This is a genomic window from Methylobacterium sp. WL12 (genome assembly GCF_008039475.1).
Taxonomy (GTDB): domain Bacteria; phylum Pseudomonadota; class Alphaproteobacteria; order Rhizobiales; family Beijerinckiaceae; genus Methylobacterium; species Methylobacterium cerastii.
Map to the genome: position 1 here is coordinate 1 of NZ_VRUW01000011.1, position 56685 is coordinate 56685.

Here is a 56685-nt window from a genome sequence, read left to right on the forward strand (position 1 = left end):
GGAACACCATACCGAGTTGGACACCGCGCTCCTGCACGAGGTGAAGAAGCCGCTCCCAGACGCCGGCACGCGACCAGCGGATGAAGATCTGGGCAGCCCGCCACCAGGGTCCCAATTCCTCGGGAATAGCTCGCCATTTGGCTCCGTTCTGATGCCGCCAAAGGATGGCCGAGAGCGTGCGCTGCAGATCCTGAGGAGGCGTTTTGGCCTTGGGCCGGCAGGCTTCAACCAGAGGCTCCAGATCAGCCCATTGCGCGTCGCTCAGCATCGTCCCTCCTCCATCAGAGAGACGAAAACGCGAGCCCAGCCAATCTGTTCAGGCGACGACAGGCCCTAGTAGTTATCATCGTTGAGATCGTCCATAGGTTGTGTCACCCCAACGGGGCGCTTCACGTCGCCAAGGAGTGGATCAAGTGAGCGGAACTCCCTGGTCAGTCATCTTAGATCCCGATCGCCTGAACGATCTTAGAAGCCTGAATATATTGGATACAACACCGGAGCAGTCGTACGACGACCTTGCTGAACTTGCACGTATCATCTGCGATACTGCAGTTGCGAACATTACCCTCGTGGCGGCTGATCGGCAGTGGTTCAAGTCACGGCTCGGCAGCGAAGTCGATGAGACGCCGGTCGAACTTTCCGTTTGTGCGTATGCGCTCGCGGAACCCGAAGCACTCGTCATCAATGATATGACACGCGATGTTAGGACCCGTGATAACGCATTGGTGACCGGCAATAAATCACTCCGCTTTTATGCCGGAGTACCATTACGTTTGGATGCGAGCTACGGGGTCGGCACCTTATGCGTTCTCGATACGAAGCCGCACGCCAAAGGCCTTACGAAAACTCAAGTCGCAGGCCTGCAAGCTTTAGGGCGACAGGCCACAATACTTTTCAACATCCGTAAATTTATGGCGCGCCAGCATCCTGACGTGCAAGGCGGCGCGAATGAGTATGAAATGCTCTTTGAGGCGGCGCATAACTTGATGTCTGCCCATGAAATAGCAAAGGGCATCCGCGACGAGATCCTCGAAAAGCTGCTTTCCAAGGGCCTGATGCATGTAGGTCGTCGCATAGCAGACGAACAAAAGGGTCAGAGCATCTACCTAAACTAATAGTAGGCGACTATTGCCACATCGCGGTCAATTCTAAGTCTAAAATCGCCGATAGTTCCATAATCGCTAAGACGGAGCGAGAAATATGTACGTGTCTCGAAGCCGATCAGAACATCTACTTCAGCGTATCGCCGAGACGTTTCATACGGATGTGTCAGGCTTGCTCGACAGCACGGATAGAATGCAGAGCCTGAGCCAAGCGGCTGAAATGCTGCACGCCTTTCGAGCTATTATTCTTCCTCAGGATCGACTTGCCTGCATCAAATTCGCGCAATCCTTCTCCTCTACCAAGCTATCGGGCAAGTGAGAAGCCGCTGAAATTCCTAAAAATGGTATCAAGGCCCTTCTTTGCCGAAGGGTCTCTTGGTCTCGATGGATGCGAACTGAGTTCGATACGGTGATGAGTGTTCATCGCCGCCCGCTTCTCACGACCACCGGCCGACGTCCAAAAGCGTAGCATCACACCTGCGAGACCGTCGCAGGTGACCCTGCCATCCTCGCCTTGATCTCATCCAGGGTGACTGGGCGCCAATCCCAGCAATCCACGCCGACGTCAAGGCTGGTCCGGGTAGCCGGCAAGCTGCCGTGGGAATGGCCGTAGACATGAAGGTCGCCGTGCCAGGCATTGGGCCACGTCACATGCTCGCAGTGGCTGGCCCAAAGGGCGACACGCTCGGGCATGCCCGGAACCTGGACGAATATCCTCTGGACGTCGACGACGGGTCCGGCCCATATGAGCCGATCTCCCAGGCCGTGGTCGTGGTTGCCCCGAACGAGGTGGATGCGTCCGTGGAGGCGAACCTGGATAGAGCCGGTGTAGTCCCAATGCGTTCCGGCATCGATTGGCGGCCCGAAGCATGAGCACGAGCCACAGGCAGGTCACCATCATGACGTCTTCGTTCGATAGCCGCGCAGATCACCTTTTTTGAAGTGGTTTGGTCGGGCCCCGTAAGTCCCTTCTACGGCCGGCTTGGGTGGATTTGAGACTGTCTGCTTTTAATTGGAATGGCATCGAAGCGGACGTTCCTGCCTGACTCCGCTGTGTTCCGTATTGATGCGCGGACCTTCGTCCCGCGTTAGCCTATCCGGTTGTTGAATGGCATCCGCGTATTCTTCGATCGGTCGTGGCTTCCCAAACAGGTAGCCCTGCATCTCTCCACAGGCCTCTTCCGCCAGGAACCGCATCTGCATTTGCGTTTCCACGCCTTCTGCAACGATGCCCATGCCAAGACTTCTGCCAAGGCTTAGGACTGCCCGCACGATGACGGCGGCTTGCGGCCCCGTCCCGAGTTGAGAGACGAAAGAGCGGTCGATCTTCAGTTTGTCGAACGGGAAGGCTTGTAGGGTTGCAAGCGATGCGTAGCCGGTTCCAAAATCGTCCAGGCTAATATGGATGCCAAAGCTCTTCAGGCGACGAAGAATACAGACAGCCTGCTCCACATTGTTGATGATAATGCTTTCCGTAACTTCCAGCTCAAGGCGGCTCGGTGACAAGCCGGTCTCGGACAGGATGCCCAAGATTACCTCTGGCAGATCTGCCTTATGGAATTGCCGAGGCGAGAGATTAACGGCGACCTTGAGGGGCTTCGACCAGAGGGCTGCTTCCGTACAAGCCCTCCGTAAGACCCACTCACCGAGCGACACGATGACCCCAGTCTCTTCTGCGAGAGGTATGAAGACACTTGGTGCAATGTTGCCACGGACCGGGTGCGTCCAACGTAAAAGAGCTTCGAAGCCGACGAGTTTTCCTGTAAGACCATCCACTTGCGGCTGATAATGCAGGCTGAGTGTATCGTTGCTCATTGCATCGCGTAGGTCGCGTTCGAGCCCCCGGCGCTCCTCGGCTTCCTCGTCCATCATCGGCGTGAAGATGCGGAATGTCCCTCGACCTTCGGCTTTCGCTCGATACAGAGCGAGATCGGCACGGCGATAAAGGCACTCGGCGTCGATGCTATGCTCCGGCGCGAGTGCGATGCCGACGCTCAGGCCAACTTTGATCCGACTCCCGTGCACCTCGAACGGTGTGTCGAAGGCGGCGATCATCCGCGAGGCCACGGCGCTCGCTTCCGGCCGGCCACCGGTCAGTAGTACCGCGAACTCATCGCCTCCAAGCCGTGCAGCCGACCCGCCGCCAACTGTAGAGGTCAGGAGGTTCGACACCATTCGTAGAAGCTGATCGCCAGCGAGATGCCCGAGCGTATCGTTCACCCCCTTGAAGCCGTCGAGATCGAGATAGAGTACGGCGCAGGAGCCCCCCTGCGTTACCAACTCGTTCAAGTGCTTTTCTAAACGGTCGTGGAAGAGGGCTCGGTTCGGGAGCCCGGTGAGAACGTCATGGTGCGCCAGGCGCGCCACTTCAGCCTCGGTCGCCTTCCGCTTCGTAATGTCCGTAAACGTCCGAACGAACCCTCCATCGAGTAACGGAACGGTGCGGACTTCGAGAATGACGCCGTTCGATCCCCTACATTCTTGAACGTGCGCCTGTTGGGGTCCCTCCGTTTGTACCCATTTCCCGGACCGGTCGGAGCGTCTGCGTTCGCGGTGCCGCAGCTGATAACGCAAGACGGATCGGTAAGTCGGCTGCATCTGCATCATCTCGCGCGGAACATTTAAGAGCGCGAGGGCGCGTTCGTTGCACACACGAACCACACCGCCGGCATCTACCATGATGAGGCCCTGATCCATGTTGTCGAGCGTGGCATCGAGGACTACCGTCTTGTTGCGGAGCGATCCTCCTTGCTGGGTCAGCACAGCGTTCATCGTCCGAAGGTGATCCAACATGAGGGTGAGAACTGCAAATGTCAGGATAACCAACATCATCACTGCGATGCCGGCAGCTAGGACGCCACGTGCGAGACCAAGATCGGGGGTCGACAAAGACGGATCTGGAGTGATGTGAACGGCTGCCATCGCCATGAAATGAAGGGCCGCGATGGCAAACGTTAGGATCGTTGCAGCCTGAATGCGCGAACGAGTCCCCGTACGCTGAGTGTGCAGCGCCAAGCCGGCCGCGGACAGCGCACAGCCCGTCGACATAGCCGCGACGACCAACGTCGGGTCCCACGACAAATGACCGGGCAACATCATCCCCGCAATGCCGAGGAAGTGCATGCCCCCGACCCCAAGACCGAAGAGCAGGCCACCAGCGATGCCCGACCACCACACCCGCGTGGCTCTCGCGATGAGCAGCGCGCAGAGGGAAGCAGCGATCGAAACGATCAGGGACAGGAGCGTCGTGAGCGGTTCATAGCCGATGACGACGCCGGGATCGTAGCCGAGCATGCCGATAAAATGGGTGCTCCAGACGCCAGCACCGATCGAGAAACTAGCGGCCAGGAGCCAAACCAGCGCTCGTCCCTTCGGCTGGGTCTGGACCCGCTGTTCGATCTGTAGGCCTGCGTAGCAGGAAATCCAGCAGACGCAGGCTGCCAGTGGCACGACCCAGGCGGTGTGTTCCTCGGTCAGACAAACGAACGCGCGGAACATCGTAACGCCTCACCATGCAGCAACCGCAGGCAGCATGGTGAAATTAAATGAACCAGTGGTTGCATTTGCGGTCCTCAGTTTAGGGACCGCGATGTTTCCGGGCTGAGGTCACGGGTGCGGCCAGCGCCCCAGATGATAACGGCGGTGATCGCATCGCAGAATATGCGGCCAGAAGGGGTGGATTTGTTTTGGGCCGCTTCCGTGCGGTGGAGACGCCAGCGCGCACTGTAGGAATCCGCCCGTTCGAGCGCCACCTCTGCCATTCGAAGCGCGAATTAAGCGACCGACGTTCTACTCGGTCACACTGATCTGCACCCGGTGCCAGCAGGTGCAGAGGTAGCCTTTGTAGTTCCAGATGTCGTCCGGCAGCGCCGGCTGCGTCTGGCCGGCCACGTCCCAAGCGCGAACGGCGAGTTCATGCTCACCTGGAGGCAGATCGAGTTCCACGCTCCAGAACGTCCAGGCGAACGGCGCATACGGCTCGTGCTGCAGATAAGCTTGCATCCAGCTCCGGCCTCCGTTCCCGGAGACATCGACGCGCACGATGGCCCGGTCGCCGGCCACCGCGTAGCCGCGAATGCTGTTCCGTCCGGCCTTGAGGGTAGCTCCGCGTTCCGGCTCGCAGATCGCTGCGTTAAGCGGCATCGTGTCGATTGTGTGCCCCTGGGCCCTGTCCGCCGTCTCTGCGGTCACGTCGGATGGGTACAGCTTGTAATCGTCCGCCTGGATCGGGTTATCGGACGGGTGGTCCTGCACGACGAGGCGCCGGAGCCATTTCGGGCTGCGCACGCCCGCAAAGCCCGGCACGACGGCGCGGACCGGGAAGCCGTGCTCGGGCAGCAAGGCTTCACCGTTCATGGCGTAGGCCAACAGGGTTTCCGGTGCCATCGCCTTGCCGAGGGGGATCGAGGCTCCGTACGGACGGCCTTCCACCATGTCGTGGCTCTCGAAGGCTACGTGGAGATCCGCGGCATCCGCGACACCCGCCTCACGCAGGATGTCGCCGAGGCGAGCCCCGGTCCAAGCGGCCGTCCCGATGGCACCGGCATCCCACGGATCGCCCGATACCGGGGCAACCGCACGCATGTCGGCGCGACGATTGCCGGCACATTGCATCGTTGCCGTGACCATGGCTTTCGGAAAACGGGTCCGCAGGTCGTGCAGCGAAAGTTCCAGCGTGACTCCGGCCCCGCCATCGACGTTTAGGCGCCAGGTTTCCGGGTCGAGGTCCGGTACATCGCCGTGCGAGCGGACATAGAAGTCTTCCGCTGGTGTCCGGTAGGAGGCGCGCAGCCGGCCCAGAGGCGGTTCGGCATTGTAGGGCTGATCGCCATGAACGATCAGGCAAGCCTTTCGCTCGGATAGGCTCAACATCGGGGCTCCCGTTCGGATGAGGGCACGGGGGTGAACGCGCCGATGGCGCTAAGGCTCAATCGATGCACAGAAGACCGCCGGGGCGAAGCTGCCGAACGGTCGATGAACGGCTGCTTCGGACGCGGCGAAGGTGGTCCATCCGGATGGCATGGGTCGAGAGCAGCATGCCTGCTTACGGACGGTTGTGTATAGAAGCCGACGTCGCCCTCAGCCCTGCGAGTGATCCAGTTCAGACTTGGAGCCAAACCTCGCGCGGGTCGGCGTCGAGTGCGAGGCAAGCGCCATACAGGCGACCCTTTGGTAAGGACGTTGTGGCCGCCGGCCGCGGCGATCTCGAGCGCGCGCTTGGCGCCCTCCTGGCCCTTGATGTCGCGGAGGTCCGGCAGGGGCGGGCCCGGGGCGGCGACCGCGGGGACCGGCCGGGCCATGACCTGCGTGCCCTTGAAGTGGTTGGCGAGCTGGATGAGCGAGCGCGGCGCCAGCACGTCGAGGTCGCCGCCGGCCCAGGCCGCCTCCGGCCCGGTCGCGGCGGGGCAGATCAGCCCGAGGCCGCGTGCACTCGCCGCCATCGCCGCCGGCAGCACGCCGTTGACCGGGGTGATCGTGCCGTCGAGCGCGAGCTCGCCCAGCACGCAGTACCCGGCGAGCGCGTCGGCCGGCAGCGCGCCGATCGCCGCCATGACGCCGAGCGCGATCGGCAGGTCGTAGTGCGAGCCCTCCTTCGGCAGGTCGGCAGGCGCGAGGTTCACGGTGATGCGCTTGGCCGGCATCGCCAGCCCGGAGGCGATCAGCGCACCGCGCACCCGCTCGCGCGACTCGCCCACCGCCTTGTCGGGCAGGCCGACCACATTGAAGTGGACCGCGCCGGGGATGATCTGCACCTGGACGTCGACGGCACGTGCCTCGATGCCCTCGAAGGCGACGGTGGCGACGCGGGTGACCATGCGGGAGGGGGCCTTCGGCTCGACGGAAAGTAAGCCTAGGCGGCCATCCCTAGCCTGACAACCTCAGGAACCGGTTCAGGAACCGGCTCCTTGCGCGGCTGTTCTCTGCCGGTCGACAACCACAAACGGAAACCGCCATGCGCCTGACATCCACCGCCCTCGCCCTCGTCTTCGCCGCCGGCCTGACCGGTGCCGCTCAGGCCGACGAGAAGCTGCCGCCGGACCAGCAGGCCAAGGTCGAGGCCATGCTCCGCCAAGAAGGCTTCACCAAGTGGAAGGAGATCGAGCTCGACGACGGCATGATCGAGGTCGACGACGCCGTCGACGGCTCGGGCAAGCAGTTCGACCTCAAGCTCGATCCGAAGACGATGGCCATCGTCAAGCGCAAGGCCGAGTAGCGCAAGGCCGAGTAACGGGAGGGACGAAGCGGGCGCCGTGCGGCTCTGCCGACCGGCGCCCGATAGGCGGAAATCCGACGCTTGGTACCCATAGCCAAACGTCCGACAACGACCCTCAGCAGCCCTCCAGACCCCTTCGATCGACGACCGCATTCGGCGACACAGCGGTCGTTCGAAGTCCCGATGACGGCAGAGCGCTGGTCGGAGGGGGCTCGACCAGCGCACCAATCCCGGAATGCCGATGGTCGATCAGGCCCGGTCGTCCAACTCCGGCACACCGCTCTGACGGTCGGCATAGGCGGCGAGGAAGGTCGGCCGCTGCTGCCAGCGCTTCCAGAATGCGTCGATGTGCTCGAAGCGCTCGTCCAGCGGCGTGGCGTTCACGGGGAATTTCGAGAAGGCGATCGCGGTCGCCATCGTGATGTCCGAGAAAGTCGGCGCTTCGCCGCCGAGCAGCCATTCGCGCCCGTCCGACAGGTGCTGGTTCACCAAGCTCGCATGGGCCAGCGCTTCCTTGCGGCAATGCTCGCCCCAGGCCGGGTTGCTGGTGAGTTCGAGCTTTGGCCCCAGCCCCTGATGCAGGACGTGGAACGCGGTCACGATCCGGTAGAGGATGTGGACCCAGATGCGGTTGTCCCACATGGTGTCGAGGCCCTGCTCAAGGGGGCTATCACCCATGATCCGCCGACCGGGGAAGGCCTGATCGAGGTACCGGACGATGGCCGCCGTCTCCGAGATGACGCTTCCGTCCTCGAGTTTCAGCGTCGGCGTCTCGCCCCACGGGTTCATCTTCAGATGCCGCCACTGCCGCTGCTCGCCGACCGGCGACATGTCGTAGACGCGCTCGTCGAACCGATCCGCGATGCCCTTCTCGTGCAGGAAGATGCGCAGGCGCTGTGGGTTGGGGAACGCCGAGGGCGAGGTGAAAAGCTGGAGCTTGGAGGCGGTTTGGCTGGTCATCTGACTCTCTCTGTCTGTCAGTAGGCAGACGAATCACTAGGCCTTCCTTTCCGAGCGGTCAACGCCTATCTGCCAACAGGCAGGTGATTTTCTTGCGGAGGATGGGCGCGATGAGTTCGGGGTATAAGGAAGCGATCCTTGCCGCTGCGAAGCGAACCGCCATGGCGCACGGCTACAGCGGATTGAATTTCCGCGACTTGGCAGCCGAGGTCGGGATCAAGGCCGCAAGCGTCTACTATCACTTCCCCGGCAAGGCCGAACTCGGAGCGGCGGTCGCGAAGCGTTATTGGGAAGACATCGCCACCGATCTCGAAGCCATCTCGGACGAAGCGGCCGACCCACTGGACGGACTGCGTCGGTATCCTGAGATTTTCCGGGTGTCTTTGCAGAACGACAACCGCATGTGCTTGTCCAGCTTCATGACGGCGGAATACGATGATCTACCCGATACCGTGAAACACGAGGTGCGCGCATTCGCCGACGTCAACGTCGCGTGGTTGAGCAAGTTGTTGACGGCGGCGAGTGTCGTGAAGGCGGCGGACAGCGAAGGCCGGGCTCGCGCCATCTACGCGGCCGTCGCGGGTGCTCAACTCATGGCGCGGGGCCGCGCCGATCTTCCGCTGTTCGACACCCTGATCGACAACTATCGCGCGGCCGGCCTCTTGCCTGCGTAGTTGTCCATCCATTCTCGAAGAAAGCCCGCTCTGGATCGCGAAATAGGCGTTCAATGCTTAGTCTCTGAGTTACCGCTTTCCACTCAAATCCCGTCGTAAGCCCTCATCCACCAGACGGGCTCGGGGCAGACCTCCCGATCTTCTGCAATGGGCCGAAGACGAACCCGCGGTGTCGCTCCCCCCGTCAGAGTGTGACCTTCACCGAACGGGCGCCGCCCGGCGTTCGGCGAAGGCCTCGGCGACGGCGCGGATCACCTCGGCCGCGCGTTCCGCCCCGGCGCGATCCACGTCGAGGTGGGTGGTGACGCGGATCTGGCTGCCGATGGCGCGGATGCGGACGTCGTGCGCGAGGCAGGCCTCGGCGAAGGCCGGGGCGGTGACGCCGAGGCCGGAGACGCCGAAGCACAGGATGTTCGATTGCCCCGCGCTCGGGTCGAAGCTCAAGCCCGGCGCGTCGGCGATCGCGTCGTGGATCAGCCGGATGTGCGCGTTGTCGGTGCTCAACTGCGCGACGTGGTGGTCGAGGGCGTAGAGGCCGGCGGCGGCGACCACGCCGGATTGGCGCATGGCGCCGCCGAGCCGGTACTTCCAGCGCCAGGCCTCGACGACGAAGTCGCGGGAGCCGCACAGAACCGCGCCGACCGGGCAGCCGAGGCCCTTGCTGAGGTCGAGCCAGACGCTGTCGAACCCTTGCGCGTAGTCCTTCGCCGCGATTCCGGTGGCGGCCACCGCGTTGAGCAGGCGGGCGCCGTCGATATGCGCCTTCAGGCCGTGGGCGCGGGCGATGTCGCGGATCGCCCGCATGTCGGCCAGCGCCCAGACCGAGCCGCCCGAGAAGCTGGTGGTCTGCTCGATGGAAACGAGGGCGGTGCGCGGCGCCGTGCGGGCCGGCGGCCGGATCGCCGCCGCGAACGCCTCGGGCGTGTAGAGTCCCGCCGGCGTCGGCAGCGCCTTCACCGACACGCCGCCGATCGCGGCCGAGCCTGCGGCCTCGGTGTTGTAGATGTGGGACTGGTCGTCGACCACGATCTCGTCGCCGGCCCGGGTCTGAACCAGGATCGAGACGAGGTTGCACATCGTGCCGGACGGCATGAACACCCCGTCCTCCTGGCCGAGCAGGGCGGCGACCCGGTCGCAGAGCGCCCGCGTCGTCGGGTCGGAATCGGACTGCTCGTCGCCGACCACCGCGCGCGCCATCGCCTCGCGCATGCCCGGCGTCGGCCGCGTCTGGGTGTCGCTGTAGAGATCGATCGTCACGGGCAGGCTTGCCTCCGGTCGGCGTTGCGGCGCCATAGTGCATGGTCGCGCGGTCCCGCGAAAGCGCGGCAGGCACGCTTTCCATCAAAATGAATTTTGAATACGTTTAGCGGAGGCGACCGGAATCGGGCGTCGGGAGGGCTGAGCAGGTGGCGGTCGAGACGGCGCCCCAGGGTGCGAGACAGGACGCGCGGCAAGAGACGCGGCAAGGCGAACGGCAAGGCGCACAGCAAGGCGCGCGCGTCGCCGGGCGGAACGGCGCCGGCCTGGCGCGGCGGCTGGCGGAGGCGTTGCAGGGCGAGGCCCGTTTCGACGCCTTTACGCGCGGGCGCTACGCGACGGACGCCTCGATCTACCAGATCATGCCGGCCGGCGTGGTGCTGCCGAAGAGCGCCGCCGACATCGCCGCGACCCTGACGATCGCCGCCGAGCATGGGGTGCCGGTGATCATGCGGGGCGGCGGCACCTCGCAGAACGGGCAGCCGATCGGCTCGGGGCTGGTGGTCGACTGCTCGCGCCACTTTAACGGCATCCGCGCCTACGACGCGCAGGCCGGCACCGTCACCGTCGAGCCGGGCATGGTGCTGGAGCGCCTGAACACCCGCGTGAAGGCCGACGGCTGGTTCTTCCCGGTGGAGCCCTCGACGGCGACCCGCTGCACCATCGGCGGCATGGCCGGCAACAATTCCTGCGGCGCCCGCTCTCTGCGCTTTGGCAAGATGAGCGACAACGTGCTCGGCCTGGAGGCGCTGTTCCACGATGCGGAAGCCTTCGGCTTCGGGCTGACGGGCAACGAATCCGGCGGCGTCACCGGCTCGGCCCACGCCGAAGACCTCGCGCGCCGCATGATGGCGCTCGCCGAGTCGGAGCGCGCGGAAATCCTGGCGAAGTATCCGAAGGTCCAGCGCCGGGTCGGCGGCTACAACCTCGACGCGCTGATCGAGGCGCGGCCGAACCTCGCCCACCTGCTGGTCGGCTCGGAGGGGACGCTGGCGGCGACGACCTCGGTGACGCTGCAGCTGTCCCGGCTGCCGGCGCACCGGGTGATGGGGGTGTGCCACTTCCCGTCGTTCCACTCCGCGATGGAGACCACGCGCCACATCGTCGACCTCGACCCGGTGGCGGTGGAGCTCGTCGACAACAACGTGCTGGTGCTCGGCGCCGACATCCCGCTGTTTCGCGCGACGCTGGCCGACATCACCCGCGGCACGCCGAACTGCCTGCTGCTCGCCGAGTTCGCCGGCGAGGACCTCGCCGCGCTCGAGCGCGACCTCAAGCGCCTCGACGCCTGCATGGCCGACCACGGCTTCCCCGACGCGGTGGTCGAGATCCACGAGCCGTCGCGCCAGAAGTCGGTCTGGGAGGTGCGCGAAGCCTGCCTCAACATCATGATGTCGATGAAGGGGGACGCTAAGCCGGTCTCGTTCATCGAGGATTGCGCGGTGCCCCTCGAGCACCTGGCCGACTACACCGACGCCGTCACCGACGTGTTCACGAAGCACGGCACGCGCGGAACCTGGTACGCCCACGCCTCCGTCGGCTGCCTGCACGTCCGCCCGATCCTCGACATGAAGCTCGGCGGCGACGTCGCCAAGATGCGCGCCATCGCGGAGGAGACCTCCGAGCTGGTGCGCCGGTTCAAGGGCTCGTATTCCGGCGAGCACGGCGACGGCATCTCGCGCTCGGAATACATCGCGCCGCTGTTCGGGCCGCGCCTCGCCCGCGCCTTCGAGACCGTGAAGGACGCGTTCGACCCCGAGAACCGCCTGAACCCGGGCAAGATCGTGCGCCCGCTGTCGATGGACGACCGCGCGCTGATGCGGTTCGGGTCGGACTACCAGGTGGTCGCGCCGCGCGAGACCGCGCTCGACTGGCCCGAGGCCGGCGGCTTCGGCGGCGCCGTGGAGATGTGCAACAACAACGGCACCTGCCGGAAGCTCGCGGGCGGAGCGATGTGCCCGTCCTACCGCGTCACCCGCGAAGAGCAGCACCTGACGCGGGGCCGGGCGAACTCCCTGCGGCTGGCGATCTCGGGCCAGCTCGGCAAGGACGCGTTCACGTCGCCTGAGATGAAGCGCACGATGGACCTGTGCGTCTCGTGCAAGGCGTGCCGCCGCGAATGCCCGACCGGCGTCGACATGGCGCGGATGAAGGTCGAGTTCCTGCATCATTACCACGCCCGCCACGGCCTGCCGCTGAAGGACCGGCTGATCGGCGCGATGCCGCATTACGCCGGCGTCGCTGCGCGGCTGGCGCCGCTGCTGAACCTGCGCGACCGGGTGCCGGCGCTGGCGCGGATGTCCGAGCGCGTCGCGGGCCTCTCGGCGCGGCGCACGCTGCCGCGCTGGCGCCGTCCCTGGACGGAGGCCGGCGAGCCGGCCCACCCGCAGGACGTGGTGGGCGAGCACCGCGACGTGATCCTGTTCGGCGACACCTTCAACCGCGCCTTCGAGCGCGAGAACCTGGAGGCGGCCGAGCGGGTGCTCGCCGCCGCCGGCTACCGGCTGCACCGCGTCTTCCCGACGAAGGGCAAGCGCCCGCTCTGCTGCGGGCGGACGTGGCTCGCCTCGGGCCAGACCGACCGGGCGCGCGCCGAGGCGCGCCGGACCCTCGACGCGCTGCTGCCCTTCGTCCGAGCCGGCGCCCGCGTGGTCGGGCTCGAACCGTCCTGCCTCCTCACCTTCCGCGACGAGTTCGTCGCCCTGCTGCCCGGGACGGACGCGAACCTGCTGGCCAAGCAGAGCCTGCTGATCGAGGAACTGCTCGCCGCCGACCTCAAGGCCGGGCTGATCGCGCCCGACTTCGCCGACCAGGGCGGCCGCGTCGCGCACCTGCACGGCCATTGCCACCAGAAGTCCTTCGGCGCGATGGGCGCGGTGGAGAGCGTGCTGCGCAGCGTGCCGGGGCTCGACGTCCGGCCGATCGAATCGAGCTGTTGCGGCATGGCCGGCGCCTTCGGCTACGGGCCTGAGACGGTCGACACCTCGCTGGCGATGGCCGAGCTGTCGCTGTTTCCGGCGTTGCGCAAGGCCGGCCCCGACGACCTCGTCGTCGCCGACGGCACCAGCTGCCGCCACCAGATCCACGACGGGCTCGGGATGACGGCGGAACATGTGGTCAGGGTCCTCGACCGGGCCCTGGCGCCTCGACACTGATTTGGGAGGCGCCTAAACAGGGTCGGCCTCCTGCTCGGCAGCGATGAGCATCGAACGCATGAAATCGACCGCATGAACAAGATCGATCCCGGGCTCGGCATCAGTCGACGTTATCTTCACGACGAGGTGGCGGACCGGATTCGTGCGCTGATCCAATCCGGCGAGATGGAGCCGAAGGCCCGCGTCAACGAGGGCGAGCTGACCGAACGCTTCGGCATCTCGCGCACACCCCTTCGCGAGGCGATCAAGATCCTCGCCACCGAAGGCCACCTCGAACTGCTGCCGAACCGCGGCGCCCGCGTCGCCAGCCTCTCGCAGGTCGAGATCGAGGAGATGATGGAGGTCATCGCCGGCCTCGAGGCGACGGCCGCCGACCTCGCCTGCCGCACCGTAACGGACGACGAGGTCGCCGCGATCCAAGCCGACCACGACGCGATGGTGGCGATGTGGAAGGCGTCCGACGAGGCCGGGTACTTCCGCCTCAACCGCCAGATCCACGAGGCGATCATGGCGGCGAGCCGCAACGCGACGCTGTCGGGGATCTACCGCAGCCTGTCGGGCCGCATCCAGCGCTCGCGCTACTCCGCCCACCAGACGCCCGAGCAGTGGACCCGGGCGATCGAGGAGCACGAGCGGATGGTGCAGCTCCTGCGCGGCCGCGACGGCCCCGCGCTCTCGCACCTGATGCGCGAGCATATCCGCGGCAAGAAGCCGGTCATCGCCGCCAACTTCGGCGACGCCGCCGCCGACCTGCCGGCGGACGCCGCCGGCTGACGATCAGTCGACGCGCCGCGTCTCGAACCAGAACGAGGCGCCGGGCAGGCCGGTGTCGTTCGGGTAGTGGAACGGGATTTCGAGGCCGCCGTCCGGCGCCGCGAACACGCGCTTCACCCGCGCCGCGAATTCCGGATCCTGGCACAGGTAGGTGACCGGCGCTGTCACCCGGAACGGCGGCCTTCCGCACATCAGCATCGCGGCGAGCAGGTACTGCTCGTTGTAGAGCCGGTGGTTCCAGGCGGTCGGGTAGTCGTCGGGAATGAAGATGTCGTGGATCTGCACGATCACGCCGGGCACCAGGCGCGGAAGGATCTCGAAGAAGAACACCACCACGTCCGAGTTGGCGAAGGCCCGGTGCGACCCGTCGAAGAACAGGACGTCGCCGGCCTGCAGCGTGTCGAACACCGTGAGGTCGCAGTCTTCGAGCGGCTGGCGGATCACCGCGTCGCAGATCCGGTCGATGTGCCGGCGCGGGTTGGGATCGATCGAGGTCATCCGGGTCGGGAGCGACAGCCGCTCCACCGTGCGGCGCGCGAAGCAGGTCGAGGTGCCCGAACCGATCTCGACGTAGCGGGCCGGCCGCTTCCAGGCGAGGAAGGTCATGAGCGCGGCGGCGTCCAGCGCCGTGAACCAGGTGTTGTTCCAGCACGGCGCGGTCGGGTCCGCAGGGTCGGGCGGGTGGGCGACGCCGTGGATCAGCGCAGCGTGATCCTCGAGCGCGGATACGAAGCGCGCGTAGTCCGGCCGCCCCTGGTCGAGCACCGCCCGCAGCCGGCTGTGCGGCGGCGTCTGCGGCTGCCAGCGCGCTTGCGGCATGACCGGATAGTAGTCGTGGACGGTGTGGCTCCACCGGAACGGATCGGTGCTCGCGCGGAAGATGTCGAGGCCGGCCTTCCGACCCGCGCTTTGAACCAACTGTTTGAGCATCGACGCCTCCGACCGGCCCATCCCGACGAGGCGGATCGTAGCAGCAAATACAATCTTGGGTTGAGTTGTTCTGCGTAGCGCTTTGCACCGATTGCAAACGCGGTGAACGGGATTCCCGCCTCAGGCGGCGTCGCCGAGCGAGCGCAGGCCGGCGACGAGGTCCGAGAAGCGGTCGCCCTGCACCACCACGTGCGTGCGCAGGCGTTCGCCCGCCGCCGCGTCGTCGCCGGCGAGGATCGCCGCGACGATGCCGGCATGTTCCGCCAGCGACTGGCCGAGGCGGTGGCGCGTCCGCAGCTGCAGGCGGCGATAGGGGGCCAGCCGCCGGCTCAGCAGGCGGGCCTGCTCGGCGAGGAACGCGTTGCGGCAGGCGCCGTAGACCACGGCGTGAAACACTTGGTTCTCGGCGTAGTAGCCCTCGGTGTCGCCGGCCGCCGCCGACGCCTCGCAGGCCGCGAGCGCCGCCTTCAGCGCCGCCTCGTGGTCGGGGGTCAGGCGCCGCGCGGCGAAGCGCCCGCAGGCCGCCTCCAGTTCCGCCATGGTCTCGAACATCGCCAGCAGGTGCTGCGGCTCCGGCGCGCTGACGATCGTGCCCTTGCGCGGCTTGGTCTCGACGAGCCCGGTGACGGCCAGCTGCAGCAGCGCCTCGCGGATCGGCGTGCGCGACACCCCGAACCGCTCGGCGAGCATCACCTCGTCGAGGCGCGCGCCGACGGCAAGATGGCCAGCAACGATCTCATCCTCGATGGTCTGCCGCAGGCGCTGTGCCTGGCTCATCGCTGGACGCCTCCCGATCGTGACGATTCCCGAGAACTCATTATGCAGGGGCGTTGACAAAATATACAAGAGCTCGTTCAATATATACCAAGCGTTGCATTCACTATATTGTGCAGCGCAAAAACAAGACAGTCGCGATTGTGCGACGCGGGAGAAACAGCATGACGCCGACCCGACGCGCCCTCCTCGCCGGCGGCCTCGCCGCACCCGCCCTCCTGCACTTCGGCCGCGGCGCCGCCCAGGCCGCGACGGTGCTGAAGCTCTCCCACCAGTTCCCCGGCGGCACCATCGACGAAGGCGACTTCCGCGATCGCATGTGCCGCAAGCTCGCCAAGGCGGTCGGCGAGCGCTCGAAGGGCGCGCTCGAGGTGCAGGTCTATCCCGGCTCGTCGCTGATGAAGACCAACGCCCAGTTCGGCGCGATGCGCAAAGGCGCGCTCGACATGTCGCTCTACCCCTCGCCCTACGCCGGCGGCGAGATCCCCGAGTTGAACATCGGCCTGATGCCGGGGCTCGTGACCTCCTACGCGCAGGGCGTCGCCTGGAAGGCGGCTCCGGTCGGCCGCAAGCTCACCGAGATCCTCGACGCCAAGGGCATCGTCCTGGTCTCCTGGGTCTGGCAGGCGGGCGGCGTCGCCAGCCGCGAGCGCCCGCTCTACGCGCCGGCCGACGCCAAGGGCCTCAAGGTCCGCGGCGGCTCGCGCGAGATGGACCTGATGATGAAGCAGGCGGGCGCGGCCACCCTCTCGATCCCGTCGAGCGAATCCTACGCGGCGATGCAGACCGGCGCGTGCGACGCGGTCATCACCTCCTCCACCAGCCTGATCTCGTTCCGCCTGGAGGAGCTGTCGAAGGCGCTGACCTCGGGGCGCGAGCGCTCCTACTGGTTCATGCTCGAGCCGATCATGATGTCGAAAGCGATCTTCAGCGGGCTGCCGAAGGACCAGCAGGACCTGATCATGGCGGTCGGCGCCGAGCTCGAATCCTTCGGACAGGACGGCGCCAAGGCCGACGACACCCATGTCGAGCAGGTCTTCTCGAAGGCCGGCGCCAAGGTGCAGAACCTCGACGAGAAGACCATGGGGCAGTGGCGCGACATCGCCCGCGACACGGCGTGGAAGGACTACGCGGCCAAGAACGCGCAGTGCGCCGAGCTCCTCAAGCTGGCGGAGCAGGTCGCGTGAGCCACGCCTTCGACGCGGCCTCGGCCGCCTCCGAGAAGGCGGTCGCCGAGCCCCGGATCCCCGGCGCGCTCGGCGTCATGGACCGGGCGATGAAGCGCCTGAACGGGGTGATCATGGTGTTCGGCGGGCTCGCGCTCGTCGGCGCCTGCCTCGTGCTGAGCTACAGCGTGGTGATCCGCTACGTCCTGCACGAGCCGACCGACTGGCAGGACGAGATGGCGGTGTTCCTGATCGTCGGCGCGACCTTCTTCTCGGCCGCCGCCGTCCAGGCCAAGCGCGGCCACGTGGCGATCGAGGCGCTGACCGGGTTCCTGTCGCCGAAGGTCAACCGCGCCCGCCTGTTGATGGCGGACATGATCAGCTTCGTCTTCGTGGTGTTCTTCGCCTGGAAGAGCTGGACGCTGTTCCACGAGGCTTACGTCGACGGGCAGGTCTCGCAATCGAGCTGGGGCCCGCCGCTGGCGATCCCCTACGCCCTGATGGCGGTCGGCATGAGCCTGCTCGGCATCCAGTTCGCCGTGCAGATCGTCCAGGCCCTCACCTACGGTCCGAACTCCGCCGGCTGGGTCGCCCCGAAGGTCGGCCTCGGCGCCGACCTGAACAAAGACATGCACGGACGGCCGGACGTGACCCCGCGGGGCACGGACCCGATGGGCGACACCGTCGACACCGCGAGGATCACCCGATGAGCACCGCCGCGATCGGCTTCCTCTATGCCGGGGCGACCCTCTCGGCGATGCTGGCCGGCATCCCCATCGCCTTCGCGCTCGGCTTCGTCGCGCTGGCGTTCATGTTCGTCTTCATGCCGGCGGCCTCGCTCGATACCGTGGCGCAGAACGTCTACGAGGAGATGGCCTCGATCACCCTGCTCTCGATCCCGCTCTTCATCCTGAAGGGCGCGGCGATCGGGCGCTCGAAGGCGGGCCAGGACCTCTACTCGGCCATGCACGCCTGGATGCACCGCATCCCGGGGGGGCTGGGCATCGCCAACGTCTTCGCCTGCGCGCTGTTCGCCGCGATGGCGGGGTCCTCGCCCGCCACCTGCTCGGCCATCGGCTCGGCCGGCATCCCGGAGATGCGCAAGCGCGGCTACTCGCCGGGCTTCGCCGCCGGCATCATCGCGGCCGGCGGGACGCTCGGCATCCTGCTGCCGCCCTCGATCACCATGATCCTCTACGCGGTGGCCGCCGAGCAGTCGCTCGGGCGCCTGTTCCTGGCCGGCATCGGGCCGGGGCTGCTGCTGGTCGGGCTGTTCGCGGCCTGGGCGGTGTTCCGCTTCCGCGCCGAGTACGCCACCGCGAAGGCCGCCTACGAGCGCGGCGGCGTTCAGTCGCCGATCCTGGCGGACGACACCTACAGCATGCGCCAGCGCTTCGAGACGCTGCCGCGGGTGCTGCCCTTCGTGGTGCTGCTCACCGGCGTGATGGTCGCGCTCTACGGCGGCTACGCCACGCCCTCCGAGACGGCCGGCCTCGGCGGCCTGCTGGCACTCGGCCTGATCGCGGTGATCTACGGCGTCTGGCGCCCGAAGGACGTCAGCCCGATCCTCACCGCGACGCTGCGCGAGTCGACCATGCTGATGCTGATCATCGGCATGTCGCTGCTCTACGCCTACGTGATGAGCTACCTGCACATCTCGCAGTCGGCGGCCGCCGCGATCGTGGCGATGCAGCTTTCCCCCTGGGTGCTGCTGGTGACGATCCTCGGGCTGGTGATCGGGCTCGGCTTCTTCCTGCCGCCGGTCTCGATCATCCTGATGACCGCGCCGATCATCCTGCCGCCGCTGAAGGCCGCGGGCTTCGACCTCGTCTGGTTCGGCGTGGTGATGACCATCACCATGGAGATGGGCCTGATCCACCCGCCGGTGGGCTTGAACATCTTCGTCATCAAGAACATCGCCCCCGACATCCCGCTCTCGGACATCATCTGGGGGACGCTCCCCTTCGTGGTGCTGATGGCGGTGGCGATCCTGATCCTGTGCCTCGTGCCGGGCATCGCCCTGTGGCTGCCCGACCTGCTGCTGCCGTCCACGCGGTAGCGCGCCCCTCCTCCCCTCTCCCCGCGGGCGGGGAGAGGCCCGGCTGCACCCCGTCGTGCAACCGGGGGAGCGGAGGCGTAGCCGAAGCGGTGGTGAGGGCGGTCGTGCGAGGTGGAAGGTGTCAGGCGTGGCGCAGGGAAAGGGCGCCCCTTCGCGCCGCTACCGCCCCTGCCAATCCGGCGCGCGCTTGCCCAAGAACGCTTCCATGCCCTCGCGAAAATCGCGGCTCATGTAGCAGCTGAGGATCAGGTCGTCGCCGGGCTGCGGCTCGCCCTCGGGGGCGGTGGCCTCTTCGGCGAGCCGGCGCAGGCCTTCCTTGGTGGCCTGCATCGTCAGGGGCGCGTGGCCGGCGACCAGCGTCGCCAGCTCGGTCGCGCGCGCGGCGAGCGCTGCGGCGTCCGCCACCACCTCGCCGACGAGGCCGATGGTCAGCGCCTCCTCGGCGCCGACGAGGCGGGCGGTGAAGATGATGTCCTTCACCCGCGCCGGGCCGATCAGGTCGGACAGCCGCTTGAGGTTGCCCTGAGACAGGCAGTTTCCGAGCGTGCGGGCGATCGGGAAGCCGAAGCGTGCGTCGCGCGTGGCGACGCGCAGGTCGCAGGCGGCGGCGATCGCCGCCCCTCCCCCCGTGCAGGCGCCCGCGATGGCGGCGATGGTCGGCACCCGCATCCGCTCCAGCGTGCCGAGCACCCGGTCCATGAAGCGCTCGTAGCCCAGCGCATCCTCCGCGGTCTCGAAGCTGCGGAACTGGGCGATGTCGGTGCCGGCGGCGAACGCCTTCTCGCCGGCCCCGGTGATGACCAGCGCCTTGACCGACGCGTCCTCCTGGATCCGCAGGCACTGGGTCACCAGGCCTTCGTACATCGCGAAGGTCAGGGCGTTGCGGGCCTGGGGCCGGTTGAGGACGATGCGGGCGATGGCGCCGTCCTGGGAGACCAGCAGTTCATCGGTCGGGGCGGCGTCGCTCATGCTCGAAGTCCTCATCCAATCGTCACGTCGTCGTCTCGCCCACGACGCCCGCCGTGATCAAGCCGTCGATCGCCGCGTCGTCGTAGCCGGCCCCGCGCAGGATCGCGCGCGAGTGCTCGCCGAACAGCGGCGCCGGGCCGTGGACCTTGCCCGGCGTCGCCGAGAACTTTACCGGCAGGCCGAGCGTCGTCATCGACCCTGCCCGGGGGTGCTCGACCGAGACCACCATCTCGCGGGCCAGCGTATGGGGATCGCGGTGCATCTGGTTCACGTCGAGCACCGGGCCGGCCGGCACGCCGCCGGCCTCCAGCCGCGCGAGCCACGCCTCGGAGGTGTCGCCCCGGAAGTACGGCGCGAGCGCCTCGGCCAGCGCGATGCGGTGCTCCATGCGCCCGGCGTTGAGCGAAAAGCGCGGGTCGGCGGCGAGCGTGTCGGCGCCGAGCACGTCGAGGAGGCGCAGCCAGTTGGTCTGGTTGGCCGCGCCGATGGTGATCCAACCGTCCTGCGTCTCGAAGGCCTCGTAGGGGGCGTTCAGCGGGTGGGCCGAGCCCATCGGCCCCGGCGCCACGCCGGTCGCCATGGCGATCGCCGACTGCCAGTAGGTCAGGGTGATGCCGGCCTCGAACAGGGAGGTGTCGACCACCTGGCCCTGCCCGGTCTTGAGGCGGTGGGTGTAGGCGGCGAGCACCCCCATCGCCGCGAGGATGCCGGCGGTGATGTCGGTGACCGGCGGCCCGCACTTCATCGGCGGCTCGCCGGGCCCGGCGCCGGTGACGCTCATCAACCCGCTCATGCCCTGCGCGACGAGGTCGAACCCGGCCCGCTCCGCGTAGGGGCCGGAGCGGCCGAAGCCCGAGAGCGAGCAGTAGACGAGCGCCGGATGGCGCGCGCGCAGGGCTTCGTAGCCGAGGCCGAGCTTCTCCATCGTGCCGGCGCGGTAGTTCTCGATCAGCACGTCGGCGTCGGCCAGCAGCCGGTGGAGCACCGCCTTGCCGGCCTCGCTCTTGAGGTCGAGGGCCAGCCCGCTCTTGCCGCGGTTCATCATCATGTAGGCGGCGCTCTCGCCTTCGATCGAGGGCGGCACCGAGCGCCGGGTGTCGTCGCCGCCGGGGATCTTCTCGACCTTGATCACCTCGGCACCCATGTCGCCGAGCATCAGGCCGCAGACCGGGCCCGCCATGATGTGGGCGAGCTCGATCACTCTTACGCCCGCAAGCGGGCCTTCGCGTCGTGCGTCCACCATCGCCATTTGCCTCAGCGCACCGGCGCGACCGCGACGGGCGGGATACCGCCGGCCTCGGCCGGCTCCACGAAGGGGCGCTCGGGGTGCATGGTGAAGGCGGTGGCGGCACCCAGCAGGCACAGGCCGATCGAGCCGGCGAACGGCAGCGTCCAATCGCCGGTCATGTCGACGATCAGGCCGAACACGATCGGCGAGACGATGGCGGCGATCGCCGAGCCGGTGTTCATCAGCCCGCTCGCGGTGCCGGCGAACTTCGGCGCGATGTCCATCGGCACCGACCAGATCGGGCCGATGACCAGCTCGGCGAAGAAGAAGCCCGAGGAGAGCAGCAGGGCGACATCGGTGAGGTCGCGGGTGAAGAACACGCCCGTCAGGCTCGCCGCGGCGCCGAGGAAGCCGACGACGATGATCGACAGCCGCGCGAGCTTGAGGTTGCCGGTCTTCTCGAAGATGCGGTCCGAGAGCACGCCGCCGAGCGTATCACCGACGACGCCGGCGAAGAACACGCCCGAGGCGAACAGCGCCGAGTTCTTCAGGTCGAGGCCGTAGCTCTGCTTGAAGAAGCTCGGCAGCCAGCCGAGGAACAGCCACAGGGTCCAGCCGTAGCAGAAGTAGGTGATGGTGACGGGCAGGATGCGCTTGGTCAGCGCGCCCCACGGCACCGACTGCTTCGCGCCGACCTTGCGCGGCGGCGGCAGCTGGTCGAGCTCGGCTTGGGTGATCGCCTTGTGGTCGGACGGGTCATCACGGAAATAGAGGTACCAGATCACGACCCAGACGAAGCTGATCGCGCCGAGGATGACGAAGCTCGAACGCCAGCCGAAATGGTAGATCAGGAAGGCGACGATCGGCGGCGCCACGGCGTTGCCGAGCCGCGCGAAGGCGTGGGTGATGCCCTGCGCGAAGCCGCGACGGCCCGGCGCCGTCCAGTTCTGCATGGCGCGGGTGGCGGTCGGGAAGGTCGCGCCCTCGCCGAATCCGAGGAGCACGCGGGCGAGGAACAGGCTGACGAGGCCGCCGACGAAGCCGGTGAGGATCGTCGCCGTGGCCCAGATCAATCCGCAGACCAAGAGCGTGCGCCGCGCGCCGAACTTGTCGCCGACCGAGCCGCCGATCACCTGGAAGATCGCGTAGGGGTAGGCGAAGGCCGAGAGGATCAGGCCGAACTGCGTGTTCGACATGCCGAGATCCTTGATGATCACGGCGCCCGCGGTGGCGATGTTCACCCGGTCGAGATAGGTGATGAAGTACATCAGGCAGAGCAGGAACAGCACGCTGTTCGTGGCGCTCAGGCGCTTGATCATGGCGTCGATCCTCCGGCACGGCGTTCTTGCGCAGCGTTCTTGGCAGCCGCCTTGTGGCGGTCCGCGCCGTCACCCTGGCCTCGGCGACCGGGTGCGGCGTTTCGCATTACGTATTCAGTACGCTCGGCCTATGCCGGAGTGCAACCACGGGTGTTAGGAATCCGGCGTTTTCCGCCCGCGCGATCCGCCTGCACGGGCGGCGGGTCGGAAGCCGGGCGACGCCGGGCAAGCCTCGTTCGCATCCGGCCCATCAGGTTGCCGGACGAACGAAAACGGGGGCCGAAGCCCCCGTTTTCGTTCGATCATGAGAGGCCGGTCAGGCCGTGACGGGACGCATTCCGCTGGCCTGGGCGGGCGTCGCTGAGGGATCGAGCACCTTGCCGCGCGGGCCGACCCAGGCGCCGACCCACTTGCGCTGCCACAGGAACAGGCAGCCGAGCACCACGGCGGCGAAGACCGCGTAGACGACGAAGCCGGTGGCGAAGGCGCCGGTGTACTGCTTCGAGAAGCCCATCACGTTCGGCAGGATCGCGCCGCCGAGCGCCCCGATCTCGCCGATCATCGAGCCCGACACCGCGGTGTTGGTGGGGTAGCGCAGCGGGACGAGCTGGAACAGGGCGCCGTTGCCGGCGCCGAGCGCCGCGAAGCACAACATGAACAGGATCGTGGTGGCGGCCAGCGACGGGGTGGCGGTGAGCGCAAGGAACGAGGCGATCGAGGCGAGCAAGACCACCGACAGCACGGCGATGCCGCCGAGCCGGTCGGCGAAGTAGCCGCCGAGGATGCGGATGCCCGAGCCCATGAAGGCCGCGAGCATGGTCAGGCGCCCGGCCTCGACCTTCGTGACCGCGAACTGCTCGTAGAAGAACGTCGGCAGGAAGTTCGACAGGCCGATGAAGCCGCCGAAGGTGATGACGTAGATCAGCGAGAAGGCCCAGCCGTCCTTGGTGAACAGGCAGGAGATGTGGTCCTTGAACGACTGGTGCTCGAGGTCCGGCGGCTCCTTGGCGAGCACGATCATCACGATCAGCGGGATGGCCATGACGCAGCCGGCGAAGCCGTAGACCGCCTGCCAGCCGTAGGCCTGGGCCAGCGGCGGCGCGAACAGCACCGCGAGCACGGTGCCGGAATTGCCGGCGCCGGCGATGCCCATGGCGAGGCCCTTGTGCTCCGGCGGGAACCAGCCCGAGCCGAGCGACAGGGCGACGCCGAACGAGGCGCCGGCGATGCCGAGCAGCACGCCCATGGCGAGCACGTCGTTGTAGGTCGAGATGAAGAAGAAGCCGTAGGCCATCGCGAGCATGATGACGCCCATCTCGGTGATGGCGGCGTTCTTCCGGCCGATATACTGGGCAAGCACGCCGAGCGGGAAGCGCATGATCGCGCCCGCGAGGATCGGCAGCGAGATCATGAACCCGGTCTGGGCCGGGGACAGCTTGTAGGTCTCGGTGATGAACGGCCCCATGGCGCCGTTCAGGACCCAGATCGCGAAGCAGAAGTCGAAGTAGAGGAAGGCGGCGAACAGCGTCGGGGGGTGTCCCGACTTCATCACGGTCTTGAAGGAGGCCATCGTGGGTGCTCGTCTTGATCGAGCGGGCGCCTTCGCGCCGCCGCTCATGCCGGAGGAACCGGACTCACACCGTCCGCTTTGCGAGGCTTCGTTGCCCAGCGTGCCGCGCGCCGCGCGGCGATCTCTGGAAAAGCAGCAAACGTGCCAGACGTGGCGGGGCGGCCTGGCCAGGCGCAGCCCCCGTTGAAGGCCTGCGGCGCAGCCGACGAAGACTGAGGGAAACGGCCAAGCCGCGGGCACTGGATGCCGGGATTCGCGGCAACGATGCCTAGGCGGCATGCGGTCGGGCGCGGACGCCCAAACCGGAGGCAACCCGCGAGGCTCGACGAGCGAACGATCACATAGGAGTCGATGACGGCTGCGTCAGTGACAGGTGGTGATGGTCTTCACGATCCAGCCCTGCTCCGGCTGCCACAGCTTGCGCCGGGCGCGGGTGCAATCGGCCGGCGCGGTCCCGGAGGTCCACGCGCCCGTCGGCTCGGACGGCGGCGGCGGCGGCTCGACGGTCTGGACCGGGCGCGGACGCTCCGGACGCCGCGCCGCCTCCCGTGCGGCTGCGGGCGTCGCGACGACGCAGGCGAGCGCCAGGAGCGACGCCGCGAGGCGCGCGCGCAAGTTCGAAGCGGATGTCACGGGGAGATGTCCGAAGATCGAGAGGGCTGCGATACTGTTGCCGTCAGGTCGGGCGACAAATCAATCGCCCCGTCGCAACTTGTCCCCGCTCTGCCGACGAGGACGGCACATGGTAAAGGCTTGCCGCCGCGACGCCGGCGGATTTCACGGGTCAGATTTCGGCCCGTTGAAGACCTGGGCCGACAGGGCTGCCACCGTTGCAAGGAATCGACGCCGCGCCAGGAAACGGATTCCGCAACACGGCGAAGGATGACGCGACGGGCCGTGACTTGCTAAGCCTTGCCCGTCACCACCGGATCGCGGCCGCCTGCCGCTCGACCGCGTGACTCAAGGTTCCGTGCCGGCCCGTCGCCGGCCCGGGGACCTCGGATCAAGGACGTTTCGAACCGCCATGCCGAATACTTTGCGAAGCCTCCTGCTCGCCGGCGCGATGACCGGCCTCGCGAGCCTGTCCGCGACCGCACCCGTGCACGCTCAGGGACGGGGCGCCCTCGCGTCGAGCGCCATCGACGGCGTCGGCGACGACGACCGCCTGTTCCAGGACCAGTCCGGCGCGCTCTACCGCCTCCGCGGCGGCCGCTACGAGCCCTATGCCGGCCGCGTCGAGTTCGGCCGCGCCGTGCCCGACCGCGCCACGGCCTCGGAGCGCCGCCCCACCCCCGAGCGCCAGCAGCTCGCCGGGCGCCCGCCCGAGACCTTGCAGGAGAGCCCGGCCGACGCGCCCGCCGCGCCGCTCACCGTCGGCCCGAAGCCCGGCGCCAACCAGCTCTCCCCGGCGATGGCCGCGGCGATCAACCGGCCGGTCGACAACGGCCCGATCAACTACGACAAGGCCTACGGCGCGATCGCCGACGACGCGTTCCCGGTGGCGGCCTTCAACTGGAAGAAGGCCAACCCGGCGTTCCTGCGCCAGGAGATCGCCTATACCGGCCCCTACGAGCCCGGCACGATCGTGGTCGACCCGCGGGCGCACCAGCTCACCCTGGTCCAGGCGGACGGCCGGGCGCGGCGCTACGGCGTCGGCGTCGGCAAGCAGGGCTTCTCGTGGTCGGGCGCCGCGACGGTGAACCTGAAGCAGGCCTGGCCGGATTGGTACCCGCCGAAGGAGATGATCGCCCGCACGCCGCACCTGGCGCGCGAAGTCGACACGCTGCCGAGCGGCGTCGGCGTCCCCGGCGGCAACCGCAACCCGCTGGGCGCCCGCGCCATGTACCTGTGGCAGGGCAACAAGGACACGCTGTTCCGCATCCACGGCACACTGGATCCGAACTCGATCGGCAAGAGCGTCTCGTCGGGCTGCATCCGCATGATCAACCAGGATGCGATCGACCTGTTCAGCCGCGTCAACGTCGGCACCAAGGTCGTCGTCCTGAACTGAGCAGGAATCGACCGCGCCGTCCGCGGGGGGAAGCCCCGGCGGACGGCGTTCGCGTTCGATCAATCCGCGTTGCGCTCGGCGCGGCGGTGCTCGCCGAGGATGCGCCGCACCGTGCCGGTGGCCGAGCGGTAGACCACGGTCTCCGTCTCGATGACGCCGGGCTTGAAGCGCACGCCGCGCAGAAGCGCCCCGTCGGTGACGCCGGTCGCCGCGACGGTGACGTCGCCGCGGGCCAGATCCGTCAGCTCGTATTTCCGGTTCGGGTCGCCGATGCCCATGTCCTGCGCCCGCCGGCGCTTCTCCGGCGTGTCGAGGATCAGCCGGCCCTGCATCTGGCCGCCGATGCAGCGCAGCGCGCCGGCCGCGATCACGCCCTCGGGCGCCGCGCCGATCCCGAGATAGATGTCGACGCCAGTCTCGTCGGGCGAGTTGGTGAAGATGATCCCGGCGATGTCGCCGTCGGAGATCAGGCGGACGCCAGCCCCCGTGGCGCGGATCGCGGCGACGAGGTCGCCGTGCCGCGGCCGGTCGAGGACGATCGCGACGATCTGCGAGGTCGGCACGCCCTTGGCGCGGGCGAGCGCGGCGATGTTGTCGGCGGGGCTGGCGTCGAGGTCGACGAGGCCGGGCGGATAGCCGGGGCCGATCGCGATCTTCTGCATGTAGACGTCGGGGGCGGCGAGCAGCGAGCCGCGCTCGGCCATCGCCATGATCGCGATCGCGCCGGGCATGTCCTTGGCGCAGAGCGTCGTGCCCTCCAGCGGGTCGACCGCGAGGTCGACGCGGGGGCCGCCGCCGCTGCCGAGGCGCTCGCCGATGAACAGCATCGGCGCCCGGTCGCGCTCGCCCTCGCCGATCACCACGGTCCCGTCGATCGGCAGCGCGTTGAGCTCGGCCCGCATCGCGTCGACGGCGGCCTGGTCGGCGGCCTTCTCGTTGCCCTGCCCGCGCAGGGCCGCCGCCGCGATGGCCGCGCGCTCGGTCACGCGTGCGAGTTCGAGGGTGAGCGTGCGCGCGACGACGCTCCGCGAGCCCTGCATGAGCGCCTCGTCCATCGTTTCCCAAGCCCTTCCCGCGGCCCGAACGTTTTCGGTGCCCCTGCTCCTACAGCCTACCGCGGCTAGGATGCACGAAAATAACTTGGGTTTTCGATTTTGGGCGGGATCGGAACGATAGTGCCGTTCTGTTGGGCGCCGAACAGGCTTATTCGCGCTCGATCCGGATGAGCTGCGGCGCCTCGGCCAGCAGCCCGTCGCCGGCGATGGCGTCGAGGGCCGCGCGGATGTTCCCCTCCGTCGCCGCGTAGGTGATCAGCACCAGCGGCACCGGCTGGCCGGAGCGGCCCTTCGGATCGCTTTCCGCCATCTCGCCGGTGCGGCGCTGCAGGATGCTCTCCAGCGAAATCTCGCGCTCGGCCATGCGGGTGGCCACGCCCGCCGCGACGCCGGGCCGGTTGTGGACCGTGAGGCGGATGTAATAGCCGCCCTCGTGCCGCTGCATCTCGACCCGCTCGGCCGGGCGCAGGGACGCGGTCGGGCAGCCGAAGGTCGGGCGGCTCAGGCCGGCGGCGAGGTCGGCGATGTCGGCGACCACCGCGGAGGCGGTCGCCTCGCCGCCGGCGCCCGGGCCGATCAGGGTCAGCTCGCCGACGGCGTCGGCATCGATCGTCACCGCGTTGGTCACGCCCATCACCTGGGCGATGCTCGAGGATTTCGGCACCATGGTCGGGTGCACGCGCTGCTCGATCCCCGCCTCGGTCGCCTGCGCGACGCCGAGCAGCTTGATCCGGTAGCCGAGCTCCTCGGCCATCCGTAGGTCGAGGGGCTTCACCCCGGAGATGCCCTCCACCGAGACGCCCTCGGCGTCGATCGAGGTGCCGAAGGCGAGGCTCGTGAGGATCGCGAGCTTGTGGGCGGTGTCGAAACCCTCGACGTCGAAGGTCGGGTCGGCCTCGGCATAGCCCAGGGCCTGCGCATCCTTAAGGCAGGCCTCGAAGGTCAGGCCCTCGCGCTCCATCCGGGTGAGGATGTAGTTGCAGGTGCCGTTCATGATTCCGTAGACGCGGCTCACGGCGTTGCCGGCCAGGCCCTCTCGGATCGCCTTGATCACCGGGATGCCGCCCGCGACCGCCGCCTCGTAGGCGAGCGCGACGCCCGCGGTCTCGGCCGACTTCGCCAGCGCCGCGCCGTGGAGCGCCAGCAGCGCCTTGTTCGCGGTGACGACCGGCTTGCCGGCGGCGAGCGCGGCCTCGACCACGGCTTTGGCCGGCCCTTCCGAGCCGCCGATCAGCTCGACCACGCAGTCGACCTCGGCCGAGCGCGCCATCTCCACCGGATCGTCGAACCATTGCAGCCCGGCGACGTCGAACCCGCGGTCGCGCGTGCGGTCGCGGGAGGAGACGGCGACGACGCGGATGTCGCGGCCGGTGGCGGCGGCGAGCGCGGCGGCCCGGCGCGCGACCATCCGGACGACGGCGGCGCCGACCGTGCCGAGACCGGCGACACCGAGGCGGAAGCTCTGGGACATGGTGGTTTTCGCAAGCCTTCTGCCCTGCGCCGTCGGCGGCCTGTCGGCCGGCGTGGACGAGCGCGGGGAACGCCGCGCGCCCCATCGGCTGCGGCGCCGCCCTTCTGCCTCGATTTGCCGGGAGGCGCAAGAAATCGGCCGGGCGCCGGGGCGCATCCCGAGGTTCCTCCGTCACCGCCGCGAAACCGCCTCGCGATGCCGGACGGCCGCGACGACCAAGCCGTAGAGCACCGCGGCGTTGAGGACGTGCCAGAGGAAGTGGGTGCCGACGGGCACGAGCGCGCAGACGCCCCGGTCGGCGGTGCGCAAGGCGAGCGAGACGGAAAACAGCGCCGCCAGGGCGACGAGCCGCCGGCCGGTCGCGGCCGGGTCGCCCACGCCGCGGAGCCCGAGGGCGACGCCCACCAACGCCAGCACCGCCGGCAGGTAGTCGATCGAGCCGTTGGTGAGCGCCTCGACCGAGCGGCCGGCGACGGCGTCGAGAGCCGGGACGAGCCCGAAGCCGAAGCCCGCGAAGGCCAGCGTCGCCGCCCATGCGGCGACCGGCCCGAATCGCAGGAACCGCACCATCGCCAGGTAGAAGTAGGCGTGGATGAACACGGCGATCGGCACGACGTCGGCGAGCATGGCCCAACGCACGGCGAGCGTGTGGAACAGGAACGACCCGATGCCGACGACCGCCGTCAGGAGCGCCAGCGCGACGCCGGCCCGGTCGTCCGCCGCGCGGGCGCGCCGATGGGCCGCGACGGCGGCGACAAGGAATGCGGCGTTGGACAGGGCGTTGACCGGCTCGGCCCAGAACGCCGCGCCGTCCCGCTCGCAATAGGCGCCGATCGGTTCGAACCAGTCCACCGGCGGCCTCGTTGCGTGAGCGGGCGGCGACGCGCCCGGCCTTCCGCTTGTCAGGCCGGTGCGAAGGCGCGATGACGGGCTCCGCCCTCACAAGACGCCAGACGACGGGCTTCGCCCTCCAGGACGCCAGACGACGGGCTCCGCCCTCCAGGACGCCAGCGATGCGCATCACCACGTGGAACGTAAATTCGATCAAGCAGCGGGTCGGTCACCTGCTCGCCTTCCTCGACGAGGCCAAGCCGGACGTGGTCTGCCTGCAGGAGCTGAAGTGCCAGGAGGAGGCGTTCCCGCGCGCCGAGATCGAGGCGGCCGGCTATGCCGTCGAGGCGGTGGGGCAGAAGGCCTATAACGGCGTCGCGCTGCTGGTCCGCGCGCCGCTGACCTACGAACCGGCCACCGTGCTGCGCGCGCTCCCGGGCGACGCCGAGGACGAGCAGGCCCGCTACGTCGAGGCGCTGGTCAGCGGCGACGGCGTCGCGCCGGTGCGGGTGGCCTCGATCTACCTGCCGAACGGCAACCCGGTGGCGAGCCCGAAATACCCCTACAAGCTCGCCTTCCTGGAGCGGCTGCGTCTTCACGCGATCGCGCGGATGCGCGAGGAGACCGCGCTGGTGCTCGCGGGCGACTACAACGTCATCCCCGAGCCGGAGGATGCGGCCGAGCCCACGGCCTGGGCCGACGACGCGCTCTACCTGCCGACCACGCGGGCGGCGTTCCGCGCGCTGCTGGCCGAAGGGCTGACCGACGCGGTTCGCGCCTGCGACCCGCGCCCCGGCCTCTACAGCTTCTGGGACTACCAGGCCGCCGCCTGGTCGCGGAACTTCGGCATCCGGATCGACCACCTCCTGCTCTCGCCGCAGGCCGCCGACCGGCTGGTCTCGGCCTCGGTGCAGAAGCACCTGCGCGGCCTGGAGAAGCCGTCGGACCACGTGCCCGTGACGGTGGAGCTGGCGGCGGGGTAGGCGCGCCGGCGTTGTCCACGCCTTTCGCGGCGACATAATCCCCGACTCCGCAACAAATTTCTCCGGCTCAGGTTGTTCAGCGCCACCGGGAGACGCCGGCAGCCCTGGGACGACCGAGCATGGAACGACCGAATCAGATGAGCGGCGACGACGCCTTCGGCGAGGCCGAGACCGTCCCCGGCCCAGCGCAGGATCAAAGGCAGGACAAGGACGGACGCGACGCGCACGAGGCGGCCGAAGAGGTCGTGCTGGAGCCGCTGGCCGACTATCCGCACATCGATCTGCGGACCGGCGGCGAGCCCTGGGACAAGCGCCGCGCCGCCGGCAAGCGCCTGCGCGAGGCCGTGCCGCACGAAGCCCACGCCGCCCTCGACCTTCCCTCCGACCGGCCGGACCCCGTCGACCTGATCGTGGGGGCGCACGAAGGCCGCCAGCCGAGGCTCGTCCCGTTGCGGGTGGCGCGCATGGCGAGCTCGCCCTTCGCGTTCCTGCGCGGCGCCGCCCACGTCATGGCCTGGGACCTCGCGCACGGCCCGCGCAGCGACATCAACGTGGTGATGAACGGCGACGCGCACATCTCGAACTTCGGCCTGTTCGGGACGCCGCAGGGCGACGTCGTGCTCGACCTCAACGACTTCGACGAGGTGACGATCGGCCCGTGGGAGTGGGACCTGAAACGGCTCGTCGCCAGCATCGAGGTCGCCGCCCGCGAGGATGCGGTTCCGGCCGAGGCGCGGCGGCAGGCGGTGATGGCGGCGGTCGGCGGCTACCAGCACACGATGCTGGACCTCGCGCCCCAGGGCTCGCTGGACGTCTGGCAGCAGGCGACCCGCGCCGACCGGCTCGACGTCTCGGGCGTCCGGATCGACGAGGCGTCGCAGGCGGTGGTGCGCAAGGCGGTGGAGAAGGCGCGCAAGAAGAACAACCAGAGCCTGCTCGCCCGCGTCGGCGAGCGCCGCGTCGACGGCGGCTGGCGCTTTCGCGAGGAAGCCCCGATCCTCACCGGGGTCGACGACGAGACCCGCGAGGCGGTGATCACGGGGCTGGAGCACTACGCCGAGACGCTGCCGCGCGAGCGCCGGTTCATGCTGAGCCGCTACCACGTCGTCGACGTCGCCCACCGGGTCGTCGGGGTCGGCAGCGTCGGGACCCGCGCCTACGTGGCGCTGCTCTGCGGCAACTCCGACCAGGACGTGCTCTTCCTGCAGGTGAAGGAGGCCGTGCGCCCGGCCCACGCCCCCTACCTGCCCGGCATGCCCGAGCCCTATGCCAGCCACGAGGGCGAGCGGGTGATCTACGGCCAGCGCCTGCTCCAGGGCGTCGGAGACCCGCTGCTCGGCTGGACCACGATCGAAGACCGCCCGTTCTACGTGCGGCAGATGAAGAACATGAAGGGCGAGATCCCGGTCTCGTGCATGACCGGGCAGCCGCTGCTGTACTTCTCCTGGGCCTACGGCGCCCTGCTCGCCCGCGCGCATGCCCGCACCGGCGACGCCGCCGCCATCGCCGGCTATTGCGGCAAGGACCGGCATGCGGACCTGCGCGAGGCCCTGGCCGACTGGGCCCACGCCTACGGCGACCGGAACGCTTCCGACTACGAGGCCTTCCTCGCCGCCATCGCGTCGGGCCGGCTCGAGGCGGCGGACGATCCCTGCCTCTGACTTGACGCGGCCAGCGCGGGGCCGGCCCCGGCGCTACCGCTTCATCAACCCGCCGAGCACGTTGCGCAGGATGGCGTTGCCGACCTGGGTGCCGACGCTGCGGGCCATCGAGCGCGCGGCGTTCGAAACGACCTGCTCGGCGAGGCTCTGCGGGGCCTTTCGGCCGGCCTTGGCGGCGGGCTTGCCGAAGACGCTGCCCACGATGCCGCCGAGCAGGCCGCCGAGGCCCCCCTCCGAGGCCTGCGCCGCCTCGGCCGGGGCGGCGTCGAGGTTCTTGCGCTTGGCGAGCATCTCGTAGGCGCTCTCGCTGTCGATCGCCTCGTCGTACTTGCCGCGCAGCGGGCTTTTGGCGATCAGGTCGGCGCGCTCGGCCGGCGTCAGCGGCCCGACGCGACCCTGCGGCGGGGCGATCAGGGCGCGCTCGACCACCGAGGGCGTGCCCTTCGGCTCCAGGAAGCTGACCAGGGCCTCGCCGACGCCGAGCTGGGTGATCGCCTCCGCCACGTCGAAGCCGGGGTTCTGCCGGAACGTCTCGGCGGCCGCCTTCACGGCCCTCTGGTCGCGGGGGGTGAAGGCGCGCAACGCGTGCTGCACCCGGTTGCCGAGCTGGCCCAGCACCGTCTCAGGCACGTCGAGGGGGTTCTGCGTCACGAAGTAGACGCCGACGCCCTTCGAGCGGATCAGCCGCACCACCTGCTCGACCGCGTCCAGCAGCGCCTTCGGCGCATCGTTGAACAGCAGGTGCGCCTCGTCGAAGAAGAACACCAGCTTCGGCTTCTCCAGGTCGCCGACCTCGGGCAGCTGCTCGAACAGCTCGGAGAGCATCCACAGCAGGAACGAGGCGTAGAGCCGGGGCCGCTGCATCAGCTTGTCGGCGGCCAGGATGTTGACGAACCCACGCCCGTCGCGGTCGGTCCGCATGAAGTCTTCGAGGTTCAGGGCCGGCTCGCCGAAGAAGCGGTCGGCGTTCTGGTTCTCGAGCATCAGGAGCTGGCGCTGGATCGCGCCGACCGAGGCTGCCGAGACGTTGCCGTAGGTCCCCGAGATCGTCTTGAGGTTCTCCGAGCAGAAGGCCAGCAGCGCGCGCAGGTCCTTCAGGTCGATCACCGGCCACTGGTTCTCGTCGGCGACGCGGAAGGCGATGTTGAGTACGCCCTCCTGCGTGTCGTTGAGTTCGAGGAGGCGTGCCAGCAGCAGCGGCCCCATCTCGGTCACGGTGCAGCGGATCGGGTGGCCCTGCTCGCCGAACAGGTCCCAGAACACCGTTGGAAAGCGGTCGGGCTCGTAGGCGATGCCGAGTTCCTCGGCGCGCTTGACGAAGACGGGCTTGGATTCGCCGGCCGCGGCCAGCCCCGACAGGTCGCCCTTCACGTCGGCCGCGAAGACCGGGACGCCGGCGTTCGAGAAGCCTTCGGCCATCACCTGCAGGGTGACGGTCTTGCCGGTGCCGGTCGCGCCGGCCACCAGACCGTGCCGGTTGGCGAGCTTGAGCGTCAGCACCTCCGGCTTCGGCGGCCCCGCTTTCTGGGGACTCTTTCCAACCAGGATGCTGCCGTCGCCCGCCATCCGCCCAATCCCCTTCGCGCCGATCGTCACGGTTATGGGCGCCGGAGGCCGGCTTTGCCAGATGCGCGGGCGTTCGGCTTGATTTCCGCGCGTCCAGGCCCGAATGACGAGGAAACACCCTCGGGAGCTGCCGACCATGGAAGAACTCATCGCCCGCGTGACCAACCGCACGGGCCTCGATGCCGCGACGGCGCAGACCGCGATCGGGCACATCCTGGCCTTCCTCCAGAAGGAAGGCCCCGCCACCGAGGTGAGCCAGCTGATGGCGTCGATGCCGGGCTCCGAGTCCCTGGTCGCCACCTCGAACGCCGAAGAGGGCGGCGGCGGCGGCCTGATGGGCATGCTCGGCGGCATGATGGGCGGCGGCGTGATGGCGCTCGGCCAGAAGCTGATGTCGGCCGGCGTGCCGATGGGCCAGATGCAGCCGCTCGGCCAGGAGCTGTTCGCCTACGGCCGCGAGAAGGCCGGCGAGGACGTGATGGGGCCGATCGTCGGCTCGGTCCCCGGCCTCAACCAGTTCGTCTGAGACCGGACGACCGGCGGCCTCGCGGGGCGTTTTCGGCGGCCTCGCGGGGCGTTTTCGGCGGCCTCGCGGGGCGTTTTCGGCGGCCTCGCGGGGCGTTTTCGGCGGCCTCGCGGGGCGTTTTCGGCGGCCTCGCGGGGCGTGCACGGGCGTCGGCGCGGGCCTGTCATAAAAGCGTGCGGGCTTCGTGGTTGTGTCCGGTTCCAGGGCCTGGAGCCGGTCGCCCCGCGGGGGCGCGTTCGGAAAGCCCCGGAAGGCGTCGACCATGGTCGCGAAGTTTACGCGCGGGGCCTCCGCGGCCTGGGACGCGATCCGGGCCAACGGGTGGGACAACGTCGAGTCGCCGATCGCGAAGCTGAAGCGCAAGTCGGCCGACGGGACGCTGCCCGGCTTCGGCGGCCGCAGCCTGATCCCGCCCGGCGCCACCCCGATCCGCTTCAAGGCCAAGGGGGCGGGTAACGCCTTGCCGGAGCTGGGCCCGAGCCTCGGCCGCATCGGCAACCTCGAAGTCTGCCTCGCGACCCGCAAGTCCGAGATCCGCCGGGCGCAGCGGCTGCGCTACCAAGTGTTCTACGAGGAGATGTCGGCGATTCCGACCGGCATGGCGATGCTGTCGCGGCGCGACGTCGACGCCTACGACGCGGTCTGCGACCACCTCCTGGTGATCGACCACGCCGCGACCGACGCCAAGCCGTTCCGGAAGGCGCGCCCGAAGGTGGTCGGCACCTATCGCCTGCTCCGCGGCGAGGCGGCCGAGCGCAACTTCGGCTTCTACTCGGCCTCCGAGTTCGACATCGCGCCGCTGCTCGCCGCGCATCCCGGCAAGCGCCTGCTCGAGCTCGGCCGCTCCTGCGTGCTGAAGCCCTATCGCACCAAGCGCACCGTCGAGCTGCTCTGGGCCGGCATCTACGCCTACGTCCTGCACCACCGCGTCGACGCGCTGATCGGCTGCGCAAGCCTCGACGGCACCGATCCGGCCCGCCTCGCGCTGCCCCTGAGCTTCCTGCACCACCACGCCCGCGCCCCCGAGGGCTGGTGCGCCCGCGCCTTGCCGGAGCGCTACGTGGCGATGGACCGGCTCGACCGCGAGGCGATCGAGCCGAAGGCGGCGCTTCAGGCGCTGCCGCCGCTGATCAAGGGGTACCTCCGCGTCGGGGCCACCTTCGGCGACGGGGCGGTGATCGACCGCCAGTTCGGCACCACCGACGTCTTCGTCGTGCTGCCGGTGACGGCGATCGGCACGCGCTACCTCGGCCACTTCGCGCCGACGGCGAACAAGCGGGCGGCGTGATCCACCCGGAGGCGATCCGCCGCCCGAACGCTCAGTTCGGGTGGAACACGACCTTCACGCAGCCGTCCTTCTTGTCTCGGAACGTCTTGTAGAGGTCCGGCCCGTCGGCGAGGTTGGTGGAGCGGTGGGTGATCATCGACGTCATGTCGATCTTCCCCGCCTGGATCAGCTTGGTCAGCGTTTCCAGGTAGCGCTTCACGTGCGTCTGCCCGCTCTTCATGGTCAGGCCCTTCTGGACGATCATGCCCATGTTGACCGGGATCGGGCCGCCGTAGACGCCGGGCACCGAGACGATGCCGCAGGGCCGCACCGCCTTGATCGCCTCCATCAGCGCGTAAGGCCGCTCGGTCGAGGTGAGCTTCTCCTGCAGGGTGTTGACGAGGCTGGCGACGCCGTGGCCGGCGCTGGCCTCCATGCCGACGCAGTCGATGACGCCGTCGGCGCCCTCGCCCTTGCTGATCTCCTTGATCCGCTCGAACACGTCCTCCTTGGCGTAGTCGATGATGTCGGTGGCGCCGTAGGTGCGGGCGAGCGCAAGGCGCTCCGGCACCGTGTCGATGGCGATGATGCGCTCGGCGCCCATGATCTTGGCCGACTGGATCGCGAACAGGCCGACCGGACCCGCACCCCAGACCGCGATGACCTCGCCGCCCTTGATCTCGCAATGCTCGGCGCCCTGCCAGCCGGTCGGCAGGATGTCGGTGAGGAACAAGAGCGACTCGTCGTCGACGCCCTCGGGCGCCAGCATCGGCGCCACGTCGGCCATCGGCACGCGGACGTACTCGGCCTGGCCCCCGGCATAGCCGCCGGTGAGGTGCGAGTACCCGAACAGGCCCGCGGTGGGGTAGCCGAACTGCGCCGCCGCCATGGCGCCGTTGCGGTTCGAGCGCTCGCAGACCGACCAGTTCCCGAGCCGGCACTGCCGGCACTCGCCGCAATTGATGTTGAACGGCACGACGACGCGGTCGCCCTTCTTGAACTTGGTGAAGCCCTGGCCGACCTCGACGACCTCGCCCATGAACTCGTGGCCGAGCACGTCGCCCGCCTCCATGGTCGGCATCTGGCCGTCCATCAGGTGGAGGTCCGAGCCGCAGATGGCGCAGGACGTCACCTTGAGGATGATGTCGCGGGCATCCTCGATCCGCGGATCGGGAACCGTGTCGCAGCGGATGTCGCCCTTGCCGTGCCAGCACAGCGCTTTCATGAAAATCCTTTCGTGACGGGGGAATCGCAGGACCCGCGTGGCGCGGGCTCGTACGGTTAAGCCCGAGCTCGTACGGCCAAGTTCCGGCCGAACGGTCGAATGGCCGCATGAGCCGGCACCAGGGAAGGTTCGTCCCAATTCGTGGTAGGGGCTTGGCGCTTCCGACAACCCAACGGGTCCAGAACCAGCATGATCGTCTACGGCACCGGCTATTCGCCCTACGTCCGCAAGATCCTCGTCGCGCTTGCCGAGAAGGGCGCATCCTACGAGCACGTGCCCTGCATGTTCCACGCGCCCGACGCGGCGTTCCAGGCGGCGAGCCCGCTCGGCAAGATCCCCGCGATCGACGACGACGGCTTCAAGCTCGCCGATTCCTCGGCGATCCTCTGGTACCTGGAGCGCAAGCACCCCGAGCCGGCGCTGATGCCCGCCGACGCGAAGGCGCTCGGCCGCGCGATCTGGTTCGACAAGTTCGGCGACACCGAGCTGTTCAGCCCGCTGATCGTGGCGTTCCGCGAGCGGGTGATGAAGCCGACCATGATGGGCAAGCCGTGCGACGAGGCCTTGGTCGTCAAGTCGCTCGACACGGACCTGCCGCCGCTGTTCGACCACCTCGAGGGCGAGATCGCGGGCGAATACCTCGCGGGCGACGCGTTCTCGATCGCCGACATCTCGATCGCCGCCGGCTTCTACAACTTCCACCTCGCGGAGGCGAAGGTCGACGCCGCGCGCTGGCCGAAGCTCGCGGCCTACGTCGACCGCATCCTGGCGCGCCCGTCCTTCGTCACGGCCATGGCCGCGCGCAAGGGCTGATCGGGGTCGTCGGATCGCCTGAAGCCGCGTTCGGCGGCTTCAGGGCGCGAAGAGCGCCCCGCGGAGCGGGCTTTTCAGGACCTTGGTCCTGAAAAGCGTCGAGCGCAGCGAAAGCCTGAGCCCGCGGAGGCGGGCGCCGGCGATTGAGGCTGCAAAAAAACAGGGCAAGCGCTTTCGAGCGATTGCCCGGCCGGAGCTTTAGCGGCGGCGTTTGATCGAGCCGACCGTCTGCACCTGGGCCTGCGCCTCGGCGCGATCCTCGTCGCTGGCTGCCGCCCAGTTCTTCTCGTAGAGCGCGACGATCCAGGCGTCCTTGCGGCCCTCGACGCCGTCGCGGGCGAGCGACAGCCACATCAGGCCGCGGACGCGCTGTACCGGCACGCCGCCCATGCCGGTCATCAGCATGTCGCCCAGGAGCGCCTGGGCCGGGTGGTGGCCCTTCTCGGCGGCGAGGTTGAACCAGCGCGCGGCCTGGCGCGCGTCGGCCTCGACGCCGGTGCCGTCGAGGTAGAGCCGGGCGAGGTTGTACTGCGCGTTCGGGTCGCCGAAGTACGACGCGGCGTAGTTGAACATGTCGTAGGCCCGCTCGGGGTTCGCGCGCACGTAGGTGCCCTTGATCCCGTCGAGGAAGTAGCTGCCGAGCGCGGTGAAGGCGCTCGCCGTCACCGCCGAGGTCTGCGCGTCGGGCCCGTCGTCGGTGCCGGAATCGGCGATCCGCGAGAAGAACTCGAACGCCTTGAGGTCGTCGTGCGGGACGCCGTCGCCCTCGGCGTACATCCGGCCGAGCTTCCACAGGGCCAGCGCGTGGCCCTGGTCGGCGGCGTATTCGAGCGCGCGGGCCGCGCCCTCCTTGTCGCCGGCGTTGTACTCGCGCACGCCCGCCCGCAGCGCGTCCTTGGCACTGCGGTAGTTCTTCTCGGGCACCGGCGTGCGGACGCTGGCGTCGAGCGCTTCCGTCGCGGGAGCGCCGACGAGCAGGCACGCGACCGCCGTCGCCGCGAGCGCGGCGCCGCGAAGGTGCGCGCGCAGGCTGCCGCGGGGCCGACGATCGGCCCCGGCCGGCCCCGCCTTCCGGTCGCGGTCGGTCCTAGACGTCCGCATAGCTCTGGATCTCCTCGGCGCCGCCCGGATGGGTCACGGCGCCGTTCACGGCGGGTCCGACGGTCTGCGCGTATTTCCAGAGGTAGCCGGAGGTCGCGGAATTGGTCCGCGGCGTCCACGCCTTGCGGCGCTCGTCGAGCTCGGCGTCGGAGAGCGCCACGTCGAGGGTGCCCTCGATCGCGTCCAGCGTGATCATGTCGCCGTCGCGCAGCAGGCCGATCGGCCCGCCGACCGCGGCTTCGGGCCCGACATGGCCGACGCAGAAGCCGCGGGTGGCGCCGGAGAAGCGCCCGTCGGTGATCAGCGCGACCTTGTCGCCCATGCCCTGACCGTAGAGCGCGGCGGTCGTGGACAGCATCTCGCGCATGCCGGGGCCGCCCTTCGGGCCCTCGTAGCGGATGACGAGGACGTCGCCCTCCTTGTAGGTGCGCGCCTGGACCGCCTCGAAGCAGGCCTCCTCGCCGTCGAACACGCGGGCCGGGCCGGTGAAGACCTGCTTCTCGGCCGCCATGCCGGCGACCTTCACGATCGCGCCCTCGGTGGCGAGGTTGCCCTTGAGGCCGACGACGCCGCCGGTCGGCGTGATCGGGCTTGCCGCCGAGCGGACCACGTCCTGGTCCGGGTTCCAGCGCACGCGCTCCATGTTCTCGGCGATGGTGCGGCCGGTGACCGTCATGCAGTCGCCGTGGATGAAGCCGTGGTCGAGCAGGGTCTTGATCAGCAGCGGGATGCCGCCGACCTCGAACATGTCCTTGGCGACGTAGCGGCCACCCGGCTTCAGGTCGGCGATGTAGGGCGTGCGCCGGAAGATCTCGGCCACGTCGAACAGGTCGAACTTGATGCCGCATTCATGCGCGATCGCCGGCAGGTGAAGCGCGGCGTTGGTCGAGCCGCCGGACGCGGCGACGGCGGCGGCGGCGTTCTCCAGGGACTTGCGGGTGACGATGTCGCGCGGGCGGATGTTCTTGGCCAGCAGCTCCATCACCTTCTCGCCGGCGGTGGCGCAGAACTGGTCGCGGATCTCGTAAGGGGCCGGCGCGCCGGCCGAGTACGGCAGGGCGAGGCCGATCGCCTCGGAGACGGTGGCCATGGTGTTGGCGGTGAACTGCGCGCCGCAGGCGCCGGCGGACGGGCAGGCGACCTGCTCGAGCTCGTCGAGGTCCTCGAGGCTCATGTCGCCGACGGCGACCTTGCCGACCGCCTCGAACAGGTCCTGCACCGTGACCGGGCGGCCGCGGAACGAGCCCGGCAGGATCGAGCCGCCGTAGATGAAGATCGACGGCACGTTGAGGCGCACCATCGCCATCATCATGCCCGGCAGGGACTTGTCGCAGCCGGCCAAGCCCACGAGGGCGTCGTAGGCGTGGCCGCGCATGGTCAGCTCGACGGAATCGGCGATGACCTCGCGGGACGGCAGCGAGGCGCGCATGCCGGCATGCCCCATGGCGATGCCGTCGGTGACGGTGATGGTGCAGAACTCGCGCGGGGTGCCGTGGGCCGCGGCGACCCCCTTCTTCACCGCCTGCGCCTGGCGCATCAGCGAGATGTTGCACGGGGCGGCCTCGTTCCAGCACGAGGCCACGCCGACGAGCGGCTGGTGGATCTGCTGCTTGGTGAGACCCATCGCGTAGAGGTACGAGCGGTGCGGCGCGCGGTCGGCCCCCTCCGTGACGTGGCGGCTCGGCAGCTTCGACTTGTCGTTCGTAGGCGCGTCCATGACCTGTCCCGCACCCCCCGGTCCGCTACGCGTCGGCGCGCCCTCGAAGGGTGCGGACAGCCGTCGCGCAGCGTCGACCGACGTTGCGCGAGGAGGCAAGACCACGCTCTTGGAATCGCTCGTAACCGAGCGGTAACCGGTTGGGGGAAAAGCCGTTTACCGCGGATGCTGAGGTGGTCCCGGTTTATGGCGGGATCGCGGCGGTCGAAGGCAGGTCTCGGGGCAAACCCGGGATGCTTTCGCGGTGTTGCGACCCCGCCACAGCCGCGCTTGCGGTCCGAATACTGAGGTCGGGTCGCATGGTGCGCCGCACCGAAGCCTTCGCGGGTGCGATCGCCGATCCGCCGATCAGGCCTTCGGCAGGGCCGGCGCCACGTCCGAGCCGGCGAGCGCGGCCTCGCTCTCGTCCTTCAGCGAAACCCCCGTCAGCCCGCGCGAAAAGGCTTGGCTCAGGAGCCAGTCGAGCTTGAACGCGGCCAGCGCGTGCGAGAGCCCGGCGGGGCGGACGTTCGAAATGCAGTTGCGCTCGGCGTCCGAGCGCCCGATGCGGGGGCCGAAGGTGAGGTAGATCCCGAGGCTGTCGGGCGAGGACAGGCCGGGGCGCTCGCCGACCAGCACCGCCACCGCGCGGGCCTTCAGCGCCGCGCCGACCGCGTCGCCCAGCGCGACCCGGGCTTGGGACGCGACGACCACCGGCGCGAGGCTCCATCCGGCCCGCTCGGCGTGAGGCTTGAAGGCCGCGAGGAAGCCGGCCGCGCCCTCGTGCACGGCACGCGCCGAGAGCCCGTCGGCGACGACGATGGCGAGGTCGACGGAATCGCCGGCCGCCCGCTCCAGGGCGTCGCGATCCTCGGGTGCCAGGGCGCGGCCCTGGTCGGGCCGGCGCAGGTAGGCGGCGCGGTCGGCCGCCTGCGAGGCGACCCGGAGCGTCGGCAGGCCGAGGGCTTCGATGTCCGCAGTGACCGCGTCCGCATCCATCGGCGTGTGCACGGCGTCGCGGGCCTGGGCGTGGGCGAGGCCGAAGCGCAGCACCTCGCGGGTGGGCAGGCCGCTCCCGGTCCGCCCGAGGCCGATCCGCGCCGGCGTCAGGCCGGCGAGCCGCGCCCAGATCTTCGCGTCCTCGCTCATGCGGCGAGCCCGGAGGCGTCGGCGAGCAGCGGCGAGCAGGGCTCGGCGGGAAGCAGGGTGCCGGCGGCGTCCGTCATCCCGAGGGCGTGCAGCCACGCCTCGAACTCGGGCGCGCGCTTCAGCCCTAAGACCTCCCGGACGTAGAGGGAATCGTGGAACGAGGTGGACTGGTAGTTCAGCATCACGTCGTCGGCGCCGGGCACGCCCATCACGTAGGTGCAGCCGGCGGCGCCCAGCAGCGTCAGCAGCACGTCCATGTCGTCCTGGTCGGCCTCGGCATGGTTGGTGTAGCAGACGTCGACGCCGAGCGGCACGCCCATCAGCTTGCCGCAGAAATGGTCCTCGAGCCCGGCGCGGATGATCTCCTTGCCGTCGTAGAGGTATTCCGGCCCGATGAAGCCGACGACGGTGTTGACCAGCAGCGGCCGGAACGGGCGCGCCACCGCGTAGGCCCGCGCCTCCAGGGTCTGCTGGTCGATGCCGTGATGCGCGTTGGCCGAAAGCGCCGAGCCCTGCCCGGTCTCGAAATACATGCCGTTGTCGCCCAAAAAGCCGCGCTTCAGCGCCAGCATCGCCTCGTGCGCCTCCTTCAGGATCGCCAGCGTGACCCCGAACCCGGCGTTGGCCGCTTGCGTGCCGGCGATCGACTGGAACACGAGGTCCACCGGCCAGCCGCGGTTCATCGCCTCCAGGGTGGTGGTGACGTGGGTGAGCACGCATCCTTGCGTCGGAATCGCGTGGCGCCGGATGATCTCGTCGAGGAGGTGGAGCAGCTTGCCGAGGGCTGCCACCGAATCCGAGGCCGGGTTGATGCCGATCACCGCGTCGCCGCAGCCGTAGGACAGGCCGTCGAGGATCGACGCAGTGATGCCGGCCGGGTCGTCGGTCGGGTGGTTGGGCTGCAGCCGCACCGCCATCGTGCCGGGCAGGCCGATGGTGTTGCGGAACCGCGTGACCACCCGGCATTTCCGGGCGATCAGGATCAGGTCCTGGTTGCGCGAGATCTTCGAGACCGCCGCCGCCATCTCCGGGGTGATGCCGGGCGCGATCCGCGCCAGCGTCTCGGTGGTGGCCGTGAGCAGGAACTCGCGAAAGTCGCCGACGGTGAGGTGCGCGACCTCGGAGAACGCCGCCGCGTCATGGGTGTCGAGGATCAGCCGGGTGACGTCGTCGTCCTCGTAGGCGATCAGGGGCCGCGCCAGGATTTCGCGCAGCGGCACGTCGGCGAGGCACCAGCGCGCGGCCGACCCCTCCTCCGCCGATTCCGCGGCGACGCCTGCGAGCCGGTCGCCGGAGCGCACCGGCGTCGCCTTCGCCATCAGCTCGGCGAGGTCGGCGAACGCCCAGGTCCGCGGGCCGACGACGTGGCGGTAGGCCATGGGGTGCTCCTGACGCCGATGCCGGCTTCCGCTGCGCGAGATGAGGGGAGCAGCGTCCCATCCTGTCAGCTCGTGCGGTAGCGCTGCGCGAGAAAATCGAAGGTGGTTCGGATGAGCGGCGTGACCTTGGCGATGTCCTGGTCGTTGGCTGCGACGCGTTCGCCGTCCGTCGGGATCGTCGGAGCACGTTCCAGGTTGGCGACGGCACGTTCGAGATTGCCAAGGCCGTCCTCAAGCTTCCGCGCGCTCATAGATCCTGATTCCCTGTGCCAGGACGCGATCCTTGAGTGCGCTCGGCATGGTGTCGAGCTTGGCCACCGAGATCCGATAGAGGGTTCGACAATGCCCGACCCGGTCGCGAAGGCGGTCCAGCGCCGCCCCGTCGAGGTCGGGCGCCTCGATGGCGACGTCGATGTCGGATCGCGCATCGTGATCGCCCTCGGCGCGCGAGCCGAACACGATAATCGCCCGAACCGCAGGATGGGCCGCCACCGTCTCGATGGCGGCGCGGGCGCTGTCGGGAATGTCGACCGGTCGGTGCACGGGATCGCCGATCGATCGCAACACGGGGTCGCTCCTTCGTCGAGGCCGCCAATCCGTCCTCGTCTATCACACCTGGGTATGCCGACGCATCGGAGACGCGACCTCAGGCCGCCCCGCCATGCGGCGCCGGCACCTCCGTCGAGATCGCATCCACCGTCCGGGGCGTTGGGCTTCCGACGCCGTCCGCACGGGTGATGCGGATCTGCTGGTTGACCGGCTGCATGTTGCCGAAGGGGGTCGAGAACGCGATCTCGGCCGCGTCGCGCCCGACGCCGATGCGGACGAGACCGTCGGGATCGGCCTGGCGCGTCGCGTCGAACAGCCACCAACGCCCGTCGAGGTAGGCCTCGAACACCGCGTGGAAGTCGCTCGGCACGAGGCCGTGGGCATAGCACGACACGAACCGGGCGGGGATGCCGAGCGCGCGGCAGAAGGCGGTGCCGATATGCGCGAAGTCGCGGCAGACGCCGGCGCGCTTGAGCAGGCTCTCGTCGGCGGTGGTCTCGCCGTCGCTGGTGCCCGGCTTGTAGGTGAGGTGGTCGTGGATCCAGTTGCAGATCGCGTTGACGCGCTGGTGGCCCTTCGGCGTCGCCCCGAACTCGGCCTGGGCGAAGGGCGTCAGCCGGTCCGACGAGACGAAGCGGCTCGGCAGCAGGAAGGGCAGGATGTCGAGCGGCAGCTGCCCGACCGGCGTCTCGTTGATGGTCGCCGGGTCGGCCCGGTGCACCGTGAGCTCGACCTCGGCGTTGTATTCGAGCGCGAACTGACCCATCGGCACGTTGACGCCGAGGTAACGGTTGAGCAGGTCCGGCGTCGTGTAGACGTCGCGCTTCAGGTTCGGCGTCAACACCAGGGATTCACTGATGATCTCGACGCTCTTCAGCTTGGCCACCTCCAGGTTGAAGATGAAGGTCGTGTCCGAGAGGATGTTGTAGGACAGGCTGCAGCCGAGATTGTAGCGCATGGGGTCTCCTGGCGGTCACGGGCCGGCGAGCGACCTGCAAAGAGCGGGCCTTGGGGCGAACGCGCGTCCCGGTTGTCGGTTCGGCCACGGCTGCCGAACGGGCGCACGACCCGGCCGACGCGTCGCGACCGCCCTCCATCTAAACTTAAACGATGTTTGTATCTTTCAGGTTGTTTTGTGTGCGTGGGCACGGCACTCTGCTTGAGCAAGGCCGTCGATTCGATCGCAAGACCAGAGACCGCGATCGCGCCGGTCGATGTCCCCCAATGCGAATGACGGCCCTTGCCTCAGAGGGAGGAAGCAATGGCTGTTACTTTGCAGGTCGTCGGCTTGTATTACAAACAACCGCTCGACATGGGACTGACGCCTGGTCAAACCGTCAACATCAAGCAGGTCTTGGACTTCGCCCAAGCCAATCCACAAGGACAATACGCACTGAGTTATGGCGTCGGGCAGGGGGCGGGAGCCGCCTACGTCGATTTCATCATGACGGACATCAACGGCCAGTTCTCGTCGCCGGTGAGCGGCACGCGCTACAACGGCGGCCAATTCAGCCTCACGCAAACCTTCACGGGCGTCGGGAAAGGAAATTATACCGTCTGGCAATACTACGTGCAGGATCAGAATAACCAGCCGGTCAAACTTCCCACAGGGGCCGAGACGCCCTTTGAGACGGCGAACGTCGTCCAAGACGGATTCACCGTCATCTGGCGCCTCGTCGAGATCTGCAACGCGGTCCCCGTCATGGTCGGCGATACGGCGGTCGGCGCGACGGCATCCGAGCAGGCCGGTCTACGTATGAACGCGCGGTTGGCGAAGGTCGTCGGCAAGCCTGCCGTCAAGGCGTGACGTCCAAACTCTAGAGCATTTTCTTTACGCGAGCCGGCATCCAGCTCGCTTGAAAATGCTCTGGACGGCGGATGCAGTCTTCCGTGTCGCGTGGGTAGACTGCATCCGAGGCCTATCGAGCCACCGCGACGCGGTCGATCGCAGTCGTCGGACAAGGGTGCAACGTTCGATCACACCCGGCGCGGCAGGAGCACCACCGTCAGCGAGCGCACGCCTTGGGCGCCGTGGATCAGCACGCCCTCGATGTCGGCGGTGGCGGAGGGGCCGGTGTGGAGCACGGCGTAGGCGGCGCCGGCGAAGTCCGGGCGCCTGTAGGCGGCCTGGATGTTCACGACGACGTCGGCGGGGTCGAGCAGGACCACGAGGTGCTGGGCGAGGTAGGCCACCGCGTTCACCACGAGCTCGGCCTCGGTGAACAGCACCGATCCGGTCTCGGCCACCCCGAAGCGGGCGCGCACGATCGCCACGTCGACGTCGTCCACCGCCTGCGGCCGGGTGACGGCGGCGAGGTCGAGGGTGCCGACATATTCCGGCACGGCGGAAGCGACGACCTTGGCCGCATCCAGGCGGTCGCGCACGTGGCCAAGCGGATCGCCGGCGGGGCCGGCCTCGACCACCCGGCCGCCCATGCGCTTCAGCGCTTCGGTGAAGGCCAGGATGCGGTCGTCGTCGACCAGCGGCGCGAAGTCCGGGATTTGCGGCAGCGGATAGTCGCCGGCCGGCCGGTTGCGGCGGATCGCGGCCAGCGTCGCCTCGCGGGTGCCGGCGCTCACGACACGTCCTTCTTCGAGGCGACGTCCTTCTTGGACGCACCCGCCATGCGGTTCTGCTTGTACCAGGCGTGAAAACTCTGCTTGGGGGCCTCGGGCATCTCGCGCTTCTTCCCCCAGGTGTTGAGCGGGTTGTAGACGGCGAAGCGCGGCAGGGCGCGAAGCGCCGAATCCGCCGTGCCGATCGCCGCGCGGTAGGCGGCCGGGCGGCTCAGCACGGCGCCGGCGGCCTTCATCATGCCCTGCTTCAAGAGCGGGATCTGGTGCTCCTCGGCCAGAACCTTGCGCCAGGCGAAGATCTGCTCGTGGATGTTGATCTTCACCGGGCAGACGTTGGTGCAGGAGCCGTTCATGGTCGAGGAGAACGGCAGCGTCGAGTATTTCCGCTTGTTGAAGGTCGGGTCGATGATCAGCCCGATCGGCCCGGCATAGGTCGCCCCGTAGGAGAGTCCGCCCGAGCGCCGGTAGACCGGGCAGGTGTTCATGCAGGCGCCGCAGCGGATGCATTTCAGCGAGGTCCAGAACTCCTCCATCCCGAGGCGTTCGGAGCGGCCGTTGTCGACCAGCACGTAGTGCATCTCGGTGCCGGGCCGCGGACCGCGGAAGTGCGAGGTGTACTGGGTGATCGGCGAGCCCAGCGCCGAGCGCGACAGCAGGCGGATGAACACGCCGAGGTCTTCGATCCGCGGGATGATCTTCTCGATGCCGATCGAGTGGATCTGCAGCGGCGGCACGTTGCCCGACAGGTCGGCGTTGCCCTCGTTGGTGCAGGTGACCACCGTGCCGGTCTCGGCGATGGCGAAGTTGCACCCGGTCATCCCCGCATCGGCGTTGAGGATGTAGGGCCGCGTGGTCTCGCGCTGGCTTTCGGCCAGGTAGTGGGCGTCGTCGTTCTCGGGGTCGGTGCCGAGCGTGCGCGCAAAAACCTCGGCGACGTCCATCCGCGTCTTGTGCACGGCCGGCGCCACGATGTGGCTCGGTTCCTCGTTGTCGAGTTGCTGGATGCGCTCGCCGAGGTCGGTCTCGATGATCTCGATCCCGCTCGCCGCCATGTGGTGGCGGAAGCCGCACTCCTCGGTGAGCATCGACTTCGACTTCACCAGGGTCTTCGCGCCGTGGCTGCGCAGGATCTCGAGCACGATGCGGTTGTGGTCCGCGCCGTCCGAGGCCCAGTGCACGTGGACGCCGTTGGCCTTGGCCGCCGCCTCGAACTGCTCGAGGTAGGTGTCGAGCCGGCTCAGCGTGTGCGCCTTGATGTTCGAGGCGATCTCGCGAAGCTCCTCCCATTCGGGGATGCCGTGGGCCGACACGTCGCGCTTCTTGCGCAGGTCCCACAGGCGCTCGTCGTGCGCCGCCTGGTGCAGCGGCGCGGCGAGGAAGCGCTCGGCGGCCTCGCCCTGGTCGATCGGCCGGTTGCCGCGGATCTTGGCCCCGCGTGGCTGTTGTTCGCGCGTCTTCGGCGCTGCGATCGGCTTCGAGGCGGCCTCCGCGTGCTGGAGGCGGCCGCCATCCTGGTGGCGCTCGCTCTCGTCGCCGGGCGCGCGCACCTCCGGGTGGATCATGCCGGCGCTCTCGCGGGGCGTGCCATCCGTCTCGCGGGGCGTAAGGTCTTCGATGCTCATGCGGCGGCTCCGTTCAGGACCTGCGCGATGTGGATGTACTTCAGCGGCACGCCGAGGCGCTCGGCGCAGCCCTTCTGGTGCATCAGGCACGAGGAATCGGCCGAGACGACGTACGCGGCCCCGGCGCGCGCCTGGTCGGTCACCTTGTCGTAGCCCATCTTGGCCGAGACGGCGGGCTCGAACACCGAGAAGGTGCCGCCGAAGCCACAGCACTCGTCGGGCCGCGTCAGCTTGACGACCTCGATGCCCTTCACCTTGGCCAGCAGGTCGAGGGGCTTCGAATAGTATGGCAGGTTGATCTCGGACGGCCGGGCGTGGTGGATGCCGCGCAGCGCGTTGCAGTTGGCGTGGTAGGCGACCTTGTGCGGGAACGACGCCCAGGGGAATTCCTCGATCTTCAGCACGTCGTGCAGGAACTCGACCAGCTCGAAGGTCTTTCGGCGAACGCCGACGACTTCTTCGGTCTGGGGAATCGCCGTCAGATGCTCGCGCACCTGGTGGACGCAGCTGCCCGAGGGCGCGACGACGTAGTCGAACTTGGCGAAATTCTTGACAAACAGGGCTTCGGTGGCGGCGGCTTCCGCGTGGCAGCCGGTGTTGGTCATCGGCTGGCCGCAGCAGGTCTGGTCGAACGGGTATTCCACCTCGAGGCCGAGGCGCTCGAGCAACTCGAGGGTGGCGATGCCGACCTCCGGCTCGAAGGCGTCGACGTAACAGGGGACGAACAGTCCGATCCGCATGGTCCTATCCCGTTTCCCTAAGCCGTTCCGCCGGGCCGTTCGCCCACGCCGTTAGGCGCCGTCTTCCGAGGCGCCCACCTGGACCAGCAGCTTGCCGAAGTTGCCGCCGGTGTAGAGGCTGTCGAGGTGTTCCACCGCCCGCGCGAGGTCGGGCCGCACGTCCTGCCGGGTCTTGATCCGGCCTTCCGCCATCCAGCCGCCCAGCGCCTGCACCGCCTCGCCCCAGCGCGCGGCGTAGTCGGTGACGATGAAGCCCTGCACGGTGAGCCGCCGCATCAGCATCTGGCGCCACGCCGCCGCGACGGCCGGACTCGGGCGCTCCGAAGAGTCTTTGGACGTGTCGTTGTAGGAGGCGATCAGGCCGCACAGCGGCATCCGCCCGAACAGCCGCATCCGCGCGAACACCGCGTCTGAGATCGGGCCGCCGACCTGCTCGAAGTTGATGTCGACGCCGTCGGGCGCCAGGGCGTCGAGGCGGGCGCCGACATCCTCGCTGCGGTAGTCGATCGCCGCGTCGAACCCGAGCTCGTCGACGACGAACCGGCACTTGTCCGGCCCGCCGGCGATGCCGATCACCCGACAGCCCTTGATCTTGCCGATCTGCCCGACGACCTGGCCGACGCCGCCGGCGGCGGCCGAGACCACCAGGGTCTCGCCGGCCTTCGGGCGGCCGATGTCGAGCAGGCCGAAATACGCCGTCGGGCCGACGAGGCCGAACACGCCGAAGGCGAGGGAGAGCGGCACGCCCGGCGGCAGGGCCAGGGGCTGCAGGCCCTGCCCGTCGGTGACCATGTGGTCGGCCCAGACGCCCATGCCGGAATAGAGCGCGCCGGGCTCGACGCCGTCCTTCCGGCTCTCGATCACGCGCCCGGCCACGAGGCCGCGCATCGGCTCGCCGACGCCCACCGGCGGCATGTACTGCTCGGCGTCGCTCATCCAGATGCGGTTGGTCGGATCGAGCGACAGGTACAGCACCTGCAGCAGGAACTGGCCTTGCTGCAGCTCGGGCAGAGCCTCGGCGCCGTAGGCGAGGTCGCCCTCGGCGACGGCCCCGACCGGGCGGCGCGCGAGGCGCCAGATGTTCCGTTGCCGGGCCATGCGCCTTCCCTGATGTTCCTTCGAAGCCGCGACGCGCCGCCTTGGAACGATTTCAATCCGGTCTATCGAATCAGGTTGGTCTTGGCGAGGTCGAGGACCGCGTCACCGCGTCCGCTCATCACCGCCCGCAGCATGTAGAGGCTGAAGCCCTTCACCTGCTGGCCGTCGATCTTCGGCGGGATCGAGAGCTCGTTGCGCGCCACCGCCACGTCGAGCAGCGACGGCCCGTCGAAGGCCAGGAACTCGCGGATCGCGCCTTCGAGTTCACCCGGATCCTCGACCCGAATCGCGAAGATGCCGGCCGCCCGCGACATCGCGGCGAAGTCCGGGTTGTCGAGCGCGACGCCGGTCTCGAGGTAGCCCGCGGCCTTCATCTCCATCTCGACGAAGCCGAGCGAGCCGTTGTTGAACACCACCACCTTCACGGGCAGCCGGTGCTGGCGCAGCGTCAGGAAGTCGCCCATCAGCATGCTGAAGCCGCCGTCGCCGCACAGCGCGATCACCTCGCGCCGGGGCGAGGCGGCCTGGATGCCGATACCCTGGACCATGGCGTTGGCCATCGAGCCGTGGACCCACGAGCCGACGAGTCGGCGCTTCCCGTTCATCTTGAGGTAGCGCGCCGCCCAGATCGTCGGCGTGCCGACGTCGGCGGTGAACACCGCGTCGTCGGAGGCGGCGTCGCTCAGGAGCTTGGTGAGGTATTGCGGGTGGATCGGCTTGCGGCCGGGCTTGCCCGTCGCCAGCTCGTCGAGCCCTTCGCGCGCCTTGGCGTAGTGCTTGAGGCTGCCGTCGAGCCAGGCGCGGTCGGCCTTCACCGCGAGCAACGGCCGCAGCGCGCGGATCGTGGCGCCGACGTCGCCGACGAGGCCGAGGTCGAGCCGGCAGCGGCGCCCGAGCTCTTCCGGGCGCAGGTCCACCTGCGCCACCTTCGCGTCCTTCGGGTAGAACTGCTTGTAGGGAAAGCCGGTGCCGAGCATCAGCAGCGTCTCGCAGCCGACCATCGCCGCGTAGCCGGACGAGAACCCGATCAGCCCGGTCATGCCGACGTCGTAAGGGTTGTCGTATTCGACGAACTCCTTGCCGCCGAGCGCGTGGACGATCGGGCTCTTCAGGGCCTCGGCGAGCTGCAGCAGCTCGGCATGCGCCCCGGCGCAGCCGCGACCGCAGAGCAGCGTGATCTTGCGGGAGCCGTTCAGCAGCTCGGCCAAAGCCGCAAGGTCGGCCTCGGCCGGCTGCACCACGGGCTTCGGCGGCACGAGGCCGGCCTTCGTCGCCACGGCGCGGGCCGGCGCGTCCTTCAGCGCGACGTCGCCGGGGATGACGACCACCGCGACGCCGCGCTGCCCGATCGCGGCGCGCATGGCGTTCTCCAGCACGTAGGGGAGCTGGGCGGGATCGGAGACCTGCTCGCAATAGTGGCTGCAGCCGCGGAACAGCTCGGTCGGGTGCGTCTCCTGGAAGTAGCCCGAGCCGATCTCGGCCGACGGGATGTGCGCCACCAGCGCCAGGACCGGCGTGCGCGAGCGATGGCAATCGTAGAGGCCGTTGATCAGGTGGACGTGGCCGGGGCCGCACGAGCCGGCGCAGACCGCGAGCTGCCCGGTGACCTGGCTCTCGGCGCCGGCCGCGAACGCGCCGGATTCCTCGTGGCGGACGTGGATCCACTCGATCACGCCGCGCGCCCGGATCGCCTCGGTGATCGCGTTCAGGCTGTCGCCGACGACCCCGTAGATGCGCCGGACGCCGGCCTCCTGCAGGGTCTCGACGACGTGGTCGGCGACGGTGGTGATCCGCATACGTTCGGCTCCGTGGATTCGGAGGGCGAACTTTTTGCGGTGCGGCGCGGTTCCGGCGAACGGGTCGGGGCCGGTGACGGATGTCGCTCTCGCTACGGGATTGAGCCGATGGCAGGCGTCGAGCGCAGCGCCGCTCAGCCGGCCGACGCCTCGCTCAGGATCGCCGCGATGATCGGGCGAAGCTCGGGCAGCGACACCGTCGCGATCTTCCATAGGATGAGGTCGTCGATGCGATTTTACTCGTGCCGGAGCTTGTTGCCGACGGCGGCGATCTCGGACCATGGTACGGCCGGAAAGCGTGTCTTCGCATCCGGCGGCACGTGTCGGCTCGCTTCCGATACGATCTCGACACGTCGTTCGACGGCGAGGCGCATCACCAGGTCCATGCGATAATCGGCGAACGTTCGTCCCGCGACGATGTCCGCAGCCGCGTCGCTCATCGTCAGGATATCCGTGAGGCGTGCAATCGCCGACCGCTTCATCACAGGACCTGGATGGCCTCGCGCTCGATCTCGGCCCGCAATTGAGGGTGTAGGCCTTCCCGCGTCGTCAAGTCGACCCGGCACCCGAGCGCCTGCGCGAGGTAGGCTTCCGTCCTGAACAATTCGACGAAGCCGAACCGGTCGTATTGCGGGTCGACGAACAGGTCGACGTCGCCATCGAGGCCGGCCTCGTCCCGGGCGACGGAGCCGAAGAGGTAGAGCGCGAGAATGCCGGAATTCTGAAGATGCCCGGCCCGCTCGGTGAGTCTGGCGATCACGTCGCTGCGCTGCATCGCATGCCACCGTCGTTCCGCATCACGATCGAAGGCCAAGCCGCCACCGATTCGAACAGGCCCGCTAGTCAACCCGAGGGAGCCGAAAAGCTCAATCGTCCATCTTCAAGGCGGCGATGAACGCCTCCTGCGGGATCTCGACGCGCCCGAACTGGCGCATCTTCTTCTTGCCTTCCTTCTGCTTGTCCAGGAGCTTGCGCTTGCGCGAGATGTCGCCGCCGTAGCACTTGGCGGTCACGTCCTTGGACAGGGCCTTGATCGTCTCGCGGGCGATGATCTTGCCCCCTAACGCCGCCTGGACCGGGATCTGGAACAGGTGGCGCGGGATCAGGTCCTTCAGCTTCTCGCACATGGCGCGACCGCGATGCTCGGCGCGGGTGCGGTGGACCAGCATCGAGAGCGCGTCGACCGGCTCGGCGTTGACGAGGATCGACATCTTCACGAGGTCGCCCTCGCGGTAGTCCGAGATGTGGTAGTCGAACGAGGCGTAGCCCTTCGAGATCGACTTGAGGCGGTCGTAGAAGTCGAACACCACCTCGTTCAGCGGCAGGTCGTAGACGACCATGGCGCGTTTTCCCACGTAATTGAGGTCCACCTGCGAGCCGCGCCGGTCCTGGCACAGCTTCAGCACGCCGCCGAGATGCTCGTCGGGGGTGAGGATGGTGGCGCGGATCCACGGCTCCTCGATCGCCGTGATCTTCATCACGTCGGGCATGTCGGCCGGGTTGTGCAGCTCCTTCACCGTGCCGTCGGTCATCTGCAGGCGGTAGACCACGGAGGGCGCCGTCGAGATCAGGTCGAGGTTGAACTCGCGCTCGAGCCGCTCCTGGATGATCTCGAGGTGCAGCAGCCCGAGGAAGCCGCAGCGGAAGCCGAAGCCGAGGGCGGCCGAGGTCTCCATCTCGTAGGAGAACGAGGCGTCGTTGAGCCGGAGCTTGCTCATCGCGCTGCGCAGGGTCTCGAATTCGGCCGCATCCACGGGGAACAGCCCGCAGAACACTACCGACTGCACGTCCTTGAAGCCCGGCAGCATCTCCTTGCACGGGCGCTTGTCTTCCGTGAGCGTGTCGCCGACGCGGGTGTCGGCGACCTCCTTGATCGAGCCCGTGAAGAAGCCGACCTCGCCGGGGCCGAGCTCGCCGATGTCGGCCATCTTCGGACGGAACACGCCGATCTTGTCGACGCCGTGCACCGCGTCGGCCCGCATCATGCGGATGTTCATGCCCTTCTTGAGCACGCCGTCGACGATGCGCACCAGCACGACGACGCCGAGGTAGACGTCGTACCAGCTATCCACCAGCAGCGCCTTCAGGGGCGCGTCGCGGTCGCCCTTCGGCGGCGGCAGGCGCTTGACGATGGCTTCCAGCACCGCCTCGATGTTCAGCCCGCTTTTCGCCGAGATCGCCACGGCCTCGGACGCGTCGATGCCGATCACCTCCTCGATCTGGGCGCGGATGCGCTCGGGCTCGGCGGCCGGCAGGTCGATCTTGTTGAGGACGGGCACGATCTCGTGGTTGGCGTCGAGCGCCTGGTAGACGTTGGCCAGCGTCTGCGCCTCGACGCCCTGGCTCGCATCCACAACCAGCAGCGAGCCTTCGCAGGCGGCGAGCGAGCGGGACACTTCGTAGGCGAAGTCGACGTGGCCGGGCGTGTCCATCAGGTTGAGGACGTAGTTCTTGCCGTCCTCGGCCTTGTATTCCAGGCGCACGGTCTGCGCCTTGATGGTGATGCCGCGCTCCTTCTCGATGTCCATCGAATCGAGCATCTGCTCGCTCATGTCGCGCAGCGCCACGGTGCCCGTCGTCTGGATCAGGCGGTCGGCGAGCGTCGACTTGCCGTGGTCGATATGCGCGACGATCGAGAAGTTGCGGATGTTGTCGATCGGCGTGGTCGTCATCGATGCGGATCTCCGGCGCGCGTGCGGCCGGCCGGAGGGCCGTCGTCGCGCGCCGTCTGATGTGAGGAGGCGGTGTCGGTCGTCCCGGGGGGATAGCAGCCGCAGGGGGGAGCGCCAAGCGCGGGCGGCGTCGCGGGGCGAATCCCTCGGTGACGGAGACCGAATGGGCCTGTCCGGCCCCACGGCCCTTCGGATTTTGGGCGTTCGGCCCTATCTAGAGGGCATACCCTCCGCGCAATCCCGTGCTTTGGGCTCCGAAGCGGAAGGCCCAAGATGGCTCGCACTCCCCCCAACGGGCGTTCGCCCAGCATCTCGATGTCGGACTTCAACGCCCGCGTGAAGCGCGTGCTCGAAGGCAACGAGGAAGTGACCCGCGGCGCGCCGCGCGCGACCCCGGGCTGGAGCCGCCGCCGCAACACCCGGCCGCCGGTCGGCGCCGAGGCCCAGCCCGAGGCGGAGACCTCCGAGGCGACGGAGTCCGAGACCGAGTCCGAGGATTCCGAGGCCGAGAAGCCGGCCACCGAAGAGGCCTGAGACCTCCGCTTCACGTCGGCCCGCGGCTTCGCGGACCGACGTCCGGCCGCTCAGGCTCGCGGCGCCTCGTCCTTCGCCCGAGCCTCGGCGGCCATGACCACGAGGACCTTTCGCAACGCGCCCATGTCGCCGACTCGCTCCGGGAAGGTCACCCGCGCGGTCCGGTCGGCGGCGAGCAGGTCCATCCCCTCCGGGTCGAGCCCGGTGAGGCGCCACGCGGCCGCCCCCTCCGAGGCGGCGTAGAGCGCCAGCGCGTCGGCGTGGTCGGCGTTCATGTGCTCGATCGCGCCGCGCTCGCCGGCCACGATCGCCTCGGCGCCCGCGAGATCCAGCAGCAGCTCGGCCTTCGTCAACGTCGCCGCCTTGGCGAAGCCCCCGTTGAGGTGGCCGGCCGTCGGCTCCAGCGCGAAGAATCCGAAATCCGGGAAGTCGGCGTAGAGCGCGGCCTTCGGGTGCCGGGCGAGGAAGCGCGCCCGCACGCGGGGCTCGTCGGTCCGCACCGCCCGCCCGACGACGGTCAGCCGCGGGTGGGCGAGCGGGTCGCCCTTGCCGCCGGCCGAGAACAGCAGCGAGCAGCGCGGGTCGGCGAGCAGGTTGCGGGTGTGCGCCGAGAGCTGCGACAGCAGCATCAGCGGCGTGCCGTCGACGTCGGTGGCGATGGTCGTCAGCGAGGCGAACGGCGTGCCGTCGGAATCGAGCGTCGCCAGGGCGCCGGAGCGGATGCTGCGCAGCAGGCGCCGCGACAGGCCGATCGCGTCGAACGGGGCCTGCGCCGCCGGAAGCGGCCGCGCCGGACCGCGCGGCCCCCCCGATTCGGTCCCGCCCACGCCGTCGGATGTCTCAGCCATCGCGCCCCTCGCTCCCCGGAAGCGGCGGAAACGAAAAACGCCGCGCCGACCGCATCATAGGGCGAAATCGCGACCGCCGACGAGACGGGCGAGACGCGGCGCATCGCCCGGATACGGCCAAGCTCCCATGGCCGCTCGCTTTTTTCGAAACTTCGGCTTAAAGCGACAGACCGTCCGCGCGAAACGGACACGGTCATACGACTCGTCGTCGCGTTCGCGTTTTTGCCTGCCCCGTCCGGGGCCGGAGGCGGCGACGCGGGCCACCGCCACGCGCCCGCGACCGCCCCGTCAGTCAAGGAACGCGCATGCCGACCATCGCCCTCGTCGACGACGACCGCAACATCCTCACCTCGGTGTCGATCGCGCTGGAGACCGAAGGATACCGGATCCAGACCTACACCGACGGCGCCTCGGCGCTCGACGGGCTCAAGCACTCGCCCCCCGACCTCGCGATCTTCGACATCAAGATGCCGCGCATGGACGGGATGGAGCTTCTCAGGCGCCTGCGGCAGAAATCGGACCTTCCGGTGATCTTCCTCACCTCGAAGGACGAGGAGATCGACGAATTGTTCGGCCTCAAGATGGGCGCCGACGACTTCATCCATAAGCCGTTCTCGCAGCGCCTGCTGGTCGAGCGGGTGAAGGCGGTGCTGCGCCGCTTCGCCCCGAAGGACGGGCCGGGCGCCGCCGCCCGCGAGGCCGACGCCGCCGCCCGCTCGCTGGAGCGCGGCTCGCTGATGATGGACCCGGAGCGCCACACCTGCACCTGGAAGGGCGAGCCGGTGACCCTGACGGTCACCGAGTTCCTGATCCTCCAGGCGCTCGCCCACCGCCCGGGCGTCGTGAAGAGCCGCAACGCGCTGATGGACGCGGCCTACGACGACCAGGTCTACGTCGACGACCGCACGATCGACAGCCACATCAAGCGGCTGCGCAAGAAGTTCAAGGTGACCGACACCAGCTTCGACATGATCGAGACGCTCTACGGCGTCGGCTACCGCTTCAAGGAAGGCTGAAGGCCTTCCACACTGCCTCATGGGTTCTCACCCATGAGGTCCGGCGGACGACCGCCGCCCCGCCGTCGCGGGGGGCCGATCCCGATGCGTGAGACGCCTCGGGATCGCGTTTCGCCCGCCTCGCTTCCCTCGATTCCCCGTCGAAGACCGGACCGTCGTGACGTCGCAGACCGATGAAGAGCCGCGCCGCGGCCCGCTCGCATGGCCGCGGGCCTCCTGGGATGCGATCGGACAGCGGGCCTCGTCGAGCCTGACCCGCCGCATCGTGGTGCTCAACCTCGTCGGGCTGATCGCGCTGCTCGTCGGGTTCCTGTACCTCAACCAGTTCCGGCAGGGGCTGATCCAGG

General features: G+C 68.7%; 52 protein-coding genes (1 of these 52 only partly in view). 18 read left to right on the top strand and 34 right to left on the bottom strand.

Annotated elements, in window-relative coordinates; all coding sequences use genetic code 11:
- Positions 1–268 (bottom strand): transposase (locus tag FV226_RS06655; RefSeq protein WP_147762281.1); only part of this gene is annotated, 268 nt, incomplete at its 3' end.
- A gap of 145 nt (positions 269–413) precedes the next feature.
- Here FV226_RS06655 and FV226_RS06660 point away from each other — a divergent pair.
- Positions 414–1115: a GAF domain-containing protein gene (locus tag FV226_RS06660; protein WP_187278711.1), complete on the top strand. Its 702-nt coding sequence runs from the start codon at positions 414–416 to the stop codon at positions 1113–1115.
- Between the two features lie 996 nt (positions 1116–2111).
- Here the strand turns inward: FV226_RS06660 and FV226_RS06670 are convergent.
- From FV226_RS06670 to FV226_RS06680, 3 genes are all read right to left on the bottom strand, one after another.
- On the bottom strand, positions 2112–4601 hold the full coding sequence (locus FV226_RS06670; RefSeq protein WP_147762283.1) for an EAL domain-containing protein: 2490 nt from the start codon (positions 4599–4601) through the stop codon (positions 2112–2114).
- Positions 4602–4892: 291 nt separating this feature from the next.
- A complete protein-coding gene (locus tag FV226_RS06675) occupies positions 4893–5975 on the bottom strand; it encodes a molybdopterin-dependent oxidoreductase (RefSeq protein WP_147762284.1) in 1083 nt (360 codons plus the stop codon).
- A complete protein-coding gene (locus FV226_RS06680; RefSeq protein WP_281406026.1) occupies positions 5969–6919 on the bottom strand; it encodes a magnesium chelatase domain-containing protein in 951 nt (316 codons plus the stop codon). Before FV226_RS06680 ends, FV226_RS06675 begins: the two co-directional genes overlap by 7 nt.
- Positions 6920–7056: 137 nt before the next feature.
- Between FV226_RS06680 and FV226_RS06685 the strand changes: the two genes are divergently transcribed.
- Entirely contained in the window at positions 7057–7317 is a 261-nt protein-coding gene (locus FV226_RS06685) for a PepSY domain-containing protein (RefSeq protein WP_147750432.1), read from the top strand.
- A 249-nt stretch (positions 7318–7566) separates the two neighbouring features.
- Here FV226_RS06685 and FV226_RS06690 read toward each other — a convergent pair whose 3' ends face one another.
- Positions 7567–8277 (bottom strand): glutathione S-transferase N-terminal domain-containing protein, encoded by a 711-nt coding sequence (locus FV226_RS06690; protein ID WP_147750433.1) that lies wholly within the window; start codon positions 8275–8277, stop codon positions 7567–7569.
- A gap of 110 nt (positions 8278–8387) precedes the next feature.
- Here FV226_RS06690 and FV226_RS06695 point away from each other — a divergent pair, with 110 nt between their 5' ends.
- Positions 8388–8951 carry a TetR/AcrR family transcriptional regulator gene (locus FV226_RS06695; RefSeq protein ID WP_147762285.1) on the top strand — a complete coding sequence of 188 codons (564 nt, stop codon included), beginning with the start codon at positions 8388–8390 and terminating at the stop codon, positions 8949–8951.
- A gap of 198 nt (positions 8952–9149) precedes the next feature.
- On the opposite strand, the gene FV226_RS06700 is transcribed toward FV226_RS06695, so the two are convergent.
- Entirely contained in the window at positions 9150–10244 is a 1095-nt protein-coding gene (locus tag FV226_RS06700; RefSeq protein WP_147762286.1) for a threonine aldolase family protein, read from the bottom strand.
- A gap of 230 nt (positions 10245–10474) precedes the next feature.
- Between FV226_RS06700 and FV226_RS06705 the strand changes: the two genes are divergently transcribed.
- Together FV226_RS06705 and FV226_RS06710 are read left to right on the top strand one after the other, a co-directional pair.
- Positions 10475–13363, top strand: coding sequence for an FAD-binding and (Fe-S)-binding domain-containing protein (locus FV226_RS06705; protein WP_187278713.1), 2889 nt, complete (start codon positions 10475–10477; stop codon positions 13361–13363).
- A gap of 72 nt (positions 13364–13435) precedes the next feature.
- Positions 13436–14137, top strand: coding sequence for a GntR family transcriptional regulator (locus FV226_RS06710; protein ID WP_147750437.1), 702 nt, complete (start codon positions 13436–13438; stop codon positions 14135–14137).
- A gap of 3 nt (positions 14138–14140) precedes the next feature.
- On the opposite strand, the gene FV226_RS06715 is transcribed toward FV226_RS06710, so the two are convergent.
- Together FV226_RS06715 and FV226_RS06720 are read right to left on the bottom strand one after the other, a co-directional pair.
- Complete coding sequence (locus FV226_RS06715; protein ID WP_147762288.1) at positions 14141–15067, bottom strand: class I SAM-dependent methyltransferase; 927 nt, start codon at positions 15065–15067, stop codon at positions 14141–14143.
- Between the two features lie 120 nt (positions 15068–15187).
- A complete protein-coding gene (locus tag FV226_RS06720) occupies positions 15188–15844 on the bottom strand; it encodes a GntR family transcriptional regulator (RefSeq protein WP_147750439.1) in 657 nt (218 codons plus the stop codon).
- A gap of 161 nt (positions 15845–16005) precedes the next feature.
- Here FV226_RS06720 and dctP point away from each other — a divergent pair, with 161 nt between their 5' ends.
- Genes dctP through FV226_RS06735 form a run of 3 tightly spaced genes read left to right on the top strand, consistent with a single transcriptional unit; the run spans position 16006 to position 19066 of the window.
- Positions 16006–17028, top strand: a complete 1023-nt coding sequence (gene dctP / locus FV226_RS06725) for a TRAP transporter substrate-binding protein DctP (protein ID WP_147750440.1) — start codon at positions 16006–16008, stop codon at positions 17026–17028.
- Positions 17025–17717 carry a TRAP transporter small permease gene (locus tag FV226_RS06730; RefSeq protein WP_147762289.1) on the top strand — a complete coding sequence of 231 codons (693 nt, stop codon included), beginning with the start codon at positions 17025–17027 and terminating at the stop codon, positions 17715–17717. The genes dctP and FV226_RS06730 overlap by 4 nt, the downstream gene beginning before the upstream one ends.
- Complete coding sequence (locus FV226_RS06735; RefSeq protein WP_147750442.1) at positions 17714–19066, top strand: TRAP transporter large permease; 1353 nt, start codon at positions 17714–17716, stop codon at positions 19064–19066. Before FV226_RS06730 ends, FV226_RS06735 begins: the two co-directional genes overlap by 4 nt.
- A gap of 159 nt (positions 19067–19225) precedes the next feature.
- Here FV226_RS06735 and FV226_RS06740 read toward each other — a convergent pair whose 3' ends face one another.
- From FV226_RS06740 to FV226_RS06760, 5 genes are all read right to left on the bottom strand, one after another.
- Positions 19226–20035 (bottom strand): enoyl-CoA hydratase/isomerase family protein, encoded by an 810-nt coding sequence (locus tag FV226_RS06740; protein ID WP_147750443.1) that lies wholly within the window; start codon positions 20033–20035, stop codon positions 19226–19228.
- A 22-nt stretch (positions 20036–20057) separates the two neighbouring features.
- Positions 20058–21278, bottom strand: coding sequence for a CoA transferase (locus FV226_RS06745; RefSeq protein WP_147762291.1), 1221 nt, complete (start codon positions 21276–21278; stop codon positions 20058–20060).
- Positions 21279–21289: 11 nt separating this feature from the next.
- A complete protein-coding gene (locus tag FV226_RS06750) occupies positions 21290–22582 on the bottom strand; it encodes an MFS transporter (RefSeq protein WP_147762292.1) in 1293 nt (430 codons plus the stop codon).
- A 316-nt stretch (positions 22583–22898) separates the two neighbouring features.
- Complete coding sequence (locus FV226_RS06755; RefSeq protein ID WP_147750446.1) at positions 22899–24152, bottom strand: MFS transporter; 1254 nt, start codon at positions 24150–24152, stop codon at positions 22899–22901.
- Between the two features lie 363 nt (positions 24153–24515).
- On the bottom strand, positions 24516–24785 hold the full coding sequence (locus tag FV226_RS06760) for a hypothetical protein (RefSeq protein ID WP_147762293.1): 270 nt from the start codon (positions 24783–24785) through the stop codon (positions 24516–24518).
- 391 nt (positions 24786–25176) lie between these two features.
- On the opposite strand from FV226_RS06760, the gene FV226_RS06765 reads away from it, so the two are divergent.
- A complete protein-coding gene (locus tag FV226_RS06765; protein ID WP_187278712.1) occupies positions 25177–26163 on the top strand; it encodes a L,D-transpeptidase in 987 nt (328 codons plus the stop codon).
- A gap of 59 nt (positions 26164–26222) precedes the next feature.
- Here the strand turns inward: FV226_RS06765 and glpX are convergent, their stop codons facing one another.
- The 3 genes from glpX to FV226_RS06780 form a co-directional block, all read right to left on the bottom strand.
- Positions 26223–27218, bottom strand: a complete 996-nt coding sequence (gene glpX, locus FV226_RS06770; protein WP_147762294.1) for a class II fructose-bisphosphatase — start codon at positions 27216–27218, stop codon at positions 26223–26225.
- 148 nt (positions 27219–27366) lie between these two features.
- Complete coding sequence (locus FV226_RS06775; RefSeq protein ID WP_147762295.1) at positions 27367–28689, bottom strand: homoserine dehydrogenase; 1323 nt, start codon at positions 28687–28689, stop codon at positions 27367–27369.
- Positions 28690–28860: 171 nt separating this feature from the next.
- A complete protein-coding gene (locus FV226_RS06780) occupies positions 28861–29541 on the bottom strand; it encodes a ceramidase domain-containing protein (protein ID WP_147762296.1) in 681 nt (226 codons plus the stop codon).
- Positions 29542–29702: 161 nt separating this feature from the next.
- Between FV226_RS06780 and xth the strand changes: the two genes are divergently transcribed.
- Both xth and FV226_RS06790 read left to right on the top strand, forming a co-directional pair.
- The gene (gene xth, locus FV226_RS06785) at positions 29703–30503 is read left to right on the top strand and encodes an exodeoxyribonuclease III (protein WP_147762297.1); all 801 of its coding nucleotides are present in this window, start codon (positions 29703–29705) and stop codon (positions 30501–30503) included.
- Between the two features lie 119 nt (positions 30504–30622).
- Positions 30623–32164, top strand: coding sequence for a DUF2252 domain-containing protein (locus FV226_RS06790; protein WP_246691516.1), 1542 nt, complete (start codon positions 30623–30625; stop codon positions 32162–32164).
- A 33-nt stretch (positions 32165–32197) separates the two neighbouring features.
- Here FV226_RS06790 and FV226_RS06795 read toward each other — a convergent pair whose 3' ends face one another.
- Positions 32198–33730 (bottom strand): helicase HerA-like domain-containing protein, encoded by a 1533-nt coding sequence (locus FV226_RS06795; RefSeq protein WP_147762298.1) that lies wholly within the window; start codon positions 33728–33730, stop codon positions 32198–32200.
- Positions 33731–33833: 103 nt separating this feature from the next.
- Between FV226_RS06795 and FV226_RS06800 the strand changes: the two genes are divergently transcribed.
- Together FV226_RS06800 and FV226_RS06805 are read left to right on the top strand one after the other, a co-directional pair.
- On the top strand, positions 33834–34256 hold the full coding sequence (locus FV226_RS06800; RefSeq protein WP_348644091.1) for a DUF2780 domain-containing protein: 423 nt from the start codon (positions 33834–33836) through the stop codon (positions 34254–34256).
- A 262-nt stretch (positions 34257–34518) separates the two neighbouring features.
- Positions 34519–35544: a GNAT family N-acetyltransferase gene (locus tag FV226_RS06805; protein ID WP_147762299.1), complete on the top strand. Its 1026-nt coding sequence runs from the start codon at positions 34519–34521 to the stop codon at positions 35542–35544.
- A 31-nt stretch (positions 35545–35575) separates the two neighbouring features.
- Here FV226_RS06805 and FV226_RS06810 read toward each other — a convergent pair whose 3' ends face one another.
- Positions 35576–36748, bottom strand: a complete 1173-nt coding sequence (locus FV226_RS06810; protein ID WP_147762300.1) for a zinc-dependent alcohol dehydrogenase — start codon at positions 36746–36748, stop codon at positions 35576–35578.
- A gap of 189 nt (positions 36749–36937) precedes the next feature.
- On the opposite strand from FV226_RS06810, the gene FV226_RS06815 reads away from it, so the two are divergent.
- Positions 36938–37561, top strand: a complete 624-nt coding sequence (locus FV226_RS06815) for a glutathione S-transferase family protein (RefSeq protein ID WP_147751878.1) — start codon at positions 36938–36940, stop codon at positions 37559–37561.
- Positions 37562–37759: 198 nt separating this feature from the next.
- Here the strand turns inward: FV226_RS06815 and FV226_RS06820 are convergent, their stop codons facing one another.
- From FV226_RS06820 to FV226_RS06850, 7 genes are all read right to left on the bottom strand, one after another.
- Positions 37760–38662 carry a tetratricopeptide repeat protein gene (locus tag FV226_RS06820; protein ID WP_147751879.1) on the bottom strand — a complete coding sequence of 301 codons (903 nt, stop codon included), beginning with the start codon at positions 38660–38662 and terminating at the stop codon, positions 37760–37762.
- A complete protein-coding gene (gene ilvD, locus FV226_RS06825) occupies positions 38649–40379 on the bottom strand; it encodes a dihydroxy-acid dehydratase (RefSeq protein ID WP_147762301.1) in 1731 nt (576 codons plus the stop codon). The genes FV226_RS06820 and ilvD overlap by 14 nt, the downstream gene beginning before the upstream one ends.
- 348 nt (positions 40380–40727) lie before the next feature.
- Positions 40728–41507: an ethanolamine ammonia-lyase subunit EutC gene (gene eutC, locus FV226_RS06830; RefSeq protein ID WP_147762302.1), complete on the bottom strand. Its 780-nt coding sequence runs from the start codon at positions 41505–41507 to the stop codon at positions 40728–40730.
- A complete protein-coding gene (locus tag FV226_RS06835) occupies positions 41504–42886 on the bottom strand; it encodes an ethanolamine ammonia-lyase subunit EutB (RefSeq protein ID WP_147762303.1) in 1383 nt (460 codons plus the stop codon). The genes eutC and FV226_RS06835 overlap by 4 nt, the downstream gene beginning before the upstream one ends.
- A 65-nt stretch (positions 42887–42951) precedes the next feature.
- The gene (locus tag FV226_RS06840; RefSeq protein ID WP_147762304.1) at positions 42952–43137 is read right to left on the bottom strand and encodes a hypothetical protein; all 186 of its coding nucleotides are present in this window, start codon (positions 43135–43137) and stop codon (positions 42952–42954) included.
- Positions 43118–43453 carry a nucleotidyltransferase domain-containing protein gene (locus FV226_RS06845; RefSeq protein WP_147762305.1) on the bottom strand — a complete coding sequence of 112 codons (336 nt, stop codon included), beginning with the start codon at positions 43451–43453 and terminating at the stop codon, positions 43118–43120. Before FV226_RS06845 ends, FV226_RS06840 begins: the two co-directional genes overlap by 20 nt.
- A 79-nt stretch (positions 43454–43532) precedes the next feature.
- Entirely contained in the window at positions 43533–44393 is an 861-nt protein-coding gene (locus FV226_RS06850; RefSeq protein ID WP_147762306.1) for a transglutaminase family protein, read from the bottom strand.
- A 303-nt stretch (positions 44394–44696) separates the two neighbouring features.
- On the opposite strand from FV226_RS06850, the gene FV226_RS06855 reads away from it, so the two are divergent.
- A complete protein-coding gene (locus FV226_RS06855) occupies positions 44697–45242 on the top strand; it encodes a hypothetical protein (RefSeq protein WP_147762307.1) in 546 nt (181 codons plus the stop codon).
- Positions 45243–45412: 170 nt separating this feature from the next.
- Here the strand turns inward: FV226_RS06855 and FV226_RS06860 are convergent, their stop codons facing one another.
- The 8 genes from FV226_RS06860 to lepA all read right to left on the bottom strand — a co-directional run bounded on the left by FV226_RS06860 (position 45413) and on the right by lepA (position 53940).
- Complete coding sequence (locus FV226_RS06860; protein ID WP_147762308.1) at positions 45413–46015, bottom strand: LUD domain-containing protein; 603 nt, start codon at positions 46013–46015, stop codon at positions 45413–45415.
- On the bottom strand, positions 46012–47634 hold the full coding sequence (locus FV226_RS06865; protein ID WP_147762309.1) for a lactate utilization protein B: 1623 nt from the start codon (positions 47632–47634) through the stop codon (positions 46012–46014). The genes FV226_RS06860 and FV226_RS06865 overlap by 4 nt, the downstream gene beginning before the upstream one ends.
- Positions 47631–48374: a (Fe-S)-binding protein gene (locus FV226_RS06870; RefSeq protein WP_147751889.1), complete on the bottom strand. Its 744-nt coding sequence runs from the start codon at positions 48372–48374 to the stop codon at positions 47631–47633. Before FV226_RS06870 ends, FV226_RS06865 begins: the two co-directional genes overlap by 4 nt.
- A gap of 51 nt (positions 48375–48425) precedes the next feature.
- The gene (locus tag FV226_RS06875; protein ID WP_147762310.1) at positions 48426–49472 is read right to left on the bottom strand and encodes an NADP-dependent oxidoreductase; all 1047 of its coding nucleotides are present in this window, start codon (positions 49470–49472) and stop codon (positions 48426–48428) included.
- A 62-nt stretch (positions 49473–49534) separates the two neighbouring features.
- A complete protein-coding gene (poxB, locus tag FV226_RS06880) occupies positions 49535–51268 on the bottom strand; it encodes a ubiquinone-dependent pyruvate dehydrogenase (protein WP_147751891.1) in 1734 nt (577 codons plus the stop codon).
- Between the two features lie 236 nt (positions 51269–51504).
- Positions 51505–51708, bottom strand: coding sequence for a HepT-like ribonuclease domain-containing protein (locus tag FV226_RS06885; RefSeq protein WP_147762311.1), 204 nt, complete (start codon positions 51706–51708; stop codon positions 51505–51507).
- Positions 51709–51749: 41 nt separating this feature from the next.
- The gene (locus FV226_RS06890) at positions 51750–52043 is read right to left on the bottom strand and encodes a nucleotidyltransferase domain-containing protein (RefSeq protein WP_147762312.1); all 294 of its coding nucleotides are present in this window, start codon (positions 52041–52043) and stop codon (positions 51750–51752) included.
- Between the two features lie 91 nt (positions 52044–52134).
- Positions 52135–53940 carry a translation elongation factor 4 gene (lepA, locus tag FV226_RS06895; protein WP_147751894.1) on the bottom strand — a complete coding sequence of 602 codons (1806 nt, stop codon included), beginning with the start codon at positions 53938–53940 and terminating at the stop codon, positions 52135–52137.
- Positions 53941–54213: 273 nt separating this feature from the next.
- Between lepA and FV226_RS06900 the strand changes: the two genes are divergently transcribed.
- Positions 54214–54474: a hypothetical protein gene (locus FV226_RS06900; RefSeq protein WP_147762313.1), complete on the top strand. Its 261-nt coding sequence runs from the start codon at positions 54214–54216 to the stop codon at positions 54472–54474.
- Positions 54475–54524: 50 nt separating this feature from the next.
- Here FV226_RS06900 and FV226_RS06905 read toward each other — a convergent pair whose 3' ends face one another.
- Positions 54525–55322: a DUF2470 domain-containing protein gene (locus FV226_RS06905; RefSeq protein WP_147751896.1), complete on the bottom strand. Its 798-nt coding sequence runs from the start codon at positions 55320–55322 to the stop codon at positions 54525–54527.
- A 305-nt stretch (positions 55323–55627) separates the two neighbouring features.
- On the opposite strand from FV226_RS06905, the gene FV226_RS06910 reads away from it, so the two are divergent.
- The gene (locus tag FV226_RS06910; protein WP_147751897.1) at positions 55628–56338 is read left to right on the top strand and encodes a response regulator transcription factor; all 711 of its coding nucleotides are present in this window, start codon (positions 55628–55630) and stop codon (positions 56336–56338) included.
- 157 nt (positions 56339–56495) lie between these two features.
- Positions 56496–56685, top strand: partial view of a sensor histidine kinase gene (locus FV226_RS06915; protein ID WP_187273633.1) — the 5' end (the start) only. 1580 nt of this gene lie beyond the right edge of the window; 190 of the gene's 1770 nt are visible here — the first part of the coding sequence; its start codon is at positions 56496–56498; the stop codon falls past the right edge of the window.

Bases quoted from the DNA above. Each gene is read 5' to 3' on its own strand.
- FV226_RS06810 (WP_147762300.1), bottom strand. From the start codon at position 36,748: ATGAAAGCGCTGTGCTGGCACGGCAAGGGCGACATCCGCTGCGACACG.
- FV226_RS06805 (WP_147762299.1), top strand. From the start codon at position 34,519: ATGGTCGCGAAGTTTACGCGCGGGGCCTCCGCGGCCTGGGACGCGATC.
- FV226_RS06695 (WP_147762285.1), top strand. From the start codon at position 8,388: ATGAGTTCGGGGTATAAGGAAGCGATCCTTGCCGCTGCGAAGCGAACC.
- xth (WP_147762297.1), top strand. From the start codon at position 29,703: ATGCGCATCACCACGTGGAACGTAAATTCGATCAAGCAGCGGGTCGGT.
- FV226_RS06745 (WP_147762291.1), bottom strand. From the start codon at position 21,278: ATGGTGGACGCACGACGCGAAGGCCCGCTTGCGGGCGTAAGAGTGATC.
- dctP (WP_147750440.1), top strand. From the start codon at position 16,006: ATGACGCCGACCCGACGCGCCCTCCTCGCCGGCGGCCTCGCCGCACCC.
- FV226_RS06675 (WP_147762284.1), bottom strand. From the start codon at position 5,975: ATGTTGAGCCTATCCGAGCGAAAGGCTTGCCTGATCGTTCATGGCGAT.
- FV226_RS06720 (WP_147750439.1), bottom strand. From the start codon at position 15,844: ATGAGCCAGGCACAGCGCCTGCGGCAGACCATCGAGGATGAGATCGTT.
- FV226_RS06840 (WP_147762304.1), bottom strand. From the start codon at position 43,137: ATGAGCGCGCGGAAGCTTGAGGACGGCCTTGGCAATCTCGAACGTGCC.
- FV226_RS06815 (WP_147751878.1), top strand. From the start codon at position 36,938: ATGATCGTCTACGGCACCGGCTATTCGCCCTACGTCCGCAAGATCCTC.
- FV226_RS06670 (WP_147762283.1), bottom strand. From the start codon at position 4,601: ATGTTCCGCGCGTTCGTTTGTCTGACCGAGGAACACACCGCCTGGGTC.
- lepA (WP_147751894.1), bottom strand. From the start codon at position 53,940: ATGACGACCACGCCGATCGACAACATCCGCAACTTCTCGATCGTCGCG.
- FV226_RS06710 (WP_147750437.1), top strand. From the start codon at position 13,436: ATGAACAAGATCGATCCCGGGCTCGGCATCAGTCGACGTTATCTTCAC.
- FV226_RS06755 (WP_147750446.1), bottom strand. From the start codon at position 24,152: ATGGCCTCCTTCAAGACCGTGATGAAGTCGGGACACCCCCCGACGCTG.
- FV226_RS06905 (WP_147751896.1), bottom strand. From the start codon at position 55,322: ATGGCTGAGACATCCGACGGCGTGGGCGGGACCGAATCGGGGGGGCCG.
- glpX (WP_147762294.1), bottom strand. From the start codon at position 27,218: ATGGACGAGGCGCTCATGCAGGGCTCGCGGAGCGTCGTCGCGCGCACG.
- FV226_RS06850 (WP_147762306.1), bottom strand. From the start codon at position 44,393: ATGCGCTACAATCTCGGCTGCAGCCTGTCCTACAACATCCTCTCGGAC.
- FV226_RS06740 (WP_147750443.1), bottom strand. From the start codon at position 20,035: ATGAGCGACGCCGCCCCGACCGATGAACTGCTGGTCTCCCAGGACGGC.
- FV226_RS06890 (WP_147762312.1), bottom strand. From the start codon at position 52,043: ATGCAGCGCAGCGACGTGATCGCCAGACTCACCGAGCGGGCCGGGCAT.
- FV226_RS06750 (WP_147762292.1), bottom strand. From the start codon at position 22,582: ATGATCAAGCGCCTGAGCGCCACGAACAGCGTGCTGTTCCTGCTCTGC.
- FV226_RS06800 (WP_348644091.1), top strand. From the start codon at position 33,834: ATGACGAGGAAACACCCTCGGGAGCTGCCGACCATGGAAGAACTCATC.
- FV226_RS06765 (WP_187278712.1), top strand. From the start codon at position 25,177: ATGCCGAATACTTTGCGAAGCCTCCTGCTCGCCGGCGCGATGACCGGC.
- FV226_RS06820 (WP_147751879.1), bottom strand. From the start codon at position 38,662: ATGCGGACGTCTAGGACCGACCGCGACCGGAAGGCGGGGCCGGCCGGG.
- FV226_RS06910 (WP_147751897.1), top strand. From the start codon at position 55,628: ATGCCGACCATCGCCCTCGTCGACGACGACCGCAACATCCTCACCTCG.
- ilvD (WP_147762301.1), bottom strand. From the start codon at position 40,379: ATGGACGCGCCTACGAACGACAAGTCGAAGCTGCCGAGCCGCCACGTC.
- FV226_RS06715 (WP_147762288.1), bottom strand. From the start codon at position 15,067: ATGCTCAAACAGTTGGTTCAAAGCGCGGGTCGGAAGGCCGGCCTCGAC.
- FV226_RS06885 (WP_147762311.1), bottom strand. From the start codon at position 51,708: ATGAGCGACGCGGCTGCGGACATCGTCGCGGGACGAACGTTCGCCGAT.
- eutC (WP_147762302.1), bottom strand. From the start codon at position 41,507: ATGAGCGAGGACGCGAAGATCTGGGCGCGGCTCGCCGGCCTGACGCCG.
- FV226_RS06835 (WP_147762303.1), bottom strand. From the start codon at position 42,886: ATGGCCTACCGCCACGTCGTCGGCCCGCGGACCTGGGCGTTCGCCGAC.
- FV226_RS06875 (WP_147762310.1), bottom strand. From the start codon at position 49,472: ATGGCCCGGCAACGGAACATCTGGCGCCTCGCGCGCCGCCCGGTCGGG.
- FV226_RS06870 (WP_147751889.1), bottom strand. From the start codon at position 48,374: ATGCGGATCGGACTGTTCGTCCCCTGTTACGTCGACGCCTTCGAGCCG.
- FV226_RS06685 (WP_147750432.1), top strand. From the start codon at position 7,057: ATGCGCCTGACATCCACCGCCCTCGCCCTCGTCTTCGCCGCCGGCCTG.
- FV226_RS06735 (WP_147750442.1), top strand. From the start codon at position 17,714: ATGAGCACCGCCGCGATCGGCTTCCTCTATGCCGGGGCGACCCTCTCG.
- FV226_RS06795 (WP_147762298.1), bottom strand. From the start codon at position 33,730: ATGGCGGGCGACGGCAGCATCCTGGTTGGAAAGAGTCCCCAGAAAGCG.
- FV226_RS06700 (WP_147762286.1), bottom strand. From the start codon at position 10,244: ATGGCGCCGCAACGCCGACCGGAGGCAAGCCTGCCCGTGACGATCGAT.
- FV226_RS06690 (WP_147750433.1), bottom strand. From the start codon at position 8,277: ATGACCAGCCAAACCGCCTCCAAGCTCCAGCTTTTCACCTCGCCCTCG.
- FV226_RS06855 (WP_147762307.1), top strand. From the start codon at position 44,697: ATGGCTGTTACTTTGCAGGTCGTCGGCTTGTATTACAAACAACCGCTC.
- FV226_RS06900 (WP_147762313.1), top strand. From the start codon at position 54,214: ATGGCTCGCACTCCCCCCAACGGGCGTTCGCCCAGCATCTCGATGTCG.
- FV226_RS06790 (WP_246691516.1), top strand. From the start codon at position 30,623: ATGGAACGACCGAATCAGATGAGCGGCGACGACGCCTTCGGCGAGGCC.
- FV226_RS06865 (WP_147762309.1), bottom strand. From the start codon at position 47,634: ATGAGCATCGAAGACCTTACGCCCCGCGAGACGGATGGCACGCCCCGC.
- FV226_RS06680 (WP_281406026.1), bottom strand. From the start codon at position 6,919: ATGGTCACCCGCGTCGCCACCGTCGCCTTCGAGGGCATCGAGGCACGT.
- poxB (WP_147751891.1), bottom strand. From the start codon at position 51,268: ATGCGGATCACCACCGTCGCCGACCACGTCGTCGAGACCCTGCAGGAG.
- FV226_RS06775 (WP_147762295.1), bottom strand. From the start codon at position 28,689: ATGTCCCAGAGCTTCCGCCTCGGTGTCGCCGGTCTCGGCACGGTCGGC.